56 protein-coding genes, 1 pseudogene and 2 riboswitches (1 of these 59 running past the window's edge) are annotated in these 57,671 nt (G+C 36.9%); of the genes and pseudogenes, 20 read left to right on the top strand and 37 right to left on the bottom strand.

Annotated elements, in window-relative coordinates; all coding sequences use genetic code 11:
• Nucleotides 1-1,198: the start of a Na+/H+ antiporter subunit A gene (locus AC625_RS03985; RefSeq protein ID WP_049680100.1), read on the bottom strand. 1,208 nt of this gene lie to the left of the window's left edge; only the first 1,198 of its 2,406 coding nucleotides appear in the window; its start codon is at nt 1,196-1,198; the stop codon falls past the left edge of the window.
• 278 nt (nt 1,199-1,476) lie between these two features.
• Between AC625_RS03985 and AC625_RS03980 the strand changes: the two genes are divergently transcribed.
• Nucleotides 1,477-2,163, top strand: a complete 687-nt coding sequence (locus AC625_RS03980; protein WP_049680099.1) for a universal stress protein — start codon at nt 1,477-1,479, stop codon at nt 2,161-2,163.
• Between the two features lie 83 nt (nt 2,164-2,246).
• On the opposite strand, the gene AC625_RS03975 is transcribed toward AC625_RS03980, so the two are convergent.
• From AC625_RS03975 to AC625_RS03960, 4 genes are all read right to left on the bottom strand, one after another.
• Nucleotides 2,247-2,810: a tyrosine-type recombinase/integrase gene (locus AC625_RS03975; protein ID WP_049680098.1), complete on the bottom strand. Its 564-nt coding sequence runs from the start codon at nt 2,808-2,810 to the stop codon at nt 2,247-2,249.
• A 167-nt stretch (nt 2,811-2,977) separates the two neighbouring features.
• Nucleotides 2,978-3,148, bottom strand: coding sequence for a hypothetical protein (locus AC625_RS26390; RefSeq protein ID WP_156187409.1), 171 nt, complete (start codon nt 3,146-3,148; stop codon nt 2,978-2,980).
• Between the two features lie 362 nt (nt 3,149-3,510).
• On the bottom strand, nt 3,511-4,272 hold the full coding sequence (locus AC625_RS03965; RefSeq protein WP_156187408.1) for a 3-hydroxybutyrate dehydrogenase: 762 nt from the start codon (nt 4,270-4,272) through the stop codon (nt 3,511-3,513).
• 32 nt (nt 4,273-4,304) lie between these two features.
• Nucleotides 4,305-4,742 (bottom strand): lipocalin-like domain-containing protein, encoded by a 438-nt coding sequence (locus AC625_RS03960; protein ID WP_049680096.1) that lies wholly within the window; start codon nt 4,740-4,742, stop codon nt 4,305-4,307.
• A 177-nt stretch (nt 4,743-4,919) separates the two neighbouring features.
• On the opposite strand from AC625_RS03960, the gene AC625_RS03955 reads away from it, so the two are divergent.
• From AC625_RS03955 to AC625_RS03945, 3 genes are all read left to right on the top strand, one after another.
• Complete coding sequence (locus tag AC625_RS03955; protein ID WP_049680095.1) at nt 4,920-5,822, top strand: LysR family transcriptional regulator; 903 nt, start codon at nt 4,920-4,922, stop codon at nt 5,820-5,822.
• A 151-nt stretch (nt 5,823-5,973) separates the two neighbouring features.
• On the top strand, nt 5,974-6,288 hold the full coding sequence (locus AC625_RS03950) for a winged helix-turn-helix transcriptional regulator (protein ID WP_049683583.1): 315 nt from the start codon (nt 5,974-5,976) through the stop codon (nt 6,286-6,288).
• Between the two features lie 18 nt (nt 6,289-6,306).
• Entirely contained in the window at nt 6,307-7,221 is a 915-nt protein-coding gene (locus AC625_RS03945) for a DsbA family protein (RefSeq protein WP_049680094.1), read from the top strand.
• Nucleotides 7,222-7,365: 144 nt separating this feature from the next.
• Here AC625_RS03945 and AC625_RS03940 read toward each other — a convergent pair whose 3' ends face one another.
• The 3 genes and pseudogenes from AC625_RS03940 to AC625_RS25415 all read right to left on the bottom strand — a co-directional run.
• Nucleotides 7,366-7,818: a nucleoside deaminase gene (locus AC625_RS03940; RefSeq protein ID WP_049680093.1), complete on the bottom strand. Its 453-nt coding sequence runs from the start codon at nt 7,816-7,818 to the stop codon at nt 7,366-7,368.
• A gap of 299 nt (nt 7,819-8,117) precedes the next feature.
• The gene (locus tag AC625_RS03935; protein ID WP_049680092.1) at nt 8,118-8,804 is read right to left on the bottom strand and encodes a phosphoribosylaminoimidazolesuccinocarboxamide synthase; all 687 of its coding nucleotides are present in this window, start codon (nt 8,802-8,804) and stop codon (nt 8,118-8,120) included.
• Between the two features lie 325 nt (nt 8,805-9,129).
• Nucleotides 9,130-9,357 (bottom strand): annotated as a pseudogene (locus AC625_RS25415) (PTS sugar transporter subunit IIB); the annotation flags it as partial.
• A gap of 254 nt (nt 9,358-9,611) precedes the next feature.
• On the opposite strand from AC625_RS25415, the gene AC625_RS03930 reads away from it, so the two are divergent.
• On the top strand, nt 9,612-9,797 hold the full coding sequence (locus AC625_RS03930) for a hypothetical protein (protein WP_049680091.1): 186 nt from the start codon (nt 9,612-9,614) through the stop codon (nt 9,795-9,797).
• Between the two features lie 146 nt (nt 9,798-9,943).
• Here AC625_RS03930 and AC625_RS03925 read toward each other — a convergent pair whose 3' ends face one another.
• A complete protein-coding gene (locus tag AC625_RS03925) occupies nt 9,944-10,498 on the bottom strand; it encodes a cysteine hydrolase family protein (RefSeq protein ID WP_049680090.1) in 555 nt (184 codons plus the stop codon).
• A gap of 534 nt (nt 10,499-11,032) precedes the next feature.
• On the opposite strand from AC625_RS03925, the gene AC625_RS03920 reads away from it, so the two are divergent.
• From AC625_RS03920 to AC625_RS03910, 3 genes are all read left to right on the top strand, one after another.
• The gene (locus tag AC625_RS03920; RefSeq protein WP_049680089.1) at nt 11,033-12,571 is read left to right on the top strand and encodes a PTS transporter subunit EIIC; all 1,539 of its coding nucleotides are present in this window, start codon (nt 11,033-11,035) and stop codon (nt 12,569-12,571) included.
• A gap of 31 nt (nt 12,572-12,602) precedes the next feature.
• Nucleotides 12,603-13,292, top strand: coding sequence for an N-acetylmannosamine-6-phosphate 2-epimerase (locus tag AC625_RS03915; RefSeq protein WP_049680088.1), 690 nt, complete (start codon nt 12,603-12,605; stop codon nt 13,290-13,292).
• 213 nt (nt 13,293-13,505) lie between these two features.
• A complete protein-coding gene (locus AC625_RS03910; RefSeq protein ID WP_049680087.1) occupies nt 13,506-14,348 on the top strand; it encodes a MurR/RpiR family transcriptional regulator in 843 nt (280 codons plus the stop codon).
• A 292-nt stretch (nt 14,349-14,640) separates the two neighbouring features.
• On the opposite strand, the gene AC625_RS28445 is transcribed toward AC625_RS03910, so the two are convergent.
• From AC625_RS28445 to AC625_RS03900, 3 genes are all read right to left on the bottom strand, one after another.
• Entirely contained in the window at nt 14,641-14,808 is a 168-nt protein-coding gene (locus AC625_RS28445) for an alcohol dehydrogenase catalytic domain-containing protein (RefSeq protein ID WP_425415475.1), read from the bottom strand.
• Nucleotides 14,809-14,912: 104 nt separating this feature from the next.
• Entirely contained in the window at nt 14,913-15,569 is a 657-nt protein-coding gene (locus tag AC625_RS03905; RefSeq protein ID WP_049680086.1) for a bifunctional 4-hydroxy-2-oxoglutarate aldolase/2-dehydro-3-deoxy-phosphogluconate aldolase, read from the bottom strand.
• Between the two features lie 84 nt (nt 15,570-15,653).
• Nucleotides 15,654-16,601, bottom strand: coding sequence for a sugar kinase (locus AC625_RS03900; protein WP_049680085.1), 948 nt, complete (start codon nt 16,599-16,601; stop codon nt 15,654-15,656).
• Between the two features lie 474 nt (nt 16,602-17,075).
• On the opposite strand from AC625_RS03900, the gene AC625_RS03895 reads away from it, so the two are divergent.
• The 3 genes from AC625_RS03895 to AC625_RS03885 all read left to right on the top strand — a co-directional run bounded on the left by AC625_RS03895 (nt 17,076) and on the right by AC625_RS03885 (nt 20,003).
• A complete protein-coding gene (locus AC625_RS03895; RefSeq protein WP_049680084.1) occupies nt 17,076-17,837 on the top strand; it encodes an IclR family transcriptional regulator in 762 nt (253 codons plus the stop codon).
• A 458-nt stretch (nt 17,838-18,295) separates the two neighbouring features.
• Nucleotides 18,296-19,354: a glycosyltransferase gene (locus tag AC625_RS03890; RefSeq protein ID WP_049680083.1), complete on the top strand. Its 1,059-nt coding sequence runs from the start codon at nt 18,296-18,298 to the stop codon at nt 19,352-19,354.
• Entirely contained in the window at nt 19,335-20,003 is a 669-nt protein-coding gene (locus tag AC625_RS03885) for a lysophospholipid acyltransferase family protein (RefSeq protein WP_245644930.1), read from the top strand. The genes AC625_RS03890 and AC625_RS03885 overlap by 20 nt, the downstream gene beginning before the upstream one ends.
• Before the next feature lie 133 nt (nt 20,004-20,136).
• Here AC625_RS03885 and panF read toward each other — a convergent pair whose 3' ends face one another.
• Nucleotides 20,137-21,594, bottom strand: a complete 1,458-nt coding sequence (gene panF, locus AC625_RS03880; RefSeq protein ID WP_049680082.1) for a sodium/pantothenate symporter — start codon at nt 21,592-21,594, stop codon at nt 20,137-20,139.
• Nucleotides 21,591-21,875, bottom strand: a complete 285-nt coding sequence (locus AC625_RS03875) for a YhdT family protein (RefSeq protein ID WP_049680081.1) — start codon at nt 21,873-21,875, stop codon at nt 21,591-21,593. The genes panF and AC625_RS03875 overlap by 4 nt, the downstream gene beginning before the upstream one ends.
• A gap of 641 nt (nt 21,876-22,516) precedes the next feature.
• Here AC625_RS03875 and AC625_RS03870 point away from each other — a divergent pair.
• The 4 genes from AC625_RS03870 to AC625_RS28105 all read left to right on the top strand — a co-directional run bounded on the left by AC625_RS03870 (nt 22,517) and on the right by AC625_RS28105 (nt 25,767).
• A complete protein-coding gene (locus AC625_RS03870) occupies nt 22,517-23,206 on the top strand; it encodes a DUF969 domain-containing protein (protein ID WP_049680080.1) in 690 nt (229 codons plus the stop codon).
• Nucleotides 23,203-24,165, top strand: a complete 963-nt coding sequence (locus tag AC625_RS03865) for a DUF979 domain-containing protein (protein ID WP_049680079.1) — start codon at nt 23,203-23,205, stop codon at nt 24,163-24,165. The genes AC625_RS03870 and AC625_RS03865 overlap by 4 nt, the downstream gene beginning before the upstream one ends.
• Before the next feature lie 2 nt (nt 24,166-24,167).
• Nucleotides 24,168-24,815 carry a pyroglutamyl-peptidase I gene (pcp, locus tag AC625_RS03860; protein ID WP_049680078.1) on the top strand — a complete coding sequence of 216 codons (648 nt, stop codon included), beginning with the start codon at nt 24,168-24,170 and terminating at the stop codon, nt 24,813-24,815.
• A gap of 817 nt (nt 24,816-25,632) precedes the next feature.
• Nucleotides 25,633-25,767, top strand: coding sequence for a hypothetical protein (locus AC625_RS28105; protein WP_281177278.1), 135 nt, complete (start codon nt 25,633-25,635; stop codon nt 25,765-25,767).
• Between the two features lie 295 nt (nt 25,768-26,062).
• Here the strand turns inward: AC625_RS28105 and AC625_RS03855 are convergent, their stop codons facing one another.
• From AC625_RS03855 to AC625_RS03840, 4 genes are all read right to left on the bottom strand, one after another.
• The gene (locus tag AC625_RS03855) at nt 26,063-26,392 is read right to left on the bottom strand and encodes a hypothetical protein (protein WP_049680077.1); all 330 of its coding nucleotides are present in this window, start codon (nt 26,390-26,392) and stop codon (nt 26,063-26,065) included.
• Between the two features lie 352 nt (nt 26,393-26,744).
• Nucleotides 26,745-27,275 (bottom strand): GNAT family N-acetyltransferase, encoded by a 531-nt coding sequence (locus tag AC625_RS03850; RefSeq protein ID WP_049680076.1) that lies wholly within the window; start codon nt 27,273-27,275, stop codon nt 26,745-26,747.
• Between the two features lie 43 nt (nt 27,276-27,318).
• Nucleotides 27,319-28,074, bottom strand: coding sequence for an ABC transporter permease (locus AC625_RS03845; protein ID WP_049680075.1), 756 nt, complete (start codon nt 28,072-28,074; stop codon nt 27,319-27,321).
• A complete protein-coding gene (locus AC625_RS03840) occupies nt 28,071-28,805 on the bottom strand; it encodes an ABC transporter ATP-binding protein (protein WP_049680074.1) in 735 nt (244 codons plus the stop codon). The genes AC625_RS03845 and AC625_RS03840 overlap by 4 nt, the downstream gene beginning before the upstream one ends.
• A 453-nt stretch (nt 28,806-29,258) precedes the next feature.
• On the opposite strand from AC625_RS03840, the gene AC625_RS25400 reads away from it, so the two are divergent.
• Nucleotides 29,259-29,381, top strand: coding sequence for a DUF4023 domain-containing protein (locus AC625_RS25400; RefSeq protein ID WP_082190935.1), 123 nt, complete (start codon nt 29,259-29,261; stop codon nt 29,379-29,381).
• 311 nt (nt 29,382-29,692) lie between these two features.
• Here AC625_RS25400 and AC625_RS03835 read toward each other — a convergent pair whose 3' ends face one another.
• Nucleotides 29,693-30,331: an esterase/lipase family protein gene (locus AC625_RS03835; RefSeq protein WP_049680073.1), complete on the bottom strand. Its 639-nt coding sequence runs from the start codon at nt 30,329-30,331 to the stop codon at nt 29,693-29,695.
• Between the two features lie 211 nt (nt 30,332-30,542).
• Nucleotides 30,543-31,148 (bottom strand): methyltransferase domain-containing protein, encoded by a 606-nt coding sequence (locus AC625_RS03830; RefSeq protein ID WP_049680072.1) that lies wholly within the window; start codon nt 31,146-31,148, stop codon nt 30,543-30,545.
• A 478-nt stretch (nt 31,149-31,626) separates the two neighbouring features.
• Here AC625_RS03830 and mgrA point away from each other — a divergent pair, with 478 nt between their 5' ends.
• Nucleotides 31,627-32,619, top strand: coding sequence for an L-glyceraldehyde 3-phosphate reductase (gene mgrA / locus AC625_RS03825; protein ID WP_049680071.1), 993 nt, complete (start codon nt 31,627-31,629; stop codon nt 32,617-32,619).
• Nucleotides 32,620-33,677: 1,058 nt separating this feature from the next.
• On the opposite strand, the gene AC625_RS03820 is transcribed toward mgrA, so the two are convergent.
• Genes AC625_RS03820 through queC form a run of 4 tightly spaced genes read right to left on the bottom strand, consistent with a single transcriptional unit; the run spans nt 33,678 to nt 36,090 of the window.
• Entirely contained in the window at nt 33,678-34,214 is a 537-nt protein-coding gene (locus tag AC625_RS03820) for a VUT family protein (RefSeq protein ID WP_049683582.1), read from the bottom strand.
• A gap of 19 nt (nt 34,215-34,233) precedes the next feature.
• Nucleotides 34,234-34,962, bottom strand: a complete 729-nt coding sequence (queE, locus tag AC625_RS03815; protein ID WP_049680070.1) for a 7-carboxy-7-deazaguanine synthase QueE — start codon at nt 34,960-34,962, stop codon at nt 34,234-34,236.
• Nucleotides 34,955-35,431, bottom strand: coding sequence for a 6-carboxytetrahydropterin synthase QueD (queD, locus tag AC625_RS03810; protein WP_049680069.1), 477 nt, complete (start codon nt 35,429-35,431; stop codon nt 34,955-34,957). Before queD ends, queE begins: the two co-directional genes overlap by 8 nt.
• On the bottom strand, nt 35,431-36,090 hold the full coding sequence (gene queC / locus AC625_RS03805) for a 7-cyano-7-deazaguanine synthase QueC (RefSeq protein WP_049680068.1): 660 nt from the start codon (nt 36,088-36,090) through the stop codon (nt 35,431-35,433). The genes queD and queC overlap by 1 nt, the downstream gene beginning before the upstream one ends.
• Before the next feature lie 53 nt (nt 36,091-36,143).
• Nucleotides 36,144-36,187: riboswitch (PreQ1 riboswitch) on the bottom strand.
• A 231-nt stretch (nt 36,188-36,418) separates the two neighbouring features.
• Between queC and AC625_RS03800 the strand changes: the two genes are divergently transcribed.
• Nucleotides 36,419-37,459: an outer membrane protein assembly factor BamD gene (locus tag AC625_RS03800; RefSeq protein WP_049680067.1), complete on the top strand. Its 1,041-nt coding sequence runs from the start codon at nt 36,419-36,421 to the stop codon at nt 37,457-37,459.
• A 239-nt stretch (nt 37,460-37,698) separates the two neighbouring features.
• Here AC625_RS03800 and AC625_RS03795 read toward each other — a convergent pair whose 3' ends face one another.
• The 8 genes from AC625_RS03795 to AC625_RS03760 form a co-directional block, all read right to left on the bottom strand.
• Nucleotides 37,699-38,676, bottom strand: coding sequence for a 2-hydroxyacid dehydrogenase (locus tag AC625_RS03795; protein WP_049680066.1), 978 nt, complete (start codon nt 38,674-38,676; stop codon nt 37,699-37,701).
• A 281-nt stretch (nt 38,677-38,957) separates the two neighbouring features.
• A complete protein-coding gene (locus tag AC625_RS03790; protein ID WP_425415474.1) occupies nt 38,958-39,866 on the bottom strand; it encodes a DMT family transporter in 909 nt (302 codons plus the stop codon).
• A gap of 513 nt (nt 39,867-40,379) precedes the next feature.
• Nucleotides 40,380-41,114, bottom strand: a complete 735-nt coding sequence (locus AC625_RS03785) for a GntR family transcriptional regulator (protein ID WP_049680064.1) — start codon at nt 41,112-41,114, stop codon at nt 40,380-40,382.
• 179 nt (nt 41,115-41,293) lie between these two features.
• On the bottom strand, nt 41,294-41,785 hold the full coding sequence (locus tag AC625_RS03780) for a hypothetical protein (protein ID WP_049680063.1): 492 nt from the start codon (nt 41,783-41,785) through the stop codon (nt 41,294-41,296).
• 630 nt (nt 41,786-42,415) lie between these two features.
• Nucleotides 42,416-42,682 carry a phosphocarrier protein HPr gene (locus AC625_RS03775; RefSeq protein ID WP_049680062.1) on the bottom strand — a complete coding sequence of 89 codons (267 nt, stop codon included), beginning with the start codon at nt 42,680-42,682 and terminating at the stop codon, nt 42,416-42,418.
• Nucleotides 42,683-43,077: 395 nt separating this feature from the next.
• Nucleotides 43,078-43,575: a sigma-70 family RNA polymerase sigma factor gene (locus tag AC625_RS03770; RefSeq protein WP_049680061.1), complete on the bottom strand. Its 498-nt coding sequence runs from the start codon at nt 43,573-43,575 to the stop codon at nt 43,078-43,080.
• A gap of 1,223 nt (nt 43,576-44,798) precedes the next feature.
• Nucleotides 44,799-45,020 (bottom strand): DUF2187 family protein, encoded by a 222-nt coding sequence (locus AC625_RS03765; RefSeq protein ID WP_049680060.1) that lies wholly within the window; start codon nt 45,018-45,020, stop codon nt 44,799-44,801.
• 1,124 nt (nt 45,021-46,144) lie between these two features.
• Nucleotides 46,145-46,250, bottom strand: a riboswitch (SAM riboswitch).
• Between the two features lie 109 nt (nt 46,251-46,359).
• Nucleotides 46,360-47,142: a carbon-nitrogen family hydrolase gene (locus AC625_RS03760; RefSeq protein WP_049680059.1), complete on the bottom strand. Its 783-nt coding sequence runs from the start codon at nt 47,140-47,142 to the stop codon at nt 46,360-46,362.
• 81 nt (nt 47,143-47,223) lie between these two features.
• Here AC625_RS03760 and AC625_RS03755 point away from each other — a divergent pair, with 81 nt between their 5' ends.
• Together AC625_RS03755 and AC625_RS03750 are read left to right on the top strand one after the other, a co-directional pair.
• The gene (locus tag AC625_RS03755; protein WP_049680058.1) at nt 47,224-48,387 is read left to right on the top strand and encodes a pyridoxal phosphate-dependent aminotransferase; all 1,164 of its coding nucleotides are present in this window, start codon (nt 47,224-47,226) and stop codon (nt 48,385-48,387) included.
• Between the two features lie 551 nt (nt 48,388-48,938).
• Nucleotides 48,939-50,246 carry an ATP-binding protein gene (locus AC625_RS03750; RefSeq protein WP_049680057.1) on the top strand — a complete coding sequence of 436 codons (1,308 nt, stop codon included), beginning with the start codon at nt 48,939-48,941 and terminating at the stop codon, nt 50,244-50,246.
• Nucleotides 50,247-50,476: 230 nt separating this feature from the next.
• On the opposite strand, the gene AC625_RS03745 is transcribed toward AC625_RS03750, so the two are convergent.
• The 5 genes from AC625_RS03745 to AC625_RS03720 all read right to left on the bottom strand — a co-directional run bounded on the left by AC625_RS03745 (nt 50,477) and on the right by AC625_RS03720 (nt 57,375).
• Nucleotides 50,477-51,421 (bottom strand): FkbM family methyltransferase, encoded by a 945-nt coding sequence (locus tag AC625_RS03745; RefSeq protein ID WP_049680056.1) that lies wholly within the window; start codon nt 51,419-51,421, stop codon nt 50,477-50,479.
• 350 nt (nt 51,422-51,771) lie between these two features.
• Nucleotides 51,772-53,124: an FAD-binding oxidoreductase gene (locus AC625_RS03735; protein ID WP_049680054.1), complete on the bottom strand. Its 1,353-nt coding sequence runs from the start codon at nt 53,122-53,124 to the stop codon at nt 51,772-51,774.
• A gap of 330 nt (nt 53,125-53,454) precedes the next feature.
• Complete coding sequence (locus AC625_RS03730) at nt 53,455-54,441, bottom strand: diaminopimelate dehydrogenase (protein ID WP_049680053.1); 987 nt, start codon at nt 54,439-54,441, stop codon at nt 53,455-53,457.
• Between the two features lie 257 nt (nt 54,442-54,698).
• A complete protein-coding gene (locus AC625_RS03725; RefSeq protein ID WP_049680052.1) occupies nt 54,699-55,712 on the bottom strand; it encodes a DUF1646 family protein in 1,014 nt (337 codons plus the stop codon).
• Between the two features lie 742 nt (nt 55,713-56,454).
• Nucleotides 56,455-57,375, bottom strand: a complete 921-nt coding sequence (locus AC625_RS03720; RefSeq protein ID WP_049680051.1) for a patatin-like phospholipase family protein — start codon at nt 57,373-57,375, stop codon at nt 56,455-56,457.
• Nucleotides 57,376-57,671: the final 296 nt, after the last annotated feature.

Here is a 57,671-nt window from a genome sequence, read left to right as displayed (position 1 = left end):
GACCTGCCATGGAAAAGCTACCGATAATCGTAAGCGTAAAGGAAATCGGCATGAGGTGCATTAGACCGCCTAATTTACGAATATCGCGCGTTCCTGTTTCATGGTCAATGATGCCTACGACCATAAACAGACTCCCTTTAAAGGTAGAATGGTTGATGAGGTGGAAAATGGCGGCTAAAACAGCCACTGCGTACATGGTTGACTCATCACCATGTCCGAAATACATCGCAGCGGACCCTAAACCAAGTAAGCTCATGATCAAACCTAATTGGCTAATCGTCGAATAGGCCAATAATGCTTTTAAATCCGTTTGTTTTACTGCATTTACAGAGCCATATAGTAATGTGATCATTCCTACTCCTGAAACAATCCAAAACCATTCCGAGCTTCCTCCAAAAACAGGTGTAAATCGGGCAACTAAATAAATACCTGCCTTTACCATCGTAGCTGAATGCAAATAGGCACTAATCGGTGTCGGTGCTTCCATTGCATCAGGTAACCAAGTACTGAATGGAAATTGGGCAGATTTCGTGAAAGCTCCTATTAGAATCAAAATCATAGCCGGAAGAAATAAAGAATTCGCAGTCATGATATCTACTTGGGTTATCATTTCACGAATGCTATACGTATTTGTCATCATGGACAGCATGATAAACCCTGCGAGCATTGCAAGACCACCAAATATCGTAATAAGCATTGATTTTAGAGCACCTTGACGGGATTTTTTTCGTTGTGACCAGTACGCAATTAATAAAAACGAGGAAATACTTGTTAATTCCCAAAATACATATAAGACTAGAATGTTATCGGAAAAGACAAGACCAAGCATCGCACCCATAAATAAAAGCAAATAAACATAAAAGTTATGGAGTGCTTCGCGGTGTTTTGACATGTAATAAATGGAGTATAGAATAACGAGAGCACCAACCCCAGTAATCAGAAGGCCGAAAATGAGCCCTAATCCATCCAAATAGGTGGTGTAATTGATACCTGCAGACGGAATCCAAGGTACCGTATTATGAATAGTCTTCCCCTTAGCAATAGCAGGGATATAACGTAACAGATAGATAAATAACGTAAGCGGCACAAAAAGTACAAACCAGCCCGTATGAATTCGCGGTGTCAAAAGTTTATAAATAAGTGGAACAAATATCGCAAAAATAAATGGAATCAATATCATAATGGGTAACCAATTCAATCAATCCCCCTCCTTTTATTAAAATGTGAATTTAATGAAGATAGTGTCACATAAGGATCTGACCTCGCACTCTAAATCAGTATGTAGCGTTCATACACGTATCTTATACCGTATTTATTTGTTGCGGGGTCTGATCCTCTGCTTCGCTCTCCAAAATAGGCATTCGTGGAACTTTCTCTATTTGATTGACTGTTGATGAAGCATAAGCTATAGTCATACATAGTTTAACGGAATGTAAAATCCTGTTACATTCACATCAACTCGAGGTGAACATAAAAATGAAGAAATTGAAAGGGCGTATGGATGAAAGTATCCTCGTCTGCGTTTATTATGGACCAAACGGAGAGCGCCTCATTCAACGCGGATGTAAAATTGCAAATATGCTTGATTGTCCACTCTATATCTTAACCATTGACCCAAAGCCTTTTGATGATTTGGATGCGGAAAAATCATTTTATATTGAGAGATGGAAACAATTAGCCGAACAACACAATGCCGAGGAATTTATCATTAGGGATAATGAAAAACGACCTGTTACTAAAGTAATTGCTGAAATAGCGAGGGATAAACATATTACACAGATTATTCTCGGTCAAACAGCCCAAAGCCGTTGGGAACAAATTGCAAGGGGATCCGTAATTAATTCGCTATTACGTGAAATTCCATTTATTGATCTTCATATCGTCTCAGTTGCTCGTTCCCTTAAAGACGAAGAGGGCCAATTTGAGAAAGGGGTCCGTGCATACCTTGTGAAAGAAGGCGACCATTACCGCGTTAGCTTCATTCATACAAAAGATGTTGAATTTGAAGGAATCTTCTTCAAAGAACACGGCACTGATTTTAATAATGGCATTTTCAAATTCATGAAAAATAAAGAAACTCTACAGGTTCATGTTACGGATGACTTCATTCATGATTTAACAAATGTTGACATGACACTCGAAACATATGACGATATACAATAACGATATACTATCCTCCGCATGATGAATCTAGTGGAGGTTTTTTTGTCGTTAAGTGATTGATCGAACTAAAGACGCCTGACCAATTACAGATTAACATCCACCTTTATCAGTTGTTCCTCAGATTTTTCAATTCCTAAATAACGTAAGGTTTCTGCTGGGGAATGGTGATGATAAATCGACATTAATATGGAAATCGCAATCCCTTTTCGATAAGCATGATATCCGAAGGTTTTTCTAAGAGTATGTGTACCGATTTTCCCTGTGATTCCTACTTCTTTCGCTGCGTGATTTATGATTCGATAAGCTTGCTGGCGTGTAATCGGCTGTGCATTCTTTTTTGACTTAAAAAGATAGTCACTGCCCGTAAAGCCTAAACCATCCAAGTAATTGTTTAAGACACTTTTCACGCTATTATTTATATAATACGCCTTCTCTTCATCATTCTTATCATCACGAAGACAGAGAAATTCTTTTATCTTTGCCCCATCCCAAATATCATCTATTTTAAGCGAAAGTAAATCACTAATTCTAATACCTGTATTAATCCCAAATACAAAAAGCAATAAATCCCGCTTAGATTGCTTCTCCAAAATTTCTTTCATTGCAGTAATATTCTCTATATCTTTTATCGGATCGACATACTCCATCAGCTTCCTCCTAATGTTACTTAATTATATGTTAACAAAAGCTAAGTAACATTACAAATTTGAAAACCTTCAAAAGGACAAAAAAAAGAAGCAGTTTCCAGCTCCTTTTTTGAATGGGCTTATGAATTTTTAAGTGAATAAAGCAAAACTGGACGTTTCCCTAGAATTCATAATATCCGCTGTAATCCCCACATAACAATCGCGACTATCGGTACAAGTGCCCAGATATTGTGCCCAAAACTGCCTCGATGATTCTGATTTTGTCTTTCCATTTGGTCTAGTCTTTTGATTACTTCATCTAACTTACGCTCGAGATCAAGATTTTTTTCTTCCTCCATTATATTCACCCTACTTTCTTCTCTATATACATCTTTATATCTTACTTTCGATTCATTAAAAAAAGACCTAGAGGATTGGCCTGTAGTCACTCCAAGAAAATTATTAGATTTTTCGACAGGTCTTTTACAATAACACAAAGAGGATGTCCAAGTAGGGTCTAACCTCGCATTCGGCACACAGATTATCGTGTTACTTACTTGAATCTGTATAGTTGCGTGATCTAAAACCTTATGGGACATCCTCTAATTTATCTGTCATTCTGCACATATGTCTATATGAAGGATCCATCTAGATTTGCTGAAAATGCATGAAACTTAGACCTAATCGGGCAAAATCGAGTAAAAATAGTAGGTACAAGCGATTAAATCCCGCCTGTAACCCCGATTCCTTCACCCGTGATTGCAGCTGCACCGTCTGATGCTAAGAAAACAGCTGTAGCACCAATTTCTGAAGGTTCAAGTAAACGTTTCATCCATTGTTTACCTAAGATATGGTGATTTAGCGCTACTTCTACGGTTGTTCCATCCTGTTCGGCTAGTTTTGGTAATTGCTTTTCAATTAATTCTGTCCGTACTGGTCCAGGCATAATCGTATTACAAGTGATGCCATCTTGTGCAGTTTCTAATGCCGTTACTTGAGTAAATCCTACTTGGCCATATTTAGCAGCGCAATAAGCGGATTTATAAGCATCGGGCACTCTGCCATGTGCAGAGGATATATTAATAATGCGTCCTTTTTGTTGTTTTTTCATAGTAGGAAGTACATGTTTCGTCATTAAGAATGTCCCAGTCAAAATAACGTCGATTAAAAGATTCCATTTCTCTAAAGGGAAATCTTCCACTGGAGAAATATGTTGCAGGCCTGCATTATTAACTAATACATTTACAGTCCCTCGTTCAGAAATAATTTGATCGATGACAGATTTTACATTATCCTCGTTTGCAACGTCTACTTTATATCCCTTTGCAGTCCCTAGCCTCGCTGCTGCACTTTCTGCTGCTTCTAAATTCAAATCCAAGATCGCAACAAAGTCCCCATTATTTATGAAAGATTCTGCAATGGCATAACCAATCCCTTGTGCTGCTCCTGTTACGAGTATTGTACGTTCTTTTTGTGTTGTCATGATTCTTATCCTCCATTGTTTAAATAGACTGCTTAAACTCGTTTCCATATTAATTTAGTATTTTGTTCTTTGCCATCCACAATAATGGGTGGGCTCGCAATCTCAAGAAGGTCCCCATTTAACTTGACATAACGTGGTTGTGTATCGCCCAACCATGTTGGATTCATACTAACTGACATATGATGGATTACAATAAGATTCTCTTCATCCACTTCATAAGGACCACAGTAAGCAAGATAGCCTTGAGCTGCGGCTACCATTTCTTCTTGTGTTCCAGTATGTAATGCACCTGATGCATATGCTGGACGTCCTGGACTCATCATTTGCGCGGACATATACCCATCTGGATGATACATAATAAAGCCTGTGCAATCTTCCCCCATTGGAAATGTTTTGTTCCCTTCATTGTCCGTCACTTCGTATGAAACTAAACTCCAAATACCGACTACCATTTCTTTCTTAAACTCCATGATTTATTCTCTCCTTTTTTGTATATTTGCAAAATGGATCGATTCTTTGAAAGACTAAACCCCCATGCATTATTTTTACTATTGGTTTTGTAGTATAGTATAATCAATATTAATTTATTATATAAATACATATTTTTTATACTATATATTTGCAATACTTATAAGTGAGGTAAATGAATGGACATCAGACAAATTCAATACTTTTCCGAAGTAGTCAAATATGGAAGCTTTTCAAAAGCAGCAGAACACTTGTATATTTCGCAACCTACTATTAGTAACGTTGTGAAAGACTTAGAAAATGAATTGGGAATAACATTATTGGTTCGGACAACTAGAAAGTTAGAACTTACTGATACAGGACGATTGCTCTTTCAATATGGGCAACAAATTTCCCATTCATTACAACACTTTTACCAAGAGTTAGATGATATTAAAAGCGGACATAAAGGAACCATTAAAATGGGGATTTTCTCCTCTGTCGGAACAGAAATTCTCACTGAAATTATGTCAGAATTCTACAATCTATATCCTGAAATCACTATACAATTCGTTGAGGATGGTGCTAGTAATTTAAAAAAGGCCTTAATTAATGGCGATCTTGACGTAGTTGTTGTAGATTTACCTACTGATGAAACATTTAATCATTTTTCTTTTCTGGATGGGGATCTTCGTCTTCTCGTCCATCAAGATCATGAGTTCGCAAACAAGGCCCAGGTAAGATGGTCAGAATTACAGGATGTAAAGTTTATTATTTTTCGTGAAGGATTTACCGTTCACAACTTAATTATGACGGAATGCAGAAGACTAGGATTTGAACCAAATATTATTTGTGAAACGTCCCAATGGAAGTTCATACTAGAATTGGTTTCATTTAATATGGGGATCACCATCCTCCCCCAAAGCAGTGTGAATGAGATAACGGTAAGGAATAAGGGGATAAAAGTGCTGCCTCTCATTGATCAACAAGTACATTGGCAAATTGGCATTGCTTGGCGAAAGGGTAGTTATATTTCCCTTGCAACAAGAACTTGGATCAATTTTGTAAAAGATAAACTGGAGAAAAATGAAATTGATAACTGAATTAAATAGTAATATCAAAGTAAAGCTGACTTTCATTTTGTTGAATGGTTGGCTTTTTTTTATCCCAATTAACGTTATCCTGATTTCAACAAAAACCACTTGATATATTTTTTATACTTGATATACTTAATATACAAAGAAGGTGATTTTGATTAACATTTGTCCTTATTTAGAATTTTCAATGCAAATATTAGGAAAGAAATGGAATGGACTAATTATCCATTACCTATCCCTTTGTCCAAATGGCACAGCTCATTTTTCTGATATAAAAAGGGATCTTACGGATATTACGCCTAGAGCTCTTTCCCAAAAACTTTCTGAGCTTATCGAGTATCAATTAATTGAAAAAAAAGTGAAAACTGGCTCATCCGTCAGCATTTCGTATGAATTAACAGAAAAAGGTCGTGCCTTGACAGCTGCCCTCGTGCCGATCCAAGAGTGGGCTCAACAGTATAAAAATCAGTAAAGAAAAGAGGTAAATAATATGCAAAAAAATAATATGGTTTGTGATTTAGAAACAGGAGTATGCGGTGACCCAGGAGAAGACGCAATGGAAACCATTGATCTGAATCAATCCCAAGAAGTGATTCACCTTTATTATGTGACAGACCCTATCTGCTCCCATTGCTGGGCACTAGAGCCAGTTCTGCGAAAATTTGAAGAGCAATACGGACATTATGTTAAATTCCATACTGTAATGGGCGGACTGCTGGAAAGTTGGGATGGCTTCGCAGACGTAGCGAATGGTATTGGCGGTCCTGCAGATGTAGCCGGTCATTGGAGAGAAGTTGGTGAACATTCTCGTATGCCGATTGACGGTTCATTATTCCTTACGAATCCGATTCAATCATCCTATCCACCGTCTCGAGTATTTAAAATCATTCAACAAAAAGATGAACACCTAGCTAAAACTTTTTTACGTCGCGCAAGAGAAGCTGTTTTTGCCTTTAATCAAAATATTGGTGAGGAACAAATTTTGATTAATCTTGTCAATCAAATGGGCCTTGACGGAGAATCTATCGTGAAAGAAGCAGAACTTCCTAATGGACAGCAGCTTTTGGATCAAGACTTTGCCCTTGCTAGAAGTCTTGGCGTACGTGGTTTCCCAACAATCATCATGGTAAACGAGGAGAATAAAGGTGTAAAAATCGTCGGTGCACGTCCACTTGAATTCTATGTAAATGGACTAGAACAAGTACTTGCGAATAAGCCTCAAGCACAGCCCATTCCTGAATTAGCCAAAACTCTTGAAAAAGAAGGACTCTTGTTCTCAAAAGAAATAGAAGTTCTATATAATGTGGAACAAAGCGAAGTAAACTCTTTTTTACAAACAAAACTTTCGGAAGTTGATTATGAAACTAAAGAAATTCTTGGAGAAGTATATATAGAAAAAAGATGAAGATAGTATATTTAGGAGAATGTTCTACTTTTAATAACCTGATTAACGAACCAAATAGAAATAGCCTGTTTTGAAAAAATGAGCCAACCTTTTATCTTTTATAAAACGTTGGCTCATTTCAGCAAAACCTATATTTCTCTAACATCATGATTGCTCCTTCCAAAGCTTCATTGGATTTTCTTGCCCTTCTTTCAATCGCATTTGTATCATCGAAAGTGCGCGTTCTGCTTTTGTTTTTAGTAAGTCTTCATATATTACTTTTGATTTCCCTAATCCAACTTCAACCGCATTCTCAACTGATGCACAGTAAAAAATCTTTTCGATTCCAGCAAAGTACATGGCCGATAAACACATCGGACAAGGCTCCCCACTTGCATACATTGTATAACCTGATAGATCATTCGTTTGTACTTGCTCTTGAGCACGCCGGATCGCAAGTAATTCTGCATGCCCGCTTATATCATATGTTTTGTGCAGTTCGTTCACGCCTTCAGCTACAATGTTGTTATTCTTCACAAGTACTGCACCAAAAGGTTGACCACCATCACGAACATTTTCTACTGCTAGTTCTACTGCTCGTTCCATGAATTTGTCCATTTTAAACCCTCCATTTCATATACTTTTTTGTATAAATAAAATACTGATACCGTAATTATAAAACATTAACAATAGCATCAAAGTAAAATATTGTTTAAAATTAATCTTTTGATCAAAAAAACAACCCCAATCTTAATCCCATAGAGACGATCAAGATTGGGGGTGTTTTGATGACATCTAGTCTTAACGATCAAGCACCGATAACAACCTTTTTCACCTTAGTGATTATCACGACCATAAGGATACTCTAAAAATTATCTTTCACATCTAAACGGTCCATTAAACTCACTATATATAAATCAAACTTCCAACATCAATTTCTCTAATTCCAGAGGTTCGATATAGTTACCATTTTTATAAGCTCTCATGTTTCCACCAGAGATTTCATCGATTAACGCGATTTGCTTATCTTCGCCGACTCTACCAAATTCAAATTTAATATCGTATAATTCGATATCTTTTTTCGCTAACTCATCTTTTACAACGTTACCGATTTGTTCAGTAAGGTTTTTTAATACGGTATATTCCGCTTTTGTTAATATACCTAACATATCGAGTGCATCTTCACTAATCGGTGGATCTTGGCGTTCATCATCTTTCAAAGTGACTTCTACAAATGCATCTAATGGTTGCCCTTCTTCTGCATACATCCCATAACGACGGAGAAAACTTCCAACTGCCTTGTAACGGCAAATTACTTCAAGCCCTCTGCCGAATACGGTTGCCGGCTTCACCGTCATCGTCGCTTCTTCAATATTGGCTTCTATGTAATGTGTAGGGATTTCTTTTTCTTTTAAAATTTCAAAAAAGTGCTTCGTTAAACTGAGGCCTGCTCGACCTGCACCTTCAAGCGTTAAGCCGACTGTATTGGCACCTGGATCGAAGACACCATTTTCCCCAGTTACATCGTCTTTAAATTTTAATAAATAATTTCCGTTTTCAAGCGCATAAACATCCTTCGTTTTCCCTGTATAAATCGACTTCATTAGAAAAATCCTCTCCCATATGTATAATTATTATATGTTTATAATAATATCTATATTTTTCTGAAAAATCAATTTCTCTTTTAGGAATGTGAATACTAAACATGTATGGCGTTAAAACTTCACCATTTGCCATGAAGGATCAAACATATAGTTCGCTACACTCGCCTAATCGCAATGGTGGCGGTGCGGAGCCGGATTTTGAAATACTTTCTAAATAAAATAAGAATATCTGTAAAGTAGATTAGCAATGTTAGTAAGTCGCGAAGCCCCGCCCATGTCCTTCATACAAAAAGAGCGCGGAAAGTTTCCACACTCTTTGCTCTGATCAATGATTTCTAAGCTTTATGATTTCATCTGCTACGAATTGTACCTGTGTTCCAACAATAACTTGAATGCTTTGTGGACCGACAATATTAATTACCGGTACACCTGTAGCCTTAATCATTTTTTGAGCAATCATGTTTTTCACTTCAATTCTTAAGCGAGTTGTACAATTATCAACGGATGTTACATTAGCGTCACCGCCTAAACCTTCATAAATCGTAGCCGCTATCGCTAAAGGAATACCTGTTAATACAGTTGGAGTTCTTTTATAAAAGTCATTATCGAGGAAGAAAATAGGAAAGAGCTAATATCCCTTCTAAAATCCGACGGCCTTGTTGAAATTACACTAACGCTTAGGAAACCTGCTGATAATTGTAGATAAGTTTATCAATGGACTAGCAGGAAATTGCACACTCTTTCCATAAATAAGTAAAGTGGAGAAACACATGCCCTAACAAATAAGTGGAAAGGTGGTCGTTGTCTATGAGTTCAGAAATAAACCTACAACAAATCGCCGAAAGTGTGACTAGATCCGTATTGAATGCATCCGACAAAGACTTGGAAGGCTTCCAAAAAATCATTGAAGAAACAATTAAAGTAAGAGAAGGACATAAAAATCTACAAAAATTAGTGAAAAACTATTCCACCTCGATGATTCAGCGTTCATAAATGAAATGAGGCTGGCCCTTTTGAGTGGTACAGTCTCAATTATTCATTTCCTTTTCTCTGTTATTCGACAAACTTCAGTTCCTGTACCACTTCCATTTATATGAATCACTTACTCTAAAAGATACTCTAACACAGACATTGTGACCCTATCTTAGACTTAACTTATTAATAAGTTGTTCTGTCGTTAAAACAGTAGCAAATTCTTCATGCAAAGTAGCAAGAGAAATAGCGTGGATTGTCTCTGCATCATAATATTGATCATTTTGATCCTTCAGACCAAAAGCCGCAGTTGCGTCAGATAGTATGTGTGTATGGAATCTTAAATTGCCACTCACTCTTGTCGTTGTCGAGACACAATGAGGTGTCGTCAAACCTGTTATGACAACTGTGCCGATCTCACTTGATCTTAGAAACTCTTCTAAATTGGTTCCGATAAACGCGCTATTTACCTTCTTAGTTAGGACAACTTCATCTTCTAGTGGCTTCACCAACTCTTTGATAATAAAGCCATCACTTTTCGGATGAAAAAGAGAATGTAGAGAATCTGACAAATGTTGAATATGAATCACTTGCCACCCTTTGTTTCTCCACAGTTTTAGTAGTTTACTTATATTTTCTTCTGCATTTGGATTATTTCGTTCCCCCCATTTCTGATCATCAAAAGCATTTCGTACGTCTATAATGATTAAAGCTTTCTTCATGAACCATCCCAGCCTAATTAATTATCTGTTTACAAAATAATTTAACAATTTTGAAGTCCTTTCACAAGAATAGAGTGTCAGTCGCCTTCAAACATTCGAATGATTAATGTTGAATGAAAGATTTCCGTTTTACTTTCATTACAGATCGTAATGTATTCCTTCTGGCGCGTAAATCTTGATTCTGGATCGTAAATCTTGATATGTGGCTCGGGATCTCCCGATTTTCGCTTAGTCTTGATCTATATCAGTCGTAATCACAAGTAATCATCTAAAACCATTCGAAGAAAAGTGGCATTCATTCTTTCAGTTAAGTTGAATTCCTCATAAATCAATCCCAAGAGTCATTAGTATATTTATAATTATCAGTATTGTTTTTTCAATTGAAAATCCTTTCAAACTAATCGTCCAATCGCTGAAAAAGCTTGATATCTCCAGCCATTCCATTGAAAGCGCTTTTCCGCATATATATAATAAGCCCATAAGGGGTACCTTATAACATAAACAACATGATTCGCACACAAGGAGGGAATAATTTTGAAAAATGCTTTTGAGAAAGCCCAGCAGTTTGGTAAATCATTTATGCTTCCGATTGCTGTCTTGCCAGCTGCTGGTTTGCTGCTTGGTATTGGTGGGGCGCTATCAAACCCAAATACGGTTTCAGCTTATCCATTTTTAGATATTGCATGGCTTCAAGCCATTTTTACCATTATGAGCGCGGCAGGGAGTATCGTCTTTGGTAACCTACCGATTATTTTTGCAGTCGGTGTTGCAGTAGGTCTGGCCCGTTCAGATAAAGGAACAGCTGGTCTGGCTGCGATGATTGGGTATTTTGTAATGAATAGCTCAATTAATGCCTTGCTCTCCATTACCGGGAAACTTGCTAAAGATAATTTAGCTGGTGCAGGCCAAGGAATGGCAGTTGGTATCCAAACATTAGAAACGGGTGTTTTTGGTGGGATTGTCATTGGGATTGTGGCGGCCCTGTTACACAATAAATACAATAAGATCCAGTTACCACAGGTTTTGGGATTTTTCGGAGGCTCTCGTTTCATCCCGATCGTTGTTTCTTTTACATCGATTATCGTGGGAGCCGTTTTATTTATCGTTTGGCCTTATTTCCAACTTTTCATTAATCAATTAGGTTCATTAGTTACAAGCACAGGTACAATCGGAACATTTTTCTATGGCTTTATTCTACGTATGCTTGGGCCAATGGGATTACATCATATTTTCTACTTACCATTCTGGCAAACAGCATTAGGTGGTACGATGGAAATTGGTGGGCATATTGTAAATGGTACGCAAAACATCTTCTTTGCACAATTAGCCGACCCGAACACCGAACACTATTATGAAGGCATTTCAAGGTTTATGTCTGGTCGTTTCATTACAATGATGTTTGGTCTTCCAGGAGCGGCTCTTGCTATCTATCATTGTGCTAAGCCAAAAAATAAAAAAGTCGTTGCAGGGATACTTCTTTCAGCAGCTTTAACTTCTTTTTTAACCGGAATCACCGAACCACTTGAATTTAGTTTCTTGTTTGTTGCTCCACTACTCTATTTTGTTCATGCTTTGTTTGACGGGTTAGCCTTTATGATGGCCGATATCTTTAATATTACAATTGGACAAACTTTCTCTGGAGGATTCATTGATTTCACATTATTTGGTATCCTTCAAGGTATGGCTAAAACAAATTGGATTTATGTATTACTAATCGGTATTCCTTGGTTCTTCTTATATTATTTCACATTTAAATTCCTTATTAAGAGAAAAAATTTCAAAGTTCTTGGACGTGAAGATGAGGAACAGACTGTTGCACAACAAGTGACCGCTACTGATCGTGCAAAAACAATTGTCGAAGGATTAGGTGGAGCTACTAATATTGATGTAGTAGATTGTTGTGCCACTCGACTTCGAGTAACTGTTAAAGATGAATCCTTGGTTAAGGATGATGTGATTAAACAAACCGGTTCAAAGGGGATTGTGAAAAAAGGCAATGGTATTCAAGTTGTATACGGCCCACAGGTTACTATTGTTAAAAACGAAGTAGAAGAGTACTTAGGACATGAATGAAGATTATCACTCTAACAAGGAAGTGTACAGAATGCAATCAGTATTAGATCAAATCACTAAAGGATTAATTGTATCTTGTCAAGCTTTGGAGGGAGAACCTTTACACAGTTCCCATATCATGGGGCGCATGGCTGTTGCAGCTAAAGAAGGTGGCGCCAAAGGAATTCGTGCAAACTCGGTCTCTGACATTTTAGAAATCAAAAAGCAAGTAGACCTTCCAGTTATCGGAATCATCAAGCAAGTGTATGGAGAGAATCCTGTTTTTATCACTCCTACTATGAAAGAGATTGATGCATTAATGGCGACAGGTGCTGAAATCATTGCGACTGATGCAACAGCACGCATAAGACCTGATGGGAGCACATTAGATCAGTTTTATCACGAGGTAAGATCTAAATATCCTCAGGCGATTCTAATGGCCGATGTCTCAACTGTAGAAGAAGCCATTCATGCGGATCAACTAGGATTTGATATCGTTGCTCCAACATTATATGGCTATACGGCTGAAACACAAGGATTGACAATTGATTTCAATCATTACGCGGTCATTAAACAAATCGTAGGAGTAGTGAAACATGCTAAAGTTCTTGCGGAAGGAAACGTCTCTACGCCAGAAATTGCTCGTTCCGTATTAGATATCAATGTTCATGCTGTAGTAGTTGGCGGAGCCATTACAAGACCACAGCAAATTACAAAACGATTTGTTGACGCTTTGCTCTAATCGTTTGTTCAGATTAAATTTCGACTTCTGTTAAATAATATTTATTAATCAAACGATTTTTACAAAGTCTAATAGATAATAAAAATGACTCGGCTGATTGCTTTGAGTCATTTTTATTATGGATCGGAACACTCATGTAAATTGGACAAGCGGAATGGGTATCCTATAATATAAAAAATAGCAGTAAAAATCCCACACAGATAGGTGAACAACATGGAGTATTTAGGTGAAAACCTCTTGCATGGAATTGAGTGCAGTATGGACAAATTCACAAGCACAGAAGTAGAACTTGCTCAATATATCATTAAACACCCTGATGAAACCAGTCAATTAACTAGTAGTCAAATTGCAAAGAAAATGCATATTTCACCAGCAACTATTACTCGTTTTTGTCAAAAATTATCTTTTTCGGGATTCAATGAGTTTAAGCATGAACTAAAAAGATATGTGGACCTCAGAGATAAACCAAGCACTACGACTACTATTAAACAAATGGACTATTTTGCCCAACTATATCAAAATCACCTGGATATTATTGAAAATACCTTTAGAAAAGTCACATATCCTGACATTCAACAAGCCGTCTCCCTACTTACTCACGCAAGTAAAATCCATGTTTATGGCATCGGTAACTCAGGTGTAGCTGCCCAGGAATTTAAATCAAAGTTTTTTCGAATCGGATTAAATGTTGAAACCATTACCGATCCACATCAAGCCGTGATGGACGCAGCACTAAGCACACACCAAAGTGTTGTGATTGGAATATCTGTCACTGGCAGGACGAAAGAAGTCATTCGGGCAATAAGTATTGCGAAGGAACAAGGGGCCTCCATTTTAGTTTTCACCGGTGAAAACGACTCTGAGCTATCACAGCTAGCTGACCTAACTCTACTCGCCATGAATAAAAGCAATATGCATATGGGACAGAATATTTCGCCATCCTTGCCACTCTTTTTGCTATTTGATTTAATCTATACCGAACTTATCGCAAAGGATTATAAAAATAGAATTCACTTTCGAGAAAAAACATTAAAGGCGTTATACGATAATTATTAATCAGAAAGATACATAACTGTGTATCTTTCTGATGTATAAATCTAATATCATATTGAATACTATAATCCTCTTTCTAGTATTCAATTTAGCAGGGACAGTTATTACTTCCTTTTTGCAAATATACTATAGATAGAATTATCAGAATCAAAAGACGACTCAGCTTATCTTCCCATCCAACCGCTATCTACTACTAATAATTACTCTTAACGTTTTACAGACATGAGAGTTACCTGATAAACAAGCCTCATACTTGCCACAGCTGATTGTAGGTTCTATAACAAACGCGATCCCCTTAACTACACTGTGATTCCCCATTTATCTCTTCGATAACTCCACTAAATTCATGCCCCATTGTGTGTGGTGCTTTTGCACGCGGACGTTTACCTGAATAAATCATCATATCGGTTGCACAAATCCCAGCATAAGCTACTTTAATAAGGGCTTCATTTTCCTTATGGATAGGTTTCGCTAATTCACCAACCTGTACGTTTTTTTCAGATCTATATAAACCTGCTTACATAATGATCCCCCTCTCTATTCAGCGGTTCATATTTCTTTTCCTTGTTATAGCCTCATCATGGAGCTGGTGCTACTGTTCATCGCTTTAATCGATTCCATCCACCTTAACGCTTCCTCCGTAAGACCTCCCCAATTACTTTCTGCAATCAAATCCTTCCGTAGTAAAGCGCTTCCGGCACCGACTGCTGTTGCACCTGCATCCAAATAATGTTTTGCAGTATCCATTGTTATTCCACCTGTGCACATGATAGGAATATGACTTAGCGGCCCTTTGACATCTTTAATAAAGTTTGGTCCAAGAACGGAAGCAGGAAATAACTTAACCATCGGGGCCCCTAGTTTAAACGCACGAAGCATTTCACTTGGAGTAAATACACCAGGAATGGTGGGAACTCCTCGTTCAGATGAATAACGAATTACGTCTTCATCTAGGACCGGTGCGACTAGAAATTGTGCTCCTGCATCAATGGCACGCTTGCAGTCTTCGATATCTAGTACAGTGCCCGCTCCGACGATCATTTGATCACCGAATGATGAAACCGATTCACGGATCATATCTTCGGCATGTTCCGTTTCCATTGTAATTTCTACAACCTTTATACCTCCAGATAATAATGCTTGCACAATGGCTGAACTTTTCTCATACGGTATTTTTCGTAAGACCGGTATAACTGGGATTTGCTTAAGTTTGTCTATTATCATGATTCATCCATTCCTTTCAAAACTTTTTTCAGTGAGCAAGTTGTTTCGTTTTCATCCAATCTTTATTAAACGTTCAACTATCACTTACCGCTCAATCATTTCCCGTTTCCCTAAAAAGACTTCTACCTCTTCTAAATATGGAAGCCCCTCATTGTCACCTTGAACTTGAACAACCATTGCACCTATCGCATTGGCAAACTCAAGAGTTTTTTGAATGGGCCATCCTCGAATAGTGCCGAATAAAAAGCCTGAATCAAACCCATCTCCCGCGCCAACAGTATCAACCACCTTAGCAACGTGCATTCCTGGTGTATGTACCCAAGCACCGTTGATAAGTGAATAGCATCCACTCGCCCCATCTTTCACAATTACTTGCTCAAATGTATAGAGGCTCATTGCTTCAATTAACTCCAGATCATTGGAAGTTTCAAAGATCAGTTCTAACTCATCTCGACCAACAAGCAAATAGTCAACATACGGTAAATAGGATAGTATTGTGCTTCGCGCCTGTTCTTTCGACCAAAGTCGTAACCGGATATTTGGATCTAGCGAAACTTTCACACCATGTTTTTTTGCGATTTGCAGTGCTCGTAAAATGACAGCACGATTGTTCTCTTGAATAGCAGGGAATACACCCGTTACATGTAATATTTTTGCCTGACGAATATACTCTTCCGGTAATAATTCTTGTGTTAATGTTTCCGTTGGTGATTTGGTACGGTAGTAGAAAGTGCGACCAGAACCTGATTCCTGAACCTCTTTAAAGTTCAGTGAAGTTGCATAACCTTCGACCATTTTCACTTCCGAAACGTCAATACCTTCTCCGCGCATAGTGTTTATAATATGCCGGCCGAATTCGTCTTTTCCTAGCCGACTGATCCACCCGGATTTTAAACCCAACCTAGCACATCCTAAAATGACATTTAATTCCGCTCCACCAATTTTTCGTTCAAATTGATGCACAAAACGAAGCGGGCCTTTTGTCTGGGGATCAAACGTTATCATGCCATCCCCAATTGTAATAATATCCATAACGTTCTCCATCCTCTCAAGGTTTGAAATTAGATAAGTATTTTAGATTCATAGCCTTTTTAATAATCATTGAATCCGCTTTCAAAAAATGCATTTCAAAAAAAGATCTTCCTCAACCGTTCCACATAACGGAACAACATTCCATAAATTAATTATATCTAGTTTCTGAATTTTTTCAACAGAAAGATTATTATTGTTGAAAAAGTTATTTTCCAGTATCTTCACAGCTACTTTGTCCCCTTGAATCCCCTGTATTTACAAAGCAAGTTAATTCTAATATGATTACACGGAACAGCATTTCAAAATTTCCAATGAAATTTTTACGAGTACCTCTTTTGGTAAGGCAATGTTGATTAAGGCTCTCATTTTAGCTCTTGGCGAGGATGTCCCCAAAAGCTTTTTATCAACAATCTTGTTTAACATAGCCTTTTATAAAGTATACTTTTATTATCATTCAGGAGAAGGAGGAGAATTATGTCAAATGTTCAATCATTAGAACGTGCACTCACTCTATTAAATGTTTTGTCAGATTATCCGGATGGGATCCAGATCACCCGCTTATCAGATCAAGTGGGTCTATCTAAAAGCACAACTCACAGGCTTCTATCTACACTTTTGAATATGAACTACGTCGTTAAAGATGGCGAGACAGAAAAATACAAGCTTGGTTACCAACTCATCTATTTGTCACGTAATATTTTAAGTAATGTAACGGTTATTCAAATTGCCAGACCATTTCTTGAAAGGCTGTCTGAAGATGTAAATGAGACAATCCATCTGTGTATAGAAGATAAGGGTAAAGTCATGTATGTTGACAAAATTGAAAGTAATCAAACGATTCGAATGTACTCTCGAATTGGTAGCAAAGCACCGATGTACTGTACTGGTGTAGGTAAAATTTTACTATCCGGCATGAGTGAGGCTGAGTACGAAGAAGTCGTTTCAAAGATTGACTTTATATCTAAAACAGCTAAGACCATTACAACAAAAGAAGGGCTAAAAGAAGAAGTTGAAACTGTGAAAAAACAAGGTTATGCTTTGGACAATATCGAAAATGAAGAAGACATCCGTTGCATTGCCGTACCGATATGGGACTTTCAAGGTAAAGTAATCGCAAGCTTCAGTATTTCCGGTCCAAGTAACCGCATTACTATGGAACGAGTGAATGACGAGCTAGTTAAAAAAGCACGGGATACATCAATAAATATTTCCCGTCATTTAGGGTATCGAGATTGATATATCGTGACTAGATCGAGTAGGTGGGGGTGACTAACCCCTGATCCACAGTTAGTAGCCCCTTCTCTTCGCACAACAGCCAATCTGAGAATTATCCACTAATCCCCTTCCACTTGAAACAGTTTAAATACCAAGCATAATTTAACGAAATCTCGGTTACCACTATTTTTGCAAAGTAACACCGGAGATAAACCCATTAGTAAACATAAACCATGATGCCGAGTCATATTTTAATATAGAAAAATATATAAGAAAAGTAGTTAAAAAAGTTTAAATATTATATCCACATAGCACTTTGCACCCATTTACTCCTTGGGCTTTTTTCCACTACCTTTTACAATTATTAGAACCTTCCTCTATAAGAAGCTGAATATTTATGTAAGGTGTGAGATATCACTTAAAGGAGATTATTATTATGAACAATTGTGCCATAATAATTCCTGTCCTTAACAATCAGTTTGGTTGATTATGTCCACAGATTATTAGCAGAAGGGGCAGCCGAAATTATTGTTATAAATGATGGTAGTAAAGAAGATTTAACGTATATTTTCACTGAATTAAGCGTGATTGAACATTGTACGGTCTTAACGCATGATATTAATAAAGGGAAAGGTAGAGCATTAAAGACTGCTTTTGAATATTTTCTTAAAACATATCAACATTTAAAAGGTGTGGTAACAGCTGATGCTGACGGGCAGCACGCCGTAGATGATGTGTGTATAATCGCTCGCGCACTAGAAAACAATGAAAACGATATCACTCTAGGTGTTCGGGATTTTAGCGAAGCCGATGTACCATTCCGAAGTTTACTTGGTAACAGGATCACAAGTTTTTTCTTTCAATTTTTATATGGTTCTAAATTAAAAGACACCCAAACCGGGTTAAGAGGCATTCCAACTATAGAACTCCCTAGGATTTTGGAACTTAAAGGAGAACGCTACGAATATGAAATCAATATGTTAATCTATGCAAACAAAAAGAATATCCCATTTAATGAGATATCGATACAGACATTATACTTTGATAATAATGCCAGTTCGCATTATCATTCTGTATTCGATTCCATCAAGATATTTACAAAACTTCTCTCTGGATTTCTCCGTTATTTTTATTCAACAATACTGTCGGGTGTTATTGATATCAGCAGTTTTATTTTGCTAAACAATGTGCTATTAGTCGGATTACCGCTTGAAGTTCGCATTTTTTTTGCCATATTTGTTTCCCGTGTCCTTTCTTCTTCAAGCAATTTCTATATGAATCGGACATTTGTTTTTAGCAGTCAGAACAAACTAACCCATTCGATTTTCAAATATTATCTATTATGTATCGGAATTATGTTAGCTTCCTACGTGCTGGTAGCTTCGGCAACGATCTATATGGGTATGAATGTAATTCTCGCAAAAATTTGCATCGTCCTTTTATTAGGGAGCATCAGCCATCAAATTCAACTTTATTGGGTGTTTAAAAATGATAATAATACCAAAAGGCAGGTCATCGGTGAACATAATGAAAGGTAACTTTTACGGGACATTTTTTCGATTTGTCCAATTTATCATCAGAAAGATGTCTCCTACATACCATATTCAAATCCCAAATCAAATAAGCGGTCCTGTCGCATATATTTCCCACCATCAAAATACATTTGGTCCATTTGTCATTATGCTTTGGTTCCCAAAAAGTTTACATGCTTGGATTCTACATGTTTTTCTTAATCAAACAGCCTGTTATAAGCAATATGCGAAATACACGTTTACAAAAAGAATTGGGATGAATAAACATCTTGCTAAAATCTGTGCGTTGCCGCTATCCTATCTCATTACAAAGCTTGTACATTCAGGAAAAGGGATCCCTGTATATAGAGGTTCTAGACAAATCATGCAAACATTTAACCAGAGTGTTGCTGCCTTACAAAACGGAGAAGACATCGTCATTTTTCCAGATATAGATTACAGTGATACGTCTTCACGTACGAACGCAATGTATGAAGGTTTTCTTTACTTAGAAAAATACTATTATAAAATCACAGGTCAACATGTATGTTTTGTCCCTTTATATGCCAGTAAAAGTAAAAAAAAATTATCGCTGATCCCTCCATTTATTTCAGGGATGGCGAAGATTTTAACAAAGAACGAAAAATTGTCTATCAAAAGATTCATGATCAGCTGAATCTTTTAGCGAAGAATTGCGGGGATTTGAATGAATAAGGCAGTTTCCTTTAGTTAATAAAAAAGCGCCATGCACCATCGATAATACAGATGATGCACGACGCTTTTTCCTATTCTGTACAGATATCAGTTGCTCATCCATTTGATTCTAAATGCAGATTTGATGAAAGTACGTATTTATCTGTCATCTTACTAATAATTACATAAGCAATGAGTGATAAAAAAACAGGTAAAACAACGGTGTGCATGCCTAAAGCGTTTGGATTGAGTCGGTCAAATAAAATATAGGATCCCATCCCGACAATCATCGATGAAATGGCTCCATATTTATTTCCTTTACTCCAATAAAGCCCAAAGACAATCGGCCAAATAAAGACTGATTCTAACCCACCGAATGAGAATAGATTTAACCAAATGAGCAAATCTGGTGGGCTTAAGGCAAAGAGGATCACGGAAACCCCTATTAGTGTCGTAACCCAAAAGCTCGCTCGTTTCACCTGATTTTCGGTAGCTTTTGGGTTTAGATAGTTTAAATAAAGGTCCTTTACAATCGCTGAACTAATCAAAATTAATAGCGAGTTCACGGTAGACATGATGGCGGCCATTGGTGCAGCGAGTACGAGGCCTGCTAAAAATGGCGGTAAAACATCTAGCGTGAGCGTCGGCATGACTTTATCGCCAATTTCAATGCCCGGTAGAATCGCTCTTGCAAAAACGCCGATTACATGCATCCCAAGCATAATTGTTCCGATGACAAAAGTTCCGATGATGATTGCTTGATGCATTCCCTTTGAATTTTTATAGGACATCGCTCGCACTGCGATTTGCGGTAAACCAATAACCCCAACTCCTACTAAAATCCAGAAAGAAGAAACATAAATAGGTGTTAAATCTCGTTCCGCTCCATAAGGGGAGACAAGGTTTGGATTTTCCGCCACAAGCTCTTGAATAATATTGGGTATGCCACCACCAGCTATAATAGTAGCGACTAGTAAAATAATCGTACCCAATAACATGACGACCCCTTGAACGGTTTCGGTTAAAGCGACAGCTCTAAAGCCACCAATTATGACATACACGAGAACTGAAACAGCAAAAATAAACAATGCTGTAGTATAAGACAAACCTGTCAAAGATTCAATCAGCCTTGCTCCCCCTACCCATTGCGCGGCCATCGAAGAGAATAGAAACACGATGATACTAATGGCCGATATGATGACAACGGCCTTACTTTTATACCTTTCCTTCAAAAAATCAATTAAAGTAATCGCCTTGTATTTACGTGCGATAATTGCAAATTTCTTTCCTAAAACCATTAATACAAAGTAGCCTGCGGGAAGCTGTGCCATGGAAAGAAGAACCCATCCAAGCCCTTTCGTATATGCCACCCCTGGACCACCGATAAAACTACTAGCACTTCCATATGTAGCAATCATCGTCATGGCTAATACAAATCCACCTAACTGTCTATCGCCAAGAAAATATTCTTGGAGAAAGGAGTCTGTTGATCGAACGTACCTACTTGCCCAGAAACCAACAGAAAATATAACGACTAAGAATAAAAGTAAAGGAATAATAACTTGCCAGTTCATGTGTGATCCCCTCTTTCTTCTTCCTCTTCAAACGAAACTTCCTTGAACAGGAATTTCACACTAAATACAACAAGGATGAACATCACAATAAAACTTAAGACACAGCTGTAAAAAAACCATTCTGGCAGGCCAAACACATAGTTATAAGAGGCTGGGTCACCTGAACCTAATCCGTAAGCAAAACCAAACCACAAAATAAAATTTATTACAACAAGTGCGACTCCTATTTTTGCTTCCTTATGGGCTATTTTAAATCGTTTGTCTTTCATATAATCCTCCATCTTTACTAGTCATTTCAAGATCATTAAACAAGTGCGAACATGTAAGGCTGCTTTCCTATACAACTTAGATTCCAAGGTACAATTTTATCACTTTTCGATAGCATACTGAAGCCCTCGTCACTATTTGACTAACTTTAGGGAGTAGAGGTAGCACTCATGTCCACTAAATCGTACATTTGAGGAATCAATAACAAAGCCTAGATGTATGAAAGAAAAGACCCACAATATCAAAGAAGAAACTCGACAATTTTACGTCTCCATTTCACTTACTCCTCCTCACTTGTCTTTTCTTCAGCTTGAAAATGGGGAGAATGCGTGTTTAATGATGATTATATTCATTTTTTGAACTTCACCTTCATCAACACCTATTTCAATTACCACTTATCTAATTCGACTTTTCATTTGATGATGAATAAAATGCCAAGAATAAATTAATTTCACATAAAATACTGACTATCTATCCTTCTTATAATTATGCTAAAATAACGTTTATATAAAATTAAAGAGGTTGTCCCATATGTAAAGGGTCAGATACTAACCGCAATATACAGTTCAAATTAAGCGTATGTATCACTATGAACTGTGTGTAGAGTGCGTGATTAGACCCTTTTTTAGACATTATTCTAAGGAGATGTGGTTAGATGGTTTTAATTGGAGTTGCCTTAATTATTATTGGCTTTGCAATAAGGTTAAATCCGCTTGTTGTCGTGACAGTTTCCGGTTTGGTAACAGGCTTAATTGCAGGTTTACCTATCGTGGATATTATTACGCAATTTGGGGAAGCATTCACAACGAATCGTTATATGTCGATTTTACTCGTAACACTTCCGGTAATTGGGCTTTTAGAGAGAAGTGGGTTACAAAATCAAGCAGGGCACCTCGTTTCAAAAATTAAAGCAGCGACGGCCGGTCGAATTATCACTATTTATTTACTGTGCCGTGAAGTTGGAGCTGCTCTCGGATTACTTAGCATTGGTGGGCACCCTCAAACCGTGCGACCTCTTCTTGCACCGATGGCTGAAGGAGCTGCTAAGGCAAAATATGGTGAAGTGCCAGAGGAAGATCGGGAAGAAATTCGTGCCCATGCGGCGGCGGCTGATAATATCGGCTTATTTTTCGGTGAGGATATATTTGTCGCCGTTGGGGCGATTTTATTAATGAAAGGCTTCTTTGATCAAAATGGAATTGAAGCAGATCCAATTTCAATGGCGCTTTGGGGAATTCCAACAGCGATTTTCGCCTTTATTGTTCATTCAATAAGACTTTACTTGTTGGATAAAAAGCTTGATCGTAAATTAGGTTCAAAAGCTAAGAAGGATGTGATTCGATGATTTTTTCAGTAGAATTTATTTACATTGTAATGGGGATCATTGGATTATGCTGTTCCTTATATACTTTTGCCGATAAAGCGAATCCTCGTCGACTTTTATCCGGATTATTTTATTTCATCTACTCCATCACTCTATTATTAGGAAGTGTTATACCACCATTTTATATTGGGCTAATGGTTATTTTGATGGTACTTATCGTTGGTATGGGTGGGCTTCGCAAAGGAAAATATGGTGAATCATCCGATCAACAGCGAGAAACACAGCGTAAACGTTTAGGCAGTTGGTTATTCTTACCTGCCCTACTTATCCCCCTCTTAACAGTTGCCGGAGCAAAAGGATTCGAAGGAGTAAAAATTGGTTCCTTATTTATCTTTGACCCCAAAAATACAACCTTAGTTGCATTAGGTGTGGCCTGTTTGATTGCAATTATTACAGCGATGATGTTGACAAAAAACACCCCACAAACAGCGATAAAGGAATCTCGCCGACTTTTAGAAGCAATTGGCTGGGCTGTTGTATTGCCACAACTTTTAGCAACATTAGGAACAATCTTTACAAAAGCTGGAGTCGGAACAGTTGTATCTGATCTCGTGACTCAGTTCATTCCGGAAAATTCCTTATTTATGATCGTTTTTGTATTCTGTATTGGAATGGCACTATTTACGATGATTATGGGAAATGCATTCGCAGCGTTTCCGGTAATGGCTGCTGGCATTGCTGTACCATTTTTGATTACAAAATTTGACGCAAATCCGAATCACATTGCTGCAATCTCTATGTTTGCTGGTTATTGTGGAACACTTATGACACCAATGGCAGCAAATTTCAATATCGTTCCTGCCGCCTTATTAGATTTGAAAGATAAAAATCATGTCATTCGTGTCCAAATTCCAACAGCATTACTAGTGCTTGCATTCAATATCGTACTTATGTATTTACTTGTGAAATGGGAGGTTTAATGATGAGAAAAAAGGTATTGATAACTGGCTTCGAGCCATTCGGGAATGATACAGTAAACCCAGCTCTAGAAGCAGTCAAGCAATTAGAAGGTGTTATCATAGATGACGTAGAGATCGTAACTCAAGTAGTGCCTACTGTCTTTCACGATTCAATCAAAGCCGCGATAAAAGCGATTGAAACATATGAGCCAAATGTAGTCATTTGTGTTGGCCAAGCTGGGGGACGTACACAAATAACTCCTGAGAGAATCGCCATTAATGTCGATGATGCACGAATTCCAGATAATCAGAAAAACCAACCAATTGATGAACCTATTTCAGAGGACGGCCCAGCTGCATATTGGTCAACTTTGCCGATCAAACGAATGGTTCATCATATGAGGAAAGATGGAGTCCCTGCTTCCGTTTCCAACACAGCGGGGACTTATGTTTGTAACCATCTATTTTATGGATTAATGCACTATTTAACTAATCACGCGTCGCAAATCCGTGGCGGTTTTATCCATATTCCATATATTCCAGAGCAAACGATTGAAAATGGTTCTCCTAGTTTAAGTCTTGATGTTATTGTACGTGGGCTCAAAACCGTAGCAGTCATTGCAGCTACTGAAAAAGATGATATTCGTGAAATTGGTGGCACAATACACTAATCTCTCATTATGATACGTACTAAAAACCTTACTTTATTTAAAGAGATGTCGTCTATTTAGGCTGACATCTTTTTTATGAAGGACATGGGGACGGGCTTTTCGACTTATTAGGATAACCAATCTACTTTAGCAGGTATACTTTCATGATCTATAATGCATCCGAAATTCTTGCTCCGCACCGCCACCATTGATTAGGCGAGTATAGCGTGCTTCATGATAAATCCTTCATAGCAACAGATGACGTTTTAACGCCATTCGGATTTTATTCGACAATACTTTGGATTTACGAATAGTCTCTGTAAGGAAGACAATCCATCATCTATACACTGAAAAGAATTTGAAGTCACCAAGAAGTAAATTGTCCTAGTATTATGTCGAAATTTGATTAACAGAAACATTTGCAAATGTAAGCGTTTTCTATTAAAATCATTTATAGGCGGATGACATGCGGGGTCATCATTGTAATTGGCGAAGGCGGGGCCAATACAGAAGATTTTTTATAAACATAGTATAGAAGAAATGAATATCGTGTTTAAAGGCCAACATCTAGTATGAAGGGCGTCTTCATTCATAAATACCCAAACTTCCTACAATAAGCTGGGGGTTTCGGAGCAACATTTTCTTACTCACGAATTAGTGTTATTCGTTCATGCTTCTTAGGATAGTGTAGCTCTTTCCCCTCTTTACCTTCATACAAAAAAATGGATTATACCATTCATTTAAACTTCACTATTTTTTTACTTTTCATGTATAAAAGAATCATAGTTTGGCAATTATAATAAAAAGGCAGTTTACTAGTTAAATGGAGGTGAATCTATTGCAAATGGACACAAAAAGGCTGACCGATTTTTTTCAAGAAGATCGATTTGAATTAAACTCGTACCTCACTTATATGTTTAATCAATTTGATGATTATGCACCAAAACCATTGGAAGACCAAATGATAAAGTGAAAGGAAAGACATCATGATTATAGGAAAAAGTTAAGCGACTTGGTTATTCTAAAAAGATAATCAGGTCGCTTATTGTTATTAGGATTGACCTAAACGCGGCTCGGAAATTTTCATTTTAGTATGAAGGACATGGGGACGGGACTTCGCGACTTACTCATATAGCCAATCTACTTAGCAGGTATACGGATTTTATCGAGAAAAAGCAGCCAAAATTCCGGCTCCGCACCGCCACCAGTGTGATTAGGCGAGTGTAGCATGCTACTGGATGGCTCCCTCACGGTAAAGGGTGGCGGTTTTAACGCCAGATTCGTTTTGTATGTAACTGATCTTGATCACGATAAGAACGATAGGATACAATCTTTTGGTCAGCCGTATGCACGTCTAACTGTAAAATATGAGAATCCCTCATTTCTAAATAATAGTGAATCCCCTCTTTTTCCAAATGATAAAACGAATAGGAGATCCCCAAAAGAGTGCGGTTCATCCTTTGTGTTTCTGAATGATGAAGTACATAGTCCGCCAATTCTTGGATCGTAGTATATGTTCCTGTAATGGCAGATTTCACAAGGACAGCTGCTTGTCGAAAAGTCGATTTTACATTGTCCACAATTTGATTCAATTTCATAATGATTCTTCCTTCCAATTCGTTTGATGTTTAATTGATGGTATAAATATTATTTGTTTTTTTGCTGCGATACATTCAGACCTAAAGATGATCTTGGAACTTTCACCCTTTTTACTTAACTTCTACCAACCTTGCAACATTCTCCCCGCATCTCTTACATATACCTTTGAGAACAACACCCAATTTGTCATTATGCAACGTAAGTTCTGTAATTGTAGTCTCTCCACATGAGGAGCAGTAAACATTGTTTATGAGGATCTGTTGTATATTCTTAGGAAGCTTCGACCATTTTGAGCTGCTTTAAAATCAATTACTGACATTTCACTAACTCCGTTTCATTCAATTAGCTGACTCATGTAAAGAATTCTTTCGCATATTCTACGGTTCCAGTAACAGAATGTAAGGCTCCCGATTTCAGCTCCAATGCCATAAACGCTTCATTTGGTACTTCAAACGGTGCCATTATCCCATATTTGCTTGCTGGAACAAATCCAAAACGCGGATAATAATCTTTATGCCCGAGCACAATCACAGATCCAAACCCAAGCGATTTTGCTCGATTTATTCCCTCTAGAATGAGCTTGCTACCAATCCCTTTACCTTGGTAATTAGGTAAAACTGCAACTGGTGCAAGTGCAAGGGATAGGCGCTTTTCCTTACCATTATGTATCGTGACTTTTGTAAATAAAATATGACCCACAATGTCGTTCTCAATCATGGCAAGCAAGGAGAGCTCTGGAATTAAAGCATCACTCTTTCTCAGTCTCGCCACTAGATTGTGTTCATCATGGTCTGTATACTCTGCAGTCTCAAAAGCTGACTTTATCAGAGTTTCGACTGTTCGATAATCCGAACTGGTTTCTTGTTTGATTGTAATGTTCATGCTTATCACCTTTCTTTTTACTTGAATTCACAAATCTTGTATTTTACCAAGCACTGATATCCAATTGCTGATCCTTATTAAATAACTTTGGATAAATGAGAAACGCTAAGATAATAGCGGTCAGGACTGCTGCAAACAAGATCATAAATACAATCAATAGTTGAAGACGAATAGCTTGTACAGGGTCAGCTCCAGCTATAATCTGTCCGGTCATCATGCCAGGAAGCTGGACTAGACCAATTGTTCTTTGCCCTTCAATCGTTGGGATTAAACTGGACCGTATGGATTGTTTTAAGATTGGATAGATGGATTGTTTGACACTGCCTCCAAGTGATAAGACGAGCACCACTTCTTCTTTTCTCATTTCCAACTCAGCTTTTAAACGATTTAAGAAAAGATTGGCGATAACCATTGAGTTCCCGATAATCATCCCACTAATAGAAATAATATATTGCGGAGTCGCCGGTACAATCTGTAATCCCAGTAAAAACCCTTGAGTGATAATCTCAACGATACTAATCGTTAAGAAAATTTTCCAAAAAATACGTGGCAAACCTTTGCCGCGTTTTGCTGCATTTTTAGTTGCTACGAACACCATAACTAGAAGCATCAAAATCATAGCGAGTGGATTCTCAAAACCGAATACCGTGTTAAGAATATAGCCAACAATCAATAATTGAATGGTGGCCCGAATACTCGTAATAATCAAGTCTCGACCAAGTCCCAATTTAAATGCTTGCGAAAGAAAAAAGGAAAAAATAACAAATCCAAAACTGCAGAGAAGGGCAATCAAGCTCATTTGTACCCCCTCCTCAACTCCAAAAATTGTTTCGTTTGCTCTTCTTTTGGCTTAACAAAAAATTGTTTAGTAGGAGCCGCTTCGACTACTCTTCCATCGATTACGAGCCACGTTTGATCGCCTACTCTTTCTGCTTGCGATTGATCATGAGTAACCCAGAGAATCGTCGTATTCTGTTCACGGTTAATCCGTAAAATAAGTTCTTCTACCTCATGTGCAGACAAAGAATCCAATGCAGATGTCACTTCATCGAGCAATAAAATAGCTGGATCGTTCACAAGTGTTCTAGCAAGCGATAATCTTTGTCTCTGCCCACCTGAAAGCTCTTTGGCCTGACGTGATAAATGATCTTCTGTCAGTCCGACAAACTCCATATACTTCTTTGGATTTTCTAACGTTCTACCCTGCAGTCGTAAAGGCAAAGACAAATTATCAAGTACTGTTCCCGTGAGCATAGGAGCACCTTGAAAGGCAATACCAACCCGCCGTCTAAGCTTTTGGATATCCCAATTTCGAACATCCTTTCCTTGAATGCGTACCTCCCCTTCATCAGGAGTAAGCAACAAATTACAAAGAGATAAAATCGTACTCTTCCCTGATCCCGATGGTCCAATAATAGTGACAATCGACCCTTTTTCTACCTCCCCACTAACCCCTTTTAATACATGCACTACCTCCTGCCGATTCAAATATGTCTTACTGACGTTTATAAATTCAACTTCTGTAGTCATAGTTGGTAGCCATCACTCCTCATCACCCTTCTTCATTACAGAGTATATACCATATAGTTTCTATTTTTTATATTTTAAAGCACTTTTTGCAAACTTTGTTGTTTATACAACGATTTTTCGCAAGTTTTGGTGCTTTACTAACCTACTTGGACTGTTTATTCTCCAACTAACGTGCTCCTTTCGATACTCGTCTATTTCCCTCCCCACCTTTTGGAATTCATTTGCTAAAAGTTAGTATGATACAAGCGAAATGTATGAGGAGTAATCAGATTGATTGGCTTATAACTTTGAGGGTTAGGGTTAGACGCTACAACTAAGCACCAAACTTCTTAATAAAAAATATACCTCTTTATTGCGTTAATGCTGAATAAAGAATTTCCGTTTGTTGGTTGTACATCTTTCTAAGGTTTTTGGTTACATTAAAAACTACTTGATAAACGAGGAGGAATAACGATGAAAAAAGAAAGCACACATGACTATGTTGAGAAACTACATGATACACAGAAAAAAGAGGAGCAAAATAAAAAGAGGCAAGGTAACGGTCATCCTGAAGAGAAATTACCTAATAATCAGTAACGACTACAAATTTATCGTCCTAAAAATCAGGTTAGTGGATTGTTTGGGAGATATTATTCGATTCAACTTGAAGCAACTCTTTCATTCGGCTGTATTTGAAAAGTAGCCAATCACTTTATTACTATGCGCTTTTCTATACATTTTTTAGAGAAAAAAAGGCTACCCGATAAGTCAATAGTACGACTTTAGGATAGCCCTTGTTTTCTCTATAAATCAAGTATCTAGCAGTATTGAAACTCTCAATCCATATCATTCTTGATTTCTGTCTATGCTTAATATTGTTAAACTAAGCTCAAGATAAGAATCTTTTGTTAATTTGTATTTTCTCCTCCGCCATTCAACCCTTCTTTAATCAGCTCGTAGACTTTACTGTTGACGAGCATTCCAACATGGTCTACACCGCTGATTTGAACGTTTTTCGCTCCCTGAAGTGTTGAAAGCCAAGTGGGTACCACATAGTCATTGGTACTGTAAATCGAAGTATAACGGATTTTATGGTTAGGATCTGTACCTACGGGAGCTTTCGATGTTACATATTTGTTTGGAGAACCCAACGTTACCACATCGTTTACCTTGCTTCCCCCACCATTGAGAATATAAGTCAGGGTATTCAGGCCTCCCGCACTGTGTCCAATAATATCAACCTTGCTCTTTCCTGTTTTCTTTAACACTTCATCTACATAAGAAGCAAGTTGTTTTTGATTATTCAAACTAACACCAGATTTATTCATCAATTCAATAGCATACAGTTCATCATCGGACCAGCCTTGTTTTTTCAGGTAATTTTTTATGCCGTAAAAGGCTGCGCTGTTTCCGCCTGCACCGTGAATGAAGATAACTGGATCATGACCATCTGTCTGTGCTTTGGAAACAGAAGGCTGAATAGTAACCACAGAAAAAATAATGGCCATGCAAATCATTAGTGAAAGTAGCAATCTCTTATTTTTCATAATTTCCCTCCTATGTGTTTGACTGCTTTCTTGCTACCTTAAGTGTTATACATTTTGGAGGGAGAAACAACCGGCAACTTTTTCTAACTCTGGTCACCTGCTGGTATTTAATTGACAAGAGAAAAATCCTTCCTCTTTAACCGACATACTCAATCACCAGAGGATGTCCCAAATGCGTGTCCCCTCTTTGGAACAACCTCCATATATCCTTCTAATAAACTAATCGATAAATTAAAAATTTCTCATAAGGATTATGCGCATAGTCTGGCAGGATGACTTCTTCTTTTAATTCAAATGACGTTTGGTTCTCTAAAAAATAGAGATAATCATCTGAAGGATAATACAAAATCAGCTCGATTTCCCGTTTGAATTCCTCAACTGAAAGCAAGATATTGTTAATAATCTGCATAAAAATTTGAATAGAGAATGGATTAAAAAAATAATAACGATTATCTAACGGATTCATCTGATATTCTTCTGCTAAGCAGCAATGGAAATGGATTTTATCTGTCCTGTTTTTTGCTTTTTTCATATATCTTGTTCGATTTTCAATCGCTTCTTTACAAAACCTTTCGTTCATTTCAATCCCAACAACAGTCGCCTGAAATAAATGATAGATATAAAAATTTAACCGCCCTTTTCCACAACCAAAATCAACAACCCGATCACTACTTTTCAATTCATAGGTGTTAAATAATATTTCGAGCGCACTGTATGGTGTTGGCTCATACCGATGATAATGCATAGAATGATTGAATCCCTTTTGATCACCTGCTGTTTTTATGTTTAGTAATGCATCATAATACTGTTCATTCATGGACTCGCCCCCCATTTTAAACTTCGATTTTAATCATATAGATTTTTCTAGATGATTAATGGATTCATTCAAACAAGGCACCCAGAAGTTTGAGGATCTTCAATCCTTACTTCTTTACTTGTACTTTTACAACCTTTTTGACTATTGGAATTCCCTAATAACCTGCAAAAATACAAATGAGTTAAATAATCACATTATTTATGTTAACTATTGCTCTATTAAATGTAAATGTCTGCTAGTTGGATAAAACTGATCATTTAATTTGCTGCATTAAATTATACACAATATCAAAAATTACTACTATTTTTTATTTATGATCACATACACAAAGTGACTGTAGACATTCCTATCGTACCGCAATGGTAAATTACTTAATATCCAGCTCGTTTGAAAACGCTTTATATTAATAGTTTAAAAATATCGACAATTGAAGGTGAAGTATTATAATATGAAGTATCACTTCTTTAGGAGGTTTACAATGGTTTATAGAGCGGATGATACAAGATATGACACAATGAAATACAATAGAAGCGGGCAATCTGGACTACAACTTCCAGCGATTTCACTTGGCCTATGGCATAACTTCGGCGGAGTGGATCCATATGAAAATGGGCGCGCAATGCTCAGAAAAGCATTTGATCTAGGAGTCACCCATTTTGACCTAGCAAACAACTATGGTCCTCCTGCAGGATCTGCGGAAGAAATGTTCGGAAATATATTAAAAACAGATTTTGCTCCTTACCGGGATGAAATGATTATTTCATCAAAAGCTGGTTATTATATGTGGCCAGGCCCATACGGTGAATGGGGGTCGAAGAAGTATCTTGTCGCAAGTTTAGATCAAAGTTTAAAGCGCATGGGGCTGGATTATGTCGATATTTTCTATTCACATCGTCCAGATCCGAACACGCCTTTGGAAGAAACGATGGGTGCGTTAGACTCAATCGTTCGCCAAGGGAAAGCATTATATGTAGGCATTTCGAGTTATAATGCGGAACAAACAGAGGAAGCGATTAAAATCCTAAATCGATTAGGCACACCACTCGTCATTCATCAACCAAGCTATTCCATGTTGAACCGCTGGATTGAGGATGGCTTACAGGATGTATTACAAGAAAATGGTGTTGGATCGATTGCTTTCTGTCCTTTAGCACAAGGTCTTTTAACAAATAAATATCTAAATGGCATTCCGACTGATTCCAGAGCTGCTAAATCTACTGGTGCATTAGGAACGGATCAAGTGAGTGAAGACGTTGTAAATCGCGTAATAAAATTAAATCAAGTGGCAGCTGAACGCGGTCAAAACCTGGCGCAAATGGCACTTGCTTGGGTACTAAGAGGTGGAAAGGTTACTTCTGCATTAATTGGCGCAAGCCGAGTAAGTCAAATCGAAGAAAATGTTGCTGCATTAAATAATCTTTCATTCTCTCAAGAAGAACTTGATAGAATTGAAGATATTTTAAAAAGTTAATGATTGAAAAGGGGATGTTCCGTTATCTCCTTGTTTTTTTCCACCATAGTATACCTAAAAAGATCATCAAAGATTCATATTAAAAGAGTGGCAATCTGTTGACCACCACTCATTTATTCAAACATACTATTTAAGGTGCTCCTTTATCAAATAACCTTCGAAATCTCATTAAGTTACTTTATTATTCAGGACAAAGATCTAAAGCATCATAAAACAATGCATATTCAACAGTTAGCTGGGATCCAAAAAAGTAGATTTCAAGTCGATATTATTTTCACATATAACTTCATTCACATTTTGAATAGGAACGGATTTCCTTCCCTCCCTCTCCTTTAAGCCAATCGTCTAGGGCAACCAATCCTTTTACATCATTTTCTACTTGTTTCATTTATTCTGCAAGCTCAACAATTTTTCAATTGTAGCATCGATTCCCTTATGTAACGCATCTACATCTAACATTTTCATTTAGTCTGCCTCCTCTTATCCTTTCAAACAAGGAAGCTGGTAAGGTGGTTTTCTTTGTTCCTAAAATAATGATCAAGCTCCCCTCTCTTTTTTCCTAATATCACCTACAATTATATCTAGTCCGCAATTTTATGGTAAATAGGTGGAAAGAAGGGGAGTTGGAAGATCAAGTAAGACATTTAACCTATTCTAGGTTTTATTTATACGGATAATATTTCAAACAAACTAAAACAAAAACACTAGCGTATCGTTTTTATAAAATTGACCTGTTGTATTTTTAAATGCAATATCCAGTAGATTTGACGATGGATATACCGCCAACCAGTCTTATATAAAATTCTTTTTTTATTCACGTTTCCGTGATGATCAAGAGAATAGCCCAAATCTTGACCACTTTACGTATGGCCAAAATTTGGGCTATTTTATGGAGCTAGATAAACAAAAAATGTCTTCGTAATCAATTAAATACCAATTAGATAATAATCTCTTTGATCTCATCTAGACCTGTAAGAAAAGGACTAAAAGAGCCTACATGCGATTATAAATCTTTATCTTCTTATTTTTATCCTTCTCAATGTATATTCAAAAATGATTCAAGCTATCTCTACTTGGTTCCGCGAAATGATTACACGATGGAGCACCATTGCGCCAAGGCTCTGTATAACGGTCTTCACAATCACTTGACCAAGAATTGCAAAAGGTACAGCTTCCCATGGTAGGAAATTAGCACCCAATGGGCTTAAGCCAATAATGACAAAGATAGCAGAATCAAGAACTCCGCCAACTAGCCCGCTGTAAAAAACTCGCCAAGCCATCGGGAGCTTCAATCTTGAGTAAATTTCCGTATCAGTTGTTTCTGAGATGACAAACGAAATGGCGGACGCAAGAACGATTAATAATGTGTCTCCCAATATATATGACACAATCGCCGACAAAGCTAAAGCGATTCCGATTGCCAAATAGGTTTTCTTTCTGCCAAATGCATTTTGCACCAAATCTCTTAGGATAAAAGTTGCCCCGATAAATAGCGTTCCCATTGGCACAATAAATACACCAATCGATAAAGGTGCGAAAGAAGCTGTCACAACATTGGCTGTTACAATGGCAATTAAATATAGTAAAATTCTAATCATTTATTATCCCTTTCTCTTACACACCTCGTTTGTTTCCCCATACTAGTGCATGGAGCTGAGGGAGTACTTTAATTTCTTTTAACTCTTCATCTTGTATCACACGATCGATTAACTCTTCATATTTTTGCAGCAAATGAGTAATTAACACAGCATCATTTACAGTCTTCGTATCATCATTCCCCACCTGCATGTAAAAAGGAATGCCAGGGTATCTTCTATGAATTGCCTTTGCATAGTTAAAATCAGCATCATTGAATACAACGACCTTTAAACTCACATTTCCTGAAAAATCGTCTGACATGAGCTTATTGAGGATCATATCAAGTGAGTCAAAGTTTGTGATCATCCCTGAACTAGGCGGTTTAGGTGAAATCGTCAGCTCATTAATCGAAAGCATCCAATCTTGCCACTTTGACCCTTGCGTTTCAAGACAGGTTTTCATGTTTTCTTGCTTTAATAATTGGACCAATCCAGTAAGATTCTTCAATAGAGCTGGGTTTCCACCGGAGATGGTTACATGAGAAAAACCATCTCCTCCTAGTTCTTTTAACTGACACCAAATTTCGTCTGGCTCCATTTGCTTAATGAGATGTTTACCCGATCCATCCCATGTAAAAGACGAGTCACACCATGAGCAAGCATAATCACAACCCGCCGTTCTAACAAACATCGTCTTTTGACCGATGACCATGCCTTCCCCTTGAATGGTTGGTCCGAATATCTCCATAACAGGAATTTTACTCATGTTCCATCCACTCCCTTTTTGCCTCGGCATAGCTTGTCGGCGTTTCATAAAGACGGACAAATTCCACCCTTGCTCCATCATATTGTTCTTGTCTCTTGTTTAATGCGTCCGCCATTTTTTCATAAATCCAAACGACCATATTTTCAGCAGTTGTATTCATTAGCGGCAACGTCTCGTTTAAATATTTATGATCAAGAAAAATTTCAATCTCATTTTTCCAAATTTCTTTAATATCGCCAAAATCAATGAGTAAGCCACGATCATCGATAAAACCACTAAGGCCAAAAATGACCCGATAAGTATGGCCATGAAGATTTTTGCATTTCCCTTCATAACAATGTAAATGATGGGCCGCATCAAAAGTAAATTCCTTACTAACAAGTACTCGTTTAGCATGATATTTTAATTGATCGGATTTAATATCTTCATTGATCTTTTGCAATTTATCTACTACGCGAAAGCCATACATTAATTCTTCACCTTCTGACTCAAGTAGTCATCAAGGCCTTTTCGACGCAATTTACAAGCCGGACAATCCCCGCAACCATCTGCCATGATTCCGTTATAACAGGTTAGTGTCTTATTACGAACAAATTCCAAAACATCTAACTCATCCGCCATGCCCCATGCCTCCGCCTTATTCATCCACATAAGCGGTGTATGAATAACAAATGGCTGATCCATCGATAGATTTAACGTCACATTCAATGATTTTATGAAAATATCTCGGCAGTCCGGATAGCCGCTAAAGTCTGTTTCACACACACCTGTAATAATATGCTTGGCTCCGACTTGGCTGGCAAGTACCCCAGCAAAAGATAAGAACAACAAATTTCTCCCCGGAACAAAGGTGGAAGGAAGCTCCCCCTCTTCTCCATCACTCACGGCAATGTCATCACGCGTTAATGCATTAGGCGCCAATTGGTTGAGCAGCGACATATCCAGAATATGATGTTTAATCCCAAGTTCGTCGGCAATCTGCTTGGCACAATCAATCTCTAACCGATGGCGCTGATTATAATCAAACGTAACTGCCTCAACTTCCTTAAACTGCTTCATCGCCCAGAATAAGCAAGTCGTACTATCCTGACCGCCACTAAAAACTACTACTGCCTTCTCTTGCTTCATTAAAAAAATCCCCTTTTCGACAGAAAAACAGCACTACTAAGAAAGCAGTACTGTTTTCCTTAGTTTTTTAGAGAGGGTAGCTAGAAACCTCTACCGTAATGAAACGGATTTATATTTACATCAGTTCATTTTAGACTAAAATCAGTAGATCTTCAAACTAAAATTAGAAAATGCATATTTGGGTACATCCACTTGTATCAGAACTTCTTTTTTCATAAGTATACTCTGCCTTTACATACACTCAAACATCTCAGAAATTTAAGACAAAACCTTGATCATTTGGTAGAATTTGATTTGCTGTTGAATTACATAATAGAATGGAGAGCATATGAAATCAACAATCAAGATACTAGCACTTATCATTGTTAGCTTATTATTACTCGCATCTTGTTCTAATGACAAATATCAAAATGCTATGGACAAGGGGATCGAAAGCTTGATAGTAAAGGATTATCACCAGGCAGCTATCTATTTTGAAATAGCTTTAAAAGAAAAAGCAGGAGACGAAGATGCCTCTTCCTATTTTGATCAGGCCACTCAAATGAAAAATGCGCTGAGCGCCTATGAACAAAAACAATATGATTCTGCCATTGACTCACTTAATACAGTTATGAATCATAGAAATGGATTAAAAACCTTGCAGTCAGAAGCGAAAAGTCTTCGAGACCTTATCCATTCAGATCAAAGTATCACAGCTTCTTTCCAAAAAGACCTTGACCTTGTTAAAAGCCTGATCACAAAAGAGAGCTACAATTTAGCAGAAGAAAAGATTCAGCTTTTACAAAAAGACATCGAAACAAACAAAGTTTTAGCCGACTATCAATCTGAAGTAACTAAACTATCTGTACAAGTAACAGTAGCTTTAACTACCAATGAGCCTGTCCTGCAACAAAATGAAACAGGTAATAACGAAGTAAAATCAAACAGCAAAAAGAACAAAAAAAAGAAAACTGAAACATTCAAGTATCGGTCATATGAAAACGATCGCTTTGGTTTTTCGATGCAATATCCTGAAGGTTTAAAGATGGATACCCCGCCTACTAATGGGGATGGAGCAAGTTTCTATAATGCAGAATTTGAAGTCACTGCTTATGGCGGTCATACGAATACTGTGAACGAAGGAGAATCAATCGAAACCTATTACCAAGAAGAAATAAATAGCATCCCTGGACAAATTGCCTATCAAAAATTTACAGATGATTGGTATGTAGTTTCCTACGAAGAAAATGGGCAAATCTTCTATAATCAATTCTTCTTTGGTCAAGAAATCTTCAATAAATTTTCCATTTCCTACCCGGCAAATAGACAAGATCAGTATGGTCCGGTTACGACCTATATTGCCAAAACATTTGCTCCGTCTGCTCAATAGTATCAGGAAAAGGCACATGCTTGTACGCTAGTGCCTTCTTCTAATTCTTTTCTTAATTGGTTATCCCTCAATCTAAAACACAATTCTTATAAGCTTTTCTATCTCAACTAATTAGATTTAGCTCCTTGTCCAGCACTTTGGGAGGAGACTGTCACCTACTAAAAAAACGGATAGCCCCAAAAGGACTATCCGGCAATTCTACTATTTTATTTCCACTAATTATTCCGATCGCTGTGCAGCTACTTTACCTGTATCCTATTATTAATCCACGTAGGTGGAATTTCCCCTTGTAATCCGGCAACCAGGTTCGTTGCTGCTAGCATCGCCATTTTCAAGCGAGTTTCATAAGTTGCGGAACCGATATGTGGCAAAGCGACAACATTCTTCATCGAAAGCAATGGATTATCCGAATTGACCGGCTCTTTTTCAAAAACATCTAGTCCAGCTGCATGAATTTCTCCACTATCTAGCGCATGAATTAAAGCGCCTTCGTCCACAACTTTTCCTCTTGAGCAATTGATAAAAATCGCCGTCTTTTTCATGAATTTGAACTCTCTTTTGCCAATTAACTTTTCAGTCTGAGGAGTAAGTGGTGTCATTACACATACAAAATCAGACTGCTTTAGCAAATCTTCCATCGAACAATATGTAGCCCCATACTTTTGTTCGGCTTCGTCATTTCTAGATCTATTATGATATAAGATATCCATATCAAATCCAAAATGAGCTCTTTTGGCAACCGCAGAGCCAATTCCACCCATTCCGATAATTCCTAATACTTTATGATGGACATCCAACCCAAACCACTTTTCCGCGAGATTGTTTCCCCACTGTCCTGCCTTAACCCTTTGATCCAATTCTGGCATCCTTCTAGCCGTTGATAAAATTAATCCCATAATCGTATCTGCAACTGTCTCGTTCAATACTTCTGGCGTATTCGTTGCCATAATCCCGCGCTCAGACAGCTCTGTCAAGTCCAAATTGTCGTAGCCGACCGAAATATTGCACACAATTTTTAAACATGGGGCCTGATCTAGTAAACTCTTATCCACCTTTAATCCTGAACCTAATATACCCTGGGCGTCCTTTAACTCATGTAGAAATTCAGGATAGTTTTGTGAATCAAGCTTCTCAAAATAAACAACCTGACAAGTCTTTTGAATAAAATCCAATACACTTTGATCCACTTTCTTATAGACAATGACTTTCAGCTTCATGACTATTCCCTCTCTTCCAATAATATAAGTATTTCTAGACAACTGGAATCCATTATGGTTTGCTATCTGTCCGTACCATTATTATTACACACAGATAATTACAATCTCTATTAAATTACAATATCTTTTAAAGTTTCAAGTAACTCCAACAGCGGAATAAGTTATAAAACGTAACCCCTGCGAGAAAATTTCCGGTGCAACTTTATTGCAAAACTACAAAAAGCATAATCCTTCTCATGCTCTTCTACCTAATCGCATCCGAAAGCTTCTAACTCCTTCATTTAAGGGTTAAGATTCCCTTCAATTGTTTCATATTTTCCATTCTTTTTAGGTTTTACTAACGTATAAACCATACCACTAAAAATTAATAGTATATCGATAATCTGCATCAAAGAAGGTCTGAACCCTACAATGATAATATCTAATAATATAGCTACGGCAGGATCAAGAAAAACCAAAGCAGATATTACTGATGTAGGCAATTTTCTTAGACTATCAAAGAATAAATAATAGACTAACCCTGTATGGATAAAGCCTGTCCCCAAAATAAATAGCCAGTTAAAAAATGTTAAATTATCAAACTTACTCAAATCAATAAATGGAAATAATATGATGATTCCAATGAAGGTCTGAACAAAAGTCATCGCATAAGCACTTAATTGGTTAATGCCTTTACCTAAGAGCATGGTCATTGCATAACATATCGCTGCAAGTAAAGCCCATATAAATCCTGAATTTACTAAGTCTGTTAATGATGAATAACCATTCGTACCTACTACTAATATACTGCCAAGAAAGCATACAACTATAGCTATCAACGACATTATATTCATTCTTTCTTTTAAAACAAGACTTCCCAAAATCAAAACGAATATTGGGGCTAAATGATAAATTGAAATAGATATAGTAATAGACATTTGCTCAAATGCTTTAAATAGAAATACCCAATTCAATACTAAGAATATGCCACATATCAATGTAACTAATAATTCACGCTTATTCCATACCTCGACTTTGTGATGACCTGTTAATAACCAGCATAAGCTTAGAAAAATCGTTGCAAAAATACACCGAACGAAAACTAACTCAATCGCTGGAACACCTGTCTTCACTGTAAAAAAACCAATTGAACCAAAAATAGACATAGCTAGAATCATTTTGAACATTGCTGCTAATTTCACGTTGTACAACCTTTCTTTCATACTATGAACTTTTTAATTGATGATTAATAATCTAAAATTTCCTCTTGTCTGGATAAACATATAATCATTATTTGCTCGTCTTTTCTTTTCATATAAACTCAAGCTTAAAGAGCCTTTTGCAATGTGTTTTTCATTTTCTCTACAAATTTATGACGTCTTTCTGGCGATAGTTTCAAAAGAATATAAAATCCCGTCTCTAAGAGACGAGATTTGAACTCGCAATACCACTCTTGTTTAATAAATAGCTCACAGATTGCTCAACAACAAATAAGCGTTGTTATTCTCTTTACTAACGTACAATCATACGTTGTCCCTCTAACAGTGGAATCCGCAAAAATTTTCGGCCACTACTTTTATAAAGGAATACAGATTTTTCGAAATCTCCATTTAACCAAATATTCTCCTAGGAAGTTTATGTGCTCCCATCCTAACAGGGATATATGAGGCAGAAATTCCTCTAGTTTTAAAATTTATAGGGTCTATTGTGTGTTATTCCATTAGCTATTTGTAAATATTTAATTTTATCTTCGAGAACTGTTGCGGTATATAAAATTTATTATACATTAATGGGTATTCTGAATTGCCGTAAAGGCTTTCCAATAGTAAAAAACATTCATTTTGACCGATTAACTTTTCTTTCTTGTTGACTAGATTAACAGTACGGGTATATTTGATTTCAATTTCTCCATGGTTGGCATTCAAATACGCTTGGTTCTCTAGAAAATCCAGTAGTTCATCCTTATTATTTAAGTCCAAGGATAAACTTTCTACCGTTTGCATGGACATAAAAGTAAAAGCATAGGCTACTAAATCGTCTCCCTTTCTATACAAACGTTCTAAAGCTACTACTGTAGATGAATCTCTTTTTAATACTTGTTTCGTATAATTCGTTTCCGTATCCAGTCGGTAATGTGTATCAATTCGGTCAAATGTACTTATATGGCACTTATGCACGGGATTACTTAATTTTTCTAATTGAACTCCCTCTTGTTTATAAAACGAATCGATCACAAAATTTCCTTTCCCGCGTATATTTCTTACTAATCCATCATCTTGCAAAAGTGCTAAAGCTTGTCGTAAAGTTGCTCGACTAATCCCTAGACTACTTGCTAAATCTGGTTCTGAAGGGAGTCTACTGCCTACAGGGTATTCTCCTTTCGTAATTTGAAGCAGGAGCTCGTCATATACATTTATATAGAGTGGTCTTTTCAATTTATCTAGTTTATTTGTTTTCATTTAGTCCATCCGTATCCTTTTCTAAAAAAATTATCAAAAAGGGGCTGTCCCATAACAAAAGGGTCAGACCTTGCGACGACTATATACAGATTATAATATACTGTGTATAGAGTGCGAGGTCAGACCCTTCTTTTAACTTGATGTCTTTAGTTCCAGTCATCTAATGATTTCTTTGAAACTTATTTTCTCCAAACTTCATAAATCATTTCTTTAAAAATCTCATTTAATATCGCGTTTTTTTGCTTAGATAACCATTCCTTTTGGTCGATTGGTAAATTTAATTTTAACGTTACTTTCTCATTGGGCATTTCAACTTTTCTGATTTCTTCTAACGTGATGCCTTCTTCTATGTTTGGAAAAAACGACTCGTTTTCCGTCACCTTTTCGAAATCATGATACTCTTCTAGATCATTCAATTCACAATATAAATTAAGCTGAGGCAATGTTCCCGACCATATTTTCAGTTGCATAATTGAACCGATAATTCGGCCATCTTGTAACTCGATCTCGATAATTAAATTTTCCTCCTTTTTATATTTTTTTACGATTACCTCACTAACAATCATATTTAACTCCAATGTATTTCCAGTACTAGTTACAAATATATAGATTGCGCTTTTGAAGACATGGATATTTTCTCCATCAATTTTTACAGATTTCACTTCAACCATGAAACATCCCCCTTCACATGTTCATTTTACAAAAGAATAGGACAGTAACACTCCGGCGCAATTTGATCACGTAAAATTTGTGATTATAAACAGGATCTATCACTGTATATTGAGGTATCATCCTTCTCAAACAAATATCAGTCATGTTAATGCCACATATTTAGTATCTCTTGGTCTAACTGCTATCGTAAAAGATCCTAAAGAAAGTCACTCGTAGTCTAAGAAACTAACATTTCTTATAAACTTTTCCCTACATTGATTCGTGTTTTCATTAAACTATCTGGGACTATTCGTGAACTTTTTTCTTCTGAAATGTATCATCATTCACATGCACACTAACTCTGCTTTTTTAATTTTCAATCGTTTATCGATTTAATTATTCCTATTATGGCACAGTTTCATAATTTTCGGATATTTAGTAAATGAAAAGGCTCAGATACGACTTTTTCACCGAAACTATTTTCCCCATTTCGAAGGCATTTGCACTGGATGCGAGTAGATAAATAAAAGTGATTCACTTAAATAATTGTGTATAGTTTTCTAGACACAACAAAAAAACAGACGAAGATTTCTTCATCTGTCCAAATTCAAGTGTTTATTACACTTACCAAAGGTATGCCACCATCTAAATTATTCTGCAAGACCTGTATGATTCATCGTATCTGATAAAGCAACAATGGCTTCATTTGCATCAGAACCTACAGCCGTTATTTTGATTACTGCATCATTGGGAATACCAAGGGACATCACACCCAAAATTGATTTTAAGTTGATTGATTTACCTTTATACTCCAGACTAATATCAGCAGTATATTGACTTGCCGTTCGTACTAGGTTTGTTGCTGCACGTGCGTGAATCCCTGTTTCATTAATAATTGTGCATGTCTTTTCTGCCATGTTAAATCTCCCCTACGTTATATTGTGACTTATTTGTCGATTTCAATCCAAACAGGACGTAAATAACTCAAGAATACGTATTCCAATAGTCTTAAACGGAGTCTTTTTACTTCTTCATTTAACAGCCACAAGTTTATGTCTATTCACAATACGGGTTCGATATGTGCAGATTCAGAGATAATAAATGTCTATATGAACAATGACCTAAAATCAAATGAAGTTTATATGAAAAATAATTCATTGTAAGGGCAGGATATAATTCCTGTTCTTTTTACTGTAGTAAATCCTTGTGAAACCGATCGTCTAATAAAATTACCTGCAAAATCACTTTTCTAAAATGAATTTGCAGGCCATACATCTTCATAGCTCTTTCATTTCTTCAAATTGAGTTTGCATCAAATATAGTGTTCAACCAAGTTTTTTTGCAGTTTCATAATAGCCGATTTTCGCCATGATTTTACGGCACTGTTAGAAACTCCATAAATATCAGCCATTTCACTAATACTCAAATGGTCCCGAAATGTGCCGATTACCCATCGCTTTTGCGCTTCTGTAAGATTTTTGCAATAACAGGATAAATACTCGGACTCCAGATGAAGATCACAGGATGATAAAGCAGGATCTTCAGCCATGACACTTATGTCCGTTACGGTGTAAGTATCATCGATCCGTACATTTTTCCGAAGTTCATTTAATAGTTTTCCTTTGATCACTTTATAGGCATACGTAGAAAATAAGGCACCCCGACTGGAATCAAATTTCGTTTGTGCCTCCCACAATGCAATCAATCCCACTTGATAGAATTCTTCTTGATTCTTATAAATGGACAAAGACTGAATAATACTGTAAATCATCGGTCTATATTGTTCAGCCATTTCAGTGAATTTTTCCAAAGACTTTGCCTTTCGAAATATGCATACTTCTTGAATTCCTAGGTAAGTCCACCGTACAGAATTTCAAGCTGCTTGACGAAAGGCGAAATCAAGCATTTGGATTGAAAAATATAGAAATTTTTAAGTGATTCCTATTCCAAAACCGTGTTTTCCACGAAGCAAATTAAGAATTTGCATCTATCTTTGCCAAATATACATAAAACCTAAATAAGCCATCAAATAATGGCATAATTGAGCGCTGCACTACCACAGAGGATGAAAGTGGAAACTACTGCCTATATTGATTATATGGCTGGCGAAGAAGCTCGATACATTATGATGCCATAGAGCCCCCCCATCCGTTAGCCTGACGTAAACGATCACGGCTCATCATAGACTATCGCACCCTTTTGGGGTAGCGCTTATGGGGATTAATCCTTTTTGATAAGTTGTACCAGCTTTGCCTTTATTCTAAAAAAGAAGGTAGAGCTATGATTATTCAATGGCTCAACTTTTTTCATAAGCGATTTTCCTAGGCCTACTTTATTATGGGCTTTTTAATTTGAATGGGAGTGAATGAATGTACTACTCCAACATAGCTGATAATTTCCCCCTCTAATTTACATACCCCATTTATAATAGCCTAACAAGAACAGTAAAAGTATGAGGTCAAGCATGGTTGATAGTGTACATTTTTCCTGACTATGTTACTTTTTATCAGCACTTGTCCATTCATTATTTTCTGAGTGCGTATATTAAGAGAGCCAGCTAATCAGACTGAAAGGAGGATTAATCAAATGCTATTTTTTGGTTTCGGTCGAAGAGACCTGCTTTTTCGTAACACCTTTAGAAGAAGACGGTTTTTCCCTTTTGAAATCGAAATAGAGAGAAGAAGACGTAGATTCTAATTAAACAAAGAAAAGAATTGTATGTAGACTTGGACGAAGATTATTCTGATAATCAAAATCAAGCTTCCATTGTACAAAATTCTGTCCGAAGGGTAGATAACTTAGGATATTCCGAAAATATATTAGAAGTTTCTTGGCCACCAATAGGGCATCGCTCTTTTTTTAAAATAGCTTGCTTTTTATTTCGTATGGTCTTTTTCCTGATTATTGAGCTTGATTTTCATCATCGTTGCAAATGAACAGGGCTTTTGTTTGAAAGAAAGTTAAAATGCGAGTGTCCCAAAAGGTTCACTCCCTCACTACTTGAATGTAGTTGGGACTGAACCTTTCTCTCATTTACTTAATTAGTTTATAATTTTTATGATTTACCACAGTATTTATTGGTTCGTCCTTTTTTGTATTTCTTCCAATTTCCACAATAACAGAGTTTTCCCGCACCATTACTACTTTCCCTTTCTTCCCTTGTTCGAGGCCACTTTTTATTTCGATCATGTCCCCAGCGTTCACTTTTTTAATGTTAGATGCCTGGTTCTTACTATTATTTTTTTCTTCTGCCATATTATATACCCCTTTTACTATGATATTGTTTTGAATATGGAGACTTTTTTCATAACTATACACTTTTATGTAGGATCGAAAGTCTGCTCCATATGTGCCATAGCCTCCACCAGTTCAATGTTTTTTAAACAGGCCCAAAATCCTAATTTATTCCTTTTTATCCAATAGTAAGAAAATACAGGTAGAAATAATCTCCTAAACTGGTTAAACATTCTAGCCAATGAACAAATCGAATCAACATGAAGGTTAAATATCTTACAGGTAGTTATCGTTAGCAATTTGGGGGTTAATATACTAAGGAATGTATGACAAATTTCAATAAGCAATTTGCATAAAATATTCGATTGGACGAACTATAGCTATTAGTTCATTGGGTTAACAACTTTCCGCATTCGTTACATACACAAATTCCACTTTACGTTTAATAATCACTTTTGGCAGACTGGCTGGGTTTATACAATTTTGCTTGATACACAACTCAGTGGGGTCTTTTGTGGACAAGCTTTATAGCAGATACAGCGCACACTTCAAACACAGGAAGAGCTTTTATATTTTGAAACTTCAGCGATTAAAACGGCTTTCAGGCTACAAAACAAAAAAAGCCACAATCTTGCTGGCCTCATGAAGGGTTTCGCGAGAGATTGTGGAAAGAGTAATTGGCGAAAAAAAGAACATACGGCCGAAAGAGGATGATCTGTAGATTTAATTCGAAGGTCACAGGTCTTGTTCATAAGCTATCTTAAACGAAGCTATAGCATAACAGAAGCTAAGGACGATTCAAATTTCGAACCACCACCTAGCCTCTTATCTTGTTCATTTATTAGCGCACTTACAATAGTTTATTGGTATAGCTACATAAGAATAGTTAATAATAAAACTTAGAAGTGAATCTTTTTTATACACTACCGTTATTTAGGTATTCTTTTATACTTCTGTTAAATCAAACCTTTATCCGAAGTACAACTACTTTTTCTTTTTGTATATCTTAGAAAGATTACGAATTTTGATCATACGATTCCTCATATTTCTCCAAATTAACAAGTCATTAAAAAAAGATAGACTTTTCATCCTACAGAAAAATGCTCCCTTCAACTGAAAGGAGCATCGAAATACGAAAGAATCTCGACTTATCTTTCAGAATGAAGATCATTCTGCCGGATTGGCGCCTTCCTAATATTTGGGGTTTCTGGACGTCATAGGGCCTAGTCCCTCGGTCGCTCTGGATAAGTATCATGGTTAAATTTCATGTAATTAATATATTATAAAAACACCTTATTATTGTCAATTTTTTAAAAATAATAAAACACTACTACTCTAGCAGTGTACCCATTTTCCCCCCTTATGATTCGTATAAATCCGTCCGCCTGTCTTGATAAACTGGAATCGTCTTCCGCACCCGATCGACTTCCTCTAAATCAAGTTCCGCGTACAAGATCCCTTCCTCTGTTTGATTGCTAATAAGTAGCTCACCCCAAGGTGCAATGACCATGGAATGACCATTAAATTCATTATTTGGGTCCTTGCCGACGCGGTTGACAGCCACGATAAAACATTGATTTTCAATCGCCCGAGCTTGCAATAATAATTGCCAATGGTCGATCCGTTGCTTTGGCCACTCAGCCGGTATAAACATAATCTTAGCTCCATTTAAAGTATGTGTACGAATCCATTCGGGAAAACGTACATCATAACAGATGACCCCGCCACAGGTAATACCATCCATTTCGAATACATTCATGCTTTGTCCTTCGTTCAAATATACATGCTCATCCATCAACTTGAACAGATGGGCTTTATCGTAGGCAGCGACTATTTTCCCCGTTCTGTCTACGATATACATTGTGTTAAAGAATTTACCTCCCCTTTTCGTTGCTACTGAACCACCTACAATATTTACTTGATGTTTTTTGGCAAGATGAGCCAACATCTTTCTTGCCATACTTCCCTCTCGATCAGCTAGTCTATCAAGTTGATCGAGAGCGTAGCCCGTATTCCACATTTCTGGAAAAACAATAACATCTACTTGTGCATTTGCCGCTTCTTCAATGTATTTTTCAATCGCTGTAAAATTTTTACCTGGCTCACCAAAAGCGATATCCATTTGCACACAAGCAACCTTCATTTTTTGCCACCTCTAGACTTTTTTATCTAAATATTATAAAATTTTAGATTAAATAGCAACTCTTTCATAAAGGTGGTTCACATGGAATATTCAGAACGATTAAAAAAATTACCAGTACAATTTTTTGCAAGTCTTGTTGAAAAGGTAGGCAAAGCAATTGCTGAAGGACGGGATGTCATCAATTTAGGGCAAGGCAACCCAGATCAGCCGACACCACCTCACATCATCAAAGCACTGCAAACTGCGGCAGAGGACCCTCAAACTCACAAATATTCTCCGTTTCGCGGACTTAATGAGTTGAAGATCGCTGCTAGCGAATTTTATAAAAAACAATATGGCGTAGATATCAACCCAGAGACTGAAGTAGCTATTTTATTCGGGACGAAAACCGGTTTAGTTGAGTTGCCGATGTGCTTGTTAAATGAAGGTGAACTCATGTTATTACCTGATCCAGGTTACCCGGATTATTTATCTGGTGCAGTATTGGCGAACGTTGAGTATCAGACCTTCCCGCTTAAAGCTGAAAATCACTTTTTACCTGATTTCAACGCTATACCGCTAAAACAAAGGGAAGCAACAAAATTAATGTATCTTAACTATCCGAACAATCCGACTGGAGCTACAGTAGATCGGACTTTCTTCGAAGAAACGGTTGCTTTTGCGAAAAAACATTCCATTACGATTTTGCATGATTTTGCCTATGGCGCCATCGGTTTTGATGAAAAAAAACCAGTAAGCTTTCTTGAAGTTGACGGTGCAAAAGACGTTGGTGTGGAAATGTATACCTTATCGAAAACCTACAATATGGCTGGTTGGCGTGTTGGCTTTGCAGTCGGGAACCCCAAAATAATCGAAGCTTTAAACCTTATCCAGGATCATTTATACGTCAGTCTATTTCCTGCTGTGCAAAAGGCCGCAGTTGCAGCGCTTACAGATAATCAGCAATGTGTCGAAGACCTCGTAATCCGTTATGAACAACGTCGAAATGCTTTTATTGCGGCATGCCAAAATATTGGCTGGAAAGTCGAAGCGCCGACTGGATCATTCTTCGCTTGGTTGCCTGTTCCTAACGGTTTTACAAGTGAGGCTTTCGCCGATTATTTGCTTGAGAAAGCGGATGTAGCGGTAGCTGCTGGAAGAGGTTTTGGGGAATATGGTGAAGGCTATATCCGAGTCGGTTTATTGGTGGATGAAGAGTTGTTGGTGAAGGCCGTTGATCGGATTGGAAAACTCAATCTATTCTAATGGTAAAGTGCTCTTACTCTATTTGTACTATCAAGCTAAAACAGTCATCAAAATACTATTATTGATTATGAAGTAGTTATATCACGCTATTTTTTCAAAGATGGGAACTGATATCCTTTCTTTTTCCTTTCCGGTGAAACTCTGAAAAAGCGATTATCAATGGATATAATCACAAAAATTACAAGTCTCATATATAAAGAGATTGAACATATCAAGGCTTTATAACCTATTTGACACCAGATATCATCCATAATAAATCGTTTAAGATATAGTAAGAGTCTGGCATAAATTTTGTCAGACCTTTTTGTGAAGAGGTTCTCCGATGCTACTTTTCCTCGTTCGACTTATAAAAAAAAGACTACTGTATACACACATCTTTAACACATCGCTCCTCGAATTTCTTGACCTTTTATTACAAATTTTCTTTAATTTCTTTTGTTCCCCAAAACCCCCACTTTTCTAATTACCTCTAGTAATAATTTACTTATTTTGGTATACTTCACATATAATATTTTAATTATTCATACTATTATTGAAAGTTCGGTGCAGCTATGGATCTTTTGACGAAGGATTTACTTATCAACTTTTTATTTATTCTTCTTTCTCTATTTTTAGTACAAATGGTTTATTTGATTAAATATGCGTATCGATTAGAAGAAATAAAAGGCTGGGTTATTGGTATTTTTCCAGTAATCTCTCTTATCCTATGTATGCTAATTCCTGTTGCTCTTGACAAAAATTTCGTCTGGGACCTTCGCTGGATTCCCTTTATTTTAGGTGGTTTAATCGGAGGATTTCGCTTAGGTTTTCTTCAATTGTTATTAGTTCTAATCATCCGCTATTTTCAAGGTAATGATGTGGGTTTTTATGTGACAGCAATCACATTCACCTTTATCGGTGTATTCGTATTCTTCTTATCTAAATACTATTTACAAATGAACATTAAACAAAAAGTAGCGTTAAGTTTAGCGTTAATTATTTTTGCCTTATTTAGTTCATTATTTGTTTCAATACATATATTTGGCGCTAGTTTAGATAACTTGTTTTGGACGAAGTATGTCGCCATTCATATCATCGGCATATCCATTTCCACTCTTCTTTGGGAAGTGATCCAAACAAATTTTCAGGTGCTACAAAAGTTAGTGAAAGCAGAAAAATTACAAATTGTAAGCCATCTTGCTGCAAGCATCTCTCATGAAGTCAGAAATCCACTTACTGTCAGCCGAGGATTTATCCAAATGTTATCTGAAGGTGAAGCCACACAAGCGAGAAAAGAGTATGCAATTATTGCGTTACAAGAATTGGATCGTGCTACAGAAGTGATTAACGATTATTTAACTTTTGCCAAACCAGCATTCGATATAGAAGAAAATATTAATATTAATGAGGAAATTCAGCATGCCGTCAATGTCATTATCCCCTTAGCCAATATGAATGGAATACAGGTGAAGTTATCTTTAGTAGATGATCATCATTATTATGTTGCTAAAGGGGACAGAAAAAAATTCCAACAATGCTTGATTAATATCATGAAAAATGGAATTGAGTCGATGTCAAATCACGGAGAAATTAAAATCCATTTAAACTATGAAGGTACCACGATCCATATTAATATTCAGGATGAAGGAACAGGGATGACACAAGAACAAATCGATCGTCTTGGGGAACCTTATTTTACAACAAAGGAAAAAGGAACGGGACTTGGAATGATGGTTTCATTTAGTATTATTAAAGGGATGAATGGGAACATTCATGTGACTAGCGAGCATGGGAAAGGAACCTGTTTCTCTATTCTCCTACCAGTCTCTTCAATGAGCGATCGTATGACTCAAGACACTCACTTTACAAAAATGGTATAGGAAACAAGCCGTTCAGTCCTTAAATCAACTTGGAAGTTATTCGATAAAGCGATACTGCAAACTAAAATTCAATGAATTACAGACTAATTCTATGGCAACGTCTGTGCATCTCACCAATCAGGGATTTACAGGCGCTGTTAAACCGAGGTAAATTAGCCGCAAGTGCTTATGACAAATCAAATAGTGAGAAGAAGTCCATCCTGAATGAATGGGCTTCTTCTCACTATTTTTTAGGCCTTAGCTTGTATATCGAAATTAAATACTCCCATGTTCTCTTCATCTGTTACAACTAGTAAATCTGTATGAATATAGTCCGTTCCAAAAATCATTTTTAAATCTTCATAATGAACATCGTCAGCTTTAACTAAGATATCATCTTCTATATACATGTAAATCGTAAAGTACTTTTGCAAAAAAGAAAAAAACGCCTCTATTTTTATTCCTGATTTTTCAATATATTCACTATTAAATTCAATAAAACCAATCGCAGATTCACATCTCTCGAATAACTCGAACATTCCTTTTAAGACGAATGCTTCATACCCTTCTACATCTACTTTAAATAGAACGGTTCCGTTAGTTAAGTCTTTCTTAATGATTGAATCAATCGTGATGGTTCGAACTGGTACCTTTTCAATCATATTGTGAGAAGGCATATAGGAAGCAGAAGATGTCCCCGACCAATGTTTATCGATAAAGAATTCTTTCTGTTCGTCGTCTTTGTCTGATGCAAAGGCATTGATAATCGTGATTTGGGTTTTATTCGGATGAACCTCTCTGGACTTAATAATGTATTGAATTAGATGGTGATTTGCCTCGATTCCATATATAATTGTTCGATCTGAATAGGTTGTAGAAAAAAGACATTCACCATAGTTTACTCCTACGTCTATGATCAAATCTGGTGAAAACTCTTTTACAGATGTGCTCCAAAAATAGGAGAGCCGCTTTTGTGTGATTCCATTGCTAATTAATAGCGCTCTACCACGATTTTCCTCTGAATTAACATATAGTACATTGGTCGAAGGTAATACGATTTTGTTTGGAATTTTATCAATGTTTAATGTTTTAAATTTAAGGTAAATCCCCAAGTCAATCAAAAATCTCCAAACTTTAGGGTGACGCTCCCACATATTCATTATAAAGGGGGTACGAACTGCTACTTTTGATATCAAAGTATATCCTCCTACTTGTTTTCTCCATTAGAAGCTTGTATTGTGTACTGCTATGATTTCTTTAACTTATAGGAAAATCCTCCAACAGAATCATAGATTAACAAAACATTTACAAATAGAGTTGTTATCGTGAAAGAAACAGGCGAAGCTTATCATGATTATTTGCCTACCGAAAATGAACTTGATCAACTAAACCCGTTATATACGTACTTGCAACTACGAAAGATATTAAATCCCTTAAAAACATTGGAATTGGCACGCAATCCCCTGTTGTTTAGATGGATACTTCGGAAAATGATAAAAGAAAATGACTCGTTAAGCATTGCCTTCAGAGTCATTTCCTTTCGTTATTAAAATATTCGTTTATTGAAGGGAGGGATACTTTGAGGAAATGTAAATACGTTATACGGATCATAAACGGTTTTAACTTTTCTAAGCTGGTTGGCATTTTCTCCATAGTAGGCGTTTGGCCATTCTTTGATATAAATATCCGGCCAGTTCACATAATCGCCCATTGTATTCTGTGATAGCCCCCTCCTTAGACTTTCAATCCAATGAATGTTTTGCCGTTCCTCACTAGTGGAATTCCAAGAAGAAATATACTCCTGAGCAATAATGGCTTCTCGGTAATAGTAGGCTGTATCTTTAGGACCAAGTCGCCCCACTGCCCCCCCCAGTGATTGATGCCATATGGCTGCATTTTCATTAGGTGCTCTGGCCAAGAATTGTTTCATCTTTAGAATGGCTTCTCTAGGAAGTGGTTCTTCTATAAACGAACCGGATCTCTTAAAATTGGTTGGACGGTCTCCGCTTGGAGAATCAAAAAATTGAACCGTATCAATATACGGCACCTCTTTTATTCTTTGATGTACGGGACTGCCGGCTTTTAATAACGGCTGAATTAGCTGTTTTAACTTGGCAATAGGGCCAACAAATTCCCCAAGTACTTCAATTCTGTTTACTTCCTTCGCTCTTAATTCAATAGTAGAAGTAAGGCGTTTATTCGCAAATGGTGCCCAATTCTGCCATACGTTAAAGACCTCCTCAAAATCCTCCCATCCCCATGTAATCGAGAAAATTGATACGTCTGAGATTGGATGTACCCTAAATGTTAAGGACGTGACAATGCCAAAGTTCCCGCCACCACCACCACGGGAAGCCCAAAATAAATCGCTATTTTCATATTTATTAGCTTTAATAACTTCCGCATCTCTATTGGAAGATGCTTTAACCATTTCAAGTTCAAGAAGATTATCACAAGTCAGTCCAAATAATCTTGTTAATAAACCAATTCCACCGCCAAGCGTGAGGCCGACAATTCCCGTATTGACGGATGTTCCAGCCGGAATGGTGACTCCGTATTTCCATAATTCTTGATATACTTTCCCTAATCCAGCACCTGCCTCAATCTTCGCGGTTAAGCTTTGGCGATTACATATTATTTGATTCATTTCACTTACATCAATAATCAGGCCTCTGTTCACTAAAGAAAAATTTTCAAAACTATGGCGACCGCTTCTCAAACGGAAAGGGACACGATTCTCTCTCGCCCATTTTAATGCATTCACTACATCTTGAACATTTTGACAAAAAACGATTACCCTTGGAAACTTAGGTATACTTAAATTCAGATTTATTCTCGCTTGCTCATAATCAGAATCATTCGGTGTTACAATTCGACCTGTCAGTTTCGTCTTTTCCAAAAAGAATCCCCTTTCTGCAGTTAATTAATGATTTTAATTGTGTAAAGGGTTTTTCTATAAATACTATGAATCAATTTTAGGAAAAGACCTTTGAACTAGATACGCACTATACCCTAAATGAAGATTACAAGTCAGAATCTAAGGTTTTCACGCCGGAATTGGTGCTTTTCGCTCCAATGAAAAAAGGGTCAGACCCCGCAACAACTAAATACAGTATAAGATAAGTGTATGAAACACTAAAATACTGATTTAGAGTGCGAGGTCAGATCCTTTTGAGACACCCATTTTTGTTAAATGTGTATTTAGCTTTATGGAACTCTAATGAAAATCCTACAATAAATCTCTTCTTAATTCTTCTGCAGACTTTGGAGATAAATATACAGGTGCAACCTCATAAACGGTTTTGGCCCCCACTTGACCCTCTTTGTTTAAGCGATAAGCAGCTCGCGCATATGCGACTAATACACTTGCTGTAAATTCTGGATTGCTCTCGAGATTAAGTGAGAATTCAATAATTTGTTTATTTTCTGATCCTGTTTTCCCACCACGAATAACAAAGCCACCATGTGGCAATTGTGAATGATTCTCTTTTAATTCTTCTTCTGTAATAAAGTTTACTTCTGTTTTATAGTCGGCAAAGTAGTTCGGCATCGTTACAATGTCTTGTTCGATTTTTGCTTGATCATATCCGTCTTCCGCTACGACATAGCAAACACGAAGATGTTTCTCTGCAGTGGATAATTCAGGATTCACTCCACTTCTTACTTTTTCAACTGCATCCTCGATTGGTACTGTATATTGAACAGCCCCTCTTACACCTTCAACTCTACGAACAGCATCTGAGTGCCCTTGGCTAACACCTTTCCCCCAGAACGTGTAATTTTCACCGTTCGGCAAAATCGCTTCTGCCATTAAACGATTGATCGAGAACAAACCTGGATCCCAGCCAACAGAGATAATGCTAGTCTTCCCACTTTCTTTTGCAGCACGATCAACTGAATTAAAATATTCAGGAATTTTAGCATGTGTGTCATAACTGTCTATCGTGTTAAACAATTGGGCAAAATCAGGGCCTTGTTCTGGAAGATCCGTTGCCGATCCACCACATAAAATCATAACATCTATTTCATCCTTATAATCCACTGCTTTGGAGATATGTAAAACCTTCACATTTGGTTCATTTACCGAAATACTGTCAGGTGTTCTTCTTGTAAAAATCGCAACAAGCTCCATATCCGGACATTGTTTAATTGCCTCTACTGTTCCTCTGCCGAGATTACCATACCCTACGATTCCTATTTTAATTTGATTGCTCATTGTTTTCCCCTCCAAGTTTGTATTTTTCGAGAACATTTTAAGTCCTAACTATATTATATTACTTTTTTTGTATGACACACAAATATGAGATGTAGATTGATTTATTTCAAAAGTTAGATTGATTCAGAGAGTTAAGTCAGCATTTACTACGATATGGTACTTACTCGTTTATCACATGATTACCAAACAAAAAGGAGCCCCTTCAAACTGTAATGGAGTCCTTTTTCGTCTTATTTACAAGCACATATCCATGCCCATTAATATAAAGTGATAACAATAAAGAAAACAACCATAGTAGCTAAGCCAACAGGAAGGCCAAATTTAGCCCACTCCTTACTTGTGATCCCTAACTTTCCAGCTGAAATAATATTCGGAATATTTCCTGGTATAAGCATTCCACCACTTATCAATAGACCAAGTAGGATTGCCTTTATGGTCGGTTCATCCATCGATGGGCTGATTTCGGCAGCAGCGAGAGTCGCATTATCAAGGACTGCTGAAATCATATTAATCCAGTATAAGATCCCCGTATTTAAATCAAGCAAGTAACGGTTAATCAACGTTTGAAACCCTTCCCCAAGAAGGGTCAGTCCCATGACAAACAAATAAATTTTTATCGTTCTAATCATAATTTCACGATAGGTTTCACTCGATTGATTATTGGACAATCCATCTTGATTTTGTTTCGGATGAACCAGTAACGCAGCAAGAATCCCGAAAATCAGCACAGCAGGTATAACTTCAGGGCCGATTAATCGCAAGAGATAAAAGAAATCCTCTCCTAATTTACTGATGGCGATGGTTGAAAGTGGCTCACCAATCGGTGTTAACGCTGCTCCAAGACCAATAGAGAAGCAAGCTAAAACGACAAGCCGAACTTCCGATTGGCGGTCAAGTGTAAGAACACTGACAATTAGAACTAAAATTAATGCAGCAATAATCGCCGTAATCACACTTGAAATCAAGCCTAAGATAATAACAATTAGAGCAATAAATAACCGAAAAGGCATCGCACGACTTATGCCTAGAATCCCTTTTTCTAAAGGTGTCTTCAGCCACTTAAATAATAGCCCAGCCACCAAAACGGCAATCGTAATTTTAATCGGATCCTCTAATGCTTTAATTAGAAGATTCTTGTCAAATACGCCGCCAACGATTGCAGCTAAAAAACCCATGATAAACAAAAATACTTCTAAGTTCTCTTCAATTCTTTTAACAAAAAAAGGTAAAAACAACACTAGAAGTAAAATAATTAACAGTCCAATAATCATTGATTTCTCCCTTTCAAACAAGCTTTGCTTGCAACAAAATAGTATGTAAAACTCTCTATAAAACTATGTTAACATATAATTTATCACTTTAGTTATATTATTCTGATAATTAAATCAACATTTTAATCTAAAAGCCAATACAATGAGGCTTTTTCTAGTATACTGAACAAAAATGAATGAAAGATTTATGGTCATTTACAGTCGTCTGAATTAAAGAATAATGATAAATCCCTATTACAGTCACTTCCTGCTTTGCACAATGAAAAACACTCGTAAATTAGTAAAAGTTCACAAGTATTTCTTCTATTTTCCATACATAGTAATTCATCGTACTTTATTTTTATCAACATAACCCTCAAAGGTTTGTTGGAACTTTTTGTTGTGTTGATTATAGTTACCACTAGTGTTATTAGGAGTCGGTTGCATATTGCTAGCTTCCGCTCACGATCCCTCTTCCCAATGAAGGATTCCGCCCAACACCTTGCCTTGCGATTGAACCTATGAAACTCATAACGTAATTTACGATAGTTTCCCATGATTACTATTCATCCATTTAAGTCGGATTAACAGTTCATTTCAGATTCGAATCGTAAGGGAAGGTATGAAAGTACGAACCTTTCCTATGACGAAACACTGCTTGCGTAAATAATGGTTACTATTTCAAGCAAAACTGCTAAACAGAAAACACATGTAACGAGAAGAGCCTGCTCTTTTGTTTTGAAGAGATAGAGTTTTCTTTTAACTACTTATTCTTCAATCTTTGCGTTCGTTTGATCTTATATTGTTCAAAATCCCACTTCGACAAAAATTCTTTAGTAGAATTATAGCCTGTTTTATAGAGAAAATCGATTTCATCCTTATTCAGTTCAAAATCAGTTGCGCTGATGTCACCAGTAGGAATTTGAATCGTGCGTTCAATTGTTTCTTTGTTCATATTTCTTAAATCATGGGCTTGAAGCATCGTTTTAAATATATTTTTAAAAAGGTGGATTGGCGTTGGTATAACGGCATTTATGTTCACTTCATTTTTCACAAAATGGAAGCCTAACGTTGGAAAGCGAGGGTTGTCTGTATCAAATATCCATATTGGGAAGTTACTTAGCAATCCACCATCTAAAATGTAGGATTTGTTACGATCTTTTGATTTCCAAATAACCGGACGGAAGAAAAATGGTAATGAGGTACTCATCATAACGGCAGTTGAAATTTTTAAATCAGCAGGAGTCATCCTATAACGATCCAAATCATCTGGCAAAATAAGCATTTGGCCATTCGAAATATCAGAAGCAATAATCTTCAGCTTCCCTTTTGGAAGATCCGCAAATGTCTTAATGCCCTTTTCTGCAAGAAGTGAATCCATCCATGTTTCTAAATAATCGTTTTTATAACATCCAAGATGAACCATAAGTGCTAAAAAGGTGCCCAAAACGGGGACTCGATTCAGGATCGTCCTACCTCGAAGCTTTGAGAAATCAATTTCACTTAGCTGATCTCTAATTTCATAGCTTTTATAGCCGCTTGCCAAAAGTGCGGCTACTACAGCCCCCGCTGATGTCCCCGCCAATCTTTCCCATTCCACTTTTTCCTCTTCCATCGCTTGAATTGCTCCTATAAAAGCAATTCCCCTAACCCCACCACCTTCAAAAACAGCATCTACCTTCAATGTTCTTCACCTCATAAAAGTTATTCATTACTAAACTGCTATAATAATCAATTGACAATCTCTTCAAAAAAAAGACACAACCACTTATTCTGGAATCCTTTTATTTTTCCAGTTCAACTTTTAAAATACGGTTTCCTCGGTTATGCAATCCTATTTAGGTTAAATCCAATAAGCTTTTCTTTATCCTATGAAAAGAGACAAGCTTTTGCTATAAGCCTTAGTCTAATTTGATATAGCTTTCTAAAACGTTCTGATTAAGTAAATATAAACCGTTATATTTATTTAAACTCTTACAG

Source organism: Peribacillus loiseleuriae (assembly GCF_001183985.1).
GTDB classification, from domain to species: Bacteria; Bacillota; Bacilli; order Bacillales; family DSM-1321; genus Peribacillus; species Peribacillus loiseleuriae.
The sequence above is the reverse complement of the archived record's forward strand: the minus strand, read 5'-3'. Positions and strand labels throughout refer to the sequence as shown.

Excerpts from the sequence above, each read along its gene's own strand:
- AC625_RS03980 (WP_049680099.1), top strand. The coding sequence starts at position 1,477 with ATGAAGAAATTGAAAGGGCGTATGGATGAAAGTATCCTCGTCTGCGTT.
- AC625_RS03975 (WP_049680098.1), bottom strand. The coding sequence starts at position 2,810 with ATGGAGTATGTCGATCCGATAAAAGATATAGAGAATATTACTGCAATG.
- AC625_RS26390 (WP_156187409.1), bottom strand. The coding sequence starts at position 3,148 with ATGGAGGAAGAAAAAAATCTTGATCTCGAGCGTAAGTTAGATGAAGTA.
- AC625_RS03965 (WP_156187408.1), bottom strand. The coding sequence starts at position 4,272 with ATGACAACACAAAAAGAACGTACAATACTCGTAACAGGAGCAGCACAA.
- AC625_RS03960 (WP_049680096.1), bottom strand. The coding sequence starts at position 4,742 with ATGGAGTTTAAGAAAGAAATGGTAGTCGGTATTTGGAGTTTAGTTTCA.
- AC625_RS03955 (WP_049680095.1), top strand. The coding sequence starts at position 4,920 with ATGGACATCAGACAAATTCAATACTTTTCCGAAGTAGTCAAATATGGA.
- AC625_RS03945 (WP_049680094.1), top strand. The coding sequence starts at position 6,307 with ATGCAAAAAAATAATATGGTTTGTGATTTAGAAACAGGAGTATGCGGT.
- AC625_RS03940 (WP_049680093.1), bottom strand. The coding sequence starts at position 7,818 with ATGGACAAATTCATGGAACGAGCAGTAGAACTAGCAGTAGAAAATGTT.
- AC625_RS03935 (WP_049680092.1), bottom strand. The coding sequence starts at position 8,804 with ATGAAGTCGATTTATACAGGGAAAACGAAGGATGTTTATGCGCTTGAA.
- AC625_RS03930 (WP_049680091.1), top strand. The coding sequence starts at position 9,612 with ATGAGTTCAGAAATAAACCTACAACAAATCGCCGAAAGTGTGACTAGA.
- AC625_RS03925 (WP_049680090.1), bottom strand. The coding sequence starts at position 10,498 with ATGAAGAAAGCTTTAATCATTATAGACGTACGAAATGCTTTTGATGAT.
- AC625_RS03915 (WP_049680088.1), top strand. The coding sequence starts at position 12,603 with ATGCAATCAGTATTAGATCAAATCACTAAAGGATTAATTGTATCTTGT.
- AC625_RS03910 (WP_049680087.1), top strand. The coding sequence starts at position 13,506 with ATGGAGTATTTAGGTGAAAACCTCTTGCATGGAATTGAGTGCAGTATG.
- AC625_RS03905 (WP_049680086.1), bottom strand. The coding sequence starts at position 15,569 with ATGATAATAGACAAACTTAAGCAAATCCCAGTTATACCGGTCTTACGA.
- AC625_RS03900 (WP_049680085.1), bottom strand. The coding sequence starts at position 16,601 with ATGGATATTATTACAATTGGGGATGGCATGATAACGTTTGATCCCCAG.
- AC625_RS03895 (WP_049680084.1), top strand. The coding sequence starts at position 17,076 with ATGTCAAATGTTCAATCATTAGAACGTGCACTCACTCTATTAAATGTT.
- panF (WP_049680082.1), bottom strand. The coding sequence starts at position 21,594 with ATGAACTGGCAAGTTATTATTCCTTTACTTTTATTCTTAGTCGTTATA.
- AC625_RS03875 (WP_049680081.1), bottom strand. The coding sequence starts at position 21,875 with ATGGAGGATTATATGAAAGACAAACGATTTAAAATAGCCCATAAGGAA.
- AC625_RS03870 (WP_049680080.1), top strand. The coding sequence starts at position 22,517 with ATGGTTTTAATTGGAGTTGCCTTAATTATTATTGGCTTTGCAATAAGG.
- AC625_RS03865 (WP_049680079.1), top strand. The coding sequence starts at position 23,203 with ATGATTTTTTCAGTAGAATTTATTTACATTGTAATGGGGATCATTGGA.
- pcp (WP_049680078.1), top strand. The coding sequence starts at position 24,168 with ATGAGAAAAAAGGTATTGATAACTGGCTTCGAGCCATTCGGGAATGAT.
- AC625_RS03855 (WP_049680077.1), bottom strand. The coding sequence starts at position 26,392 with ATGAAATTGAATCAAATTGTGGACAATGTAAAATCGACTTTTCGACAA.
- AC625_RS03850 (WP_049680076.1), bottom strand. The coding sequence starts at position 27,275 with ATGAACATTACAATCAAACAAGAAACCAGTTCGGATTATCGAACAGTC.
- AC625_RS03845 (WP_049680075.1), bottom strand. The coding sequence starts at position 28,074 with ATGAGCTTGATTGCCCTTCTCTGCAGTTTTGGATTTGTTATTTTTTCC.
- AC625_RS03840 (WP_049680074.1), bottom strand. The coding sequence starts at position 28,805 with ATGACTACAGAAGTTGAATTTATAAACGTCAGTAAGACATATTTGAAT.
- AC625_RS25400 (WP_082190935.1), top strand. The coding sequence starts at position 29,259 with ATGAAAAAAGAAAGCACACATGACTATGTTGAGAAACTACATGATACA.
- AC625_RS03835 (WP_049680073.1), bottom strand. The coding sequence starts at position 30,331 with ATGAAAAATAAGAGATTGCTACTTTCACTAATGATTTGCATGGCCATT.
- AC625_RS03830 (WP_049680072.1), bottom strand. The coding sequence starts at position 31,148 with ATGAATGAACAGTATTATGATGCATTACTAAACATAAAAACAGCAGGT.
- mgrA (WP_049680071.1), top strand. The coding sequence starts at position 31,627 with ATGGTTTATAGAGCGGATGATACAAGATATGACACAATGAAATACAAT.
- queE (WP_049680070.1), bottom strand. The coding sequence starts at position 34,962 with ATGAGTAAAATTCCTGTTATGGAGATATTCGGACCAACCATTCAAGGG.
- queD (WP_049680069.1), bottom strand. The coding sequence starts at position 35,431 with ATGTATGGCTTTCGCGTAGTAGATAAATTGCAAAAGATCAATGAAGAT.
- queC (WP_049680068.1), bottom strand. The coding sequence starts at position 36,090 with ATGAAGCAAGAGAAGGCAGTAGTAGTTTTTAGTGGCGGTCAGGATAGT.
- AC625_RS03800 (WP_049680067.1), top strand. The coding sequence starts at position 36,419 with ATGAAATCAACAATCAAGATACTAGCACTTATCATTGTTAGCTTATTA.
- AC625_RS03795 (WP_049680066.1), bottom strand. The coding sequence starts at position 38,676 with ATGAAGCTGAAAGTCATTGTCTATAAGAAAGTGGATCAAAGTGTATTG.
- AC625_RS03785 (WP_049680064.1), bottom strand. The coding sequence starts at position 41,114 with ATGAAAACAAATAAACTAGATAAATTGAAAAGACCACTCTATATAAAT.
- AC625_RS03780 (WP_049680063.1), bottom strand. The coding sequence starts at position 41,785 with ATGGTTGAAGTGAAATCTGTAAAAATTGATGGAGAAAATATCCATGTC.
- AC625_RS03775 (WP_049680062.1), bottom strand. The coding sequence starts at position 42,682 with ATGGCAGAAAAGACATGCACAATTATTAATGAAACAGGGATTCACGCA.
- AC625_RS03765 (WP_049680060.1), bottom strand. The coding sequence starts at position 45,020 with ATGGCAGAAGAAAAAAATAATAGTAAGAACCAGGCATCTAACATTAAA.
- AC625_RS03760 (WP_049680059.1), bottom strand. The coding sequence starts at position 47,142 with ATGAAGGTTGCTTGTGTGCAAATGGATATCGCTTTTGGTGAGCCAGGT.
- AC625_RS03755 (WP_049680058.1), top strand. The coding sequence starts at position 47,224 with ATGGAATATTCAGAACGATTAAAAAAATTACCAGTACAATTTTTTGCA.
- AC625_RS03750 (WP_049680057.1), top strand. The coding sequence starts at position 48,939 with ATGGATCTTTTGACGAAGGATTTACTTATCAACTTTTTATTTATTCTT.
- AC625_RS03730 (WP_049680053.1), bottom strand. The coding sequence starts at position 54,441 with ATGAGCAATCAAATTAAAATAGGAATCGTAGGGTATGGTAATCTCGGC.
- AC625_RS03725 (WP_049680052.1), bottom strand. The coding sequence starts at position 55,712 with ATGATTATTGGACTGTTAATTATTTTACTTCTAGTGTTGTTTTTACCT.